The sequence below is a fragment of the Candidatus Thiodiazotropha endolucinida genome (assembly GCF_001715975.1).
Classification (GTDB): Bacteria; Pseudomonadota; Gammaproteobacteria; order Chromatiales; family Chromatiaceae; genus Thiodiazotropha; species Thiodiazotropha endolucinida.
Genome location: NZ_MARB01000027.1, coordinates 1 through 57,671, shown reverse-complemented (window position 1 = coordinate 57,671; position 57,671 = coordinate 1). Strand labels below are relative to the sequence as shown.

Annotated in this window: 51 protein-coding genes and 1 riboswitch (1 of these 52 running past the window's edge); of the genes, 23 read left to right on the top strand and 28 right to left on the bottom strand. The window is 53.6% G+C overall.

From position 1 onward, the window contains the following. The 5 genes from CODIS_RS17860 to CODIS_RS17840 form a co-directional block, all read right to left on the bottom strand. A protein-coding gene (locus tag CODIS_RS17860) for an ABC transporter substrate-binding protein (protein ID WP_069127685.1) crosses the window boundary here: on the bottom strand, positions 1 to 55 show its 5' portion. Its footprint begins 773 nt before the window's first position; 55 of the gene's 828 nt are visible here — the first part of the coding sequence; it begins with the start codon at positions 53 to 55; its stop codon lies beyond the left edge, outside the window. A 2-nt stretch (positions 56 to 57) separates the two neighbouring features. Beyond that, positions 58 to 2,025 (bottom strand): TonB-dependent receptor, encoded by a 1,968-nt coding sequence (locus CODIS_RS17855; RefSeq protein WP_069127681.1) that lies wholly within the window; start codon positions 2,023 to 2,025, stop codon positions 58 to 60. A gap of 35 nt (positions 2,026 to 2,060) precedes the next feature. Further along, a riboswitch (cobalamin riboswitch) is annotated at positions 2,061 to 2,298 on the bottom strand. A gap of 107 nt (positions 2,299 to 2,405) precedes the next feature. After that, positions 2,406 to 2,936, bottom strand: coding sequence for a hypothetical protein (locus tag CODIS_RS17850; RefSeq protein ID WP_069127673.1), 531 nt, complete (start codon positions 2,934 to 2,936; stop codon positions 2,406 to 2,408). A gap of 8 nt (positions 2,937 to 2,944) precedes the next feature. After that, positions 2,945 to 3,586 (bottom strand): hypothetical protein, encoded by a 642-nt coding sequence (locus tag CODIS_RS17845; RefSeq protein WP_069127670.1) that lies wholly within the window; start codon positions 3,584 to 3,586, stop codon positions 2,945 to 2,947. A 241-nt stretch (positions 3,587 to 3,827) separates the two neighbouring features. Further along, positions 3,828 to 4,589: a class I SAM-dependent methyltransferase gene (locus CODIS_RS17840; protein WP_069127667.1), complete on the bottom strand. Its 762-nt coding sequence runs from the start codon at positions 4,587 to 4,589 to the stop codon at positions 3,828 to 3,830. Between the two features lie 99 nt (positions 4,590 to 4,688). Here CODIS_RS17840 and CODIS_RS17835 point away from each other — a divergent pair, with 99 nt between their 5' ends. After that, the gene (locus CODIS_RS17835) at positions 4,689 to 5,426 is read left to right on the top strand and encodes a YqiA/YcfP family alpha/beta fold hydrolase (RefSeq protein ID WP_235615273.1); all 738 of its coding nucleotides are present in this window, start codon (positions 4,689 to 4,691) and stop codon (positions 5,424 to 5,426) included. A 189-nt stretch (positions 5,427 to 5,615) separates the two neighbouring features. Here CODIS_RS17835 and topA read toward each other — a convergent pair whose 3' ends face one another. The 4 genes from topA to CODIS_RS17815 all read right to left on the bottom strand — a co-directional run bounded on the left by topA (position 5,616) and on the right by CODIS_RS17815 (position 10,679). Then, positions 5,616 to 7,895, bottom strand: a complete 2,280-nt coding sequence (topA, locus tag CODIS_RS17830; protein ID WP_069127664.1) for a type I DNA topoisomerase — start codon at positions 7,893 to 7,895, stop codon at positions 5,616 to 5,618. A gap of 85 nt (positions 7,896 to 7,980) precedes the next feature. Then, positions 7,981 to 8,457, bottom strand: a complete 477-nt coding sequence (locus CODIS_RS17825; RefSeq protein WP_069127660.1) for a Smg family protein — start codon at positions 8,455 to 8,457, stop codon at positions 7,981 to 7,983. An 8-nt stretch (positions 8,458 to 8,465) separates the two neighbouring features. After that, positions 8,466 to 9,614: a DNA-processing protein DprA gene (gene dprA / locus CODIS_RS17820; RefSeq protein WP_069127657.1), complete on the bottom strand. Its 1,149-nt coding sequence runs from the start codon at positions 9,612 to 9,614 to the stop codon at positions 8,466 to 8,468. A gap of 30 nt (positions 9,615 to 9,644) precedes the next feature. Then, positions 9,645 to 10,679 (bottom strand): LysM peptidoglycan-binding domain-containing protein, encoded by a 1,035-nt coding sequence (locus tag CODIS_RS17815; protein ID WP_069127655.1) that lies wholly within the window; start codon positions 10,677 to 10,679, stop codon positions 9,645 to 9,647. A gap of 185 nt (positions 10,680 to 10,864) precedes the next feature. Here CODIS_RS17815 and def point away from each other — a divergent pair, with 185 nt between their 5' ends. The 6 genes from def to CODIS_RS17785 all read left to right on the top strand — a co-directional run bounded on the left by def (position 10,865) and on the right by CODIS_RS17785 (position 17,880). Continuing rightward, positions 10,865 to 11,398 (top strand): peptide deformylase, encoded by a 534-nt coding sequence (gene def, locus CODIS_RS17810; protein ID WP_069127652.1) that lies wholly within the window; start codon positions 10,865 to 10,867, stop codon positions 11,396 to 11,398. A gap of 120 nt (positions 11,399 to 11,518) precedes the next feature. Continuing rightward, a complete protein-coding gene (gene fmt, locus CODIS_RS17805) occupies positions 11,519 to 12,457 on the top strand; it encodes a methionyl-tRNA formyltransferase (protein WP_069127649.1) in 939 nt (312 codons plus the stop codon). Between the two features lie 20 nt (positions 12,458 to 12,477). Beyond that, entirely contained in the window at positions 12,478 to 13,785 is a 1,308-nt protein-coding gene (gene rsmB / locus CODIS_RS17800; RefSeq protein ID WP_069127704.1) for a 16S rRNA (cytosine(967)-C(5))-methyltransferase RsmB, read from the top strand. Beyond that, the gene (locus CODIS_RS17795) at positions 13,782 to 14,342 is read left to right on the top strand and encodes a DUF4390 domain-containing protein (protein ID WP_069127646.1); all 561 of its coding nucleotides are present in this window, start codon (positions 13,782 to 13,784) and stop codon (positions 14,340 to 14,342) included. Before rsmB ends, CODIS_RS17795 begins: the two co-directional genes overlap by 4 nt. Continuing rightward, positions 14,324 to 16,513 (top strand): ATP-binding protein, encoded by a 2,190-nt coding sequence (locus tag CODIS_RS17790; RefSeq protein WP_069127642.1) that lies wholly within the window; start codon positions 14,324 to 14,326, stop codon positions 16,511 to 16,513. Before CODIS_RS17795 ends, CODIS_RS17790 begins: the two co-directional genes overlap by 19 nt. Next, complete coding sequence (locus CODIS_RS17785) at positions 16,510 to 17,880, top strand: sigma-54-dependent transcriptional regulator (protein ID WP_069127639.1); 1,371 nt, start codon at positions 16,510 to 16,512, stop codon at positions 17,878 to 17,880. Before CODIS_RS17790 ends, CODIS_RS17785 begins: the two co-directional genes overlap by 4 nt. A gap of 110 nt (positions 17,881 to 17,990) precedes the next feature. On the opposite strand, the gene CODIS_RS17780 is transcribed toward CODIS_RS17785, so the two are convergent. Further along, positions 17,991 to 19,631, bottom strand: coding sequence for a hypothetical protein (locus CODIS_RS17780; RefSeq protein ID WP_069127635.1), 1,641 nt, complete (start codon positions 19,629 to 19,631; stop codon positions 17,991 to 17,993). 76 nt (positions 19,632 to 19,707) lie between these two features. Further along, on the bottom strand, positions 19,708 to 21,537 hold the full coding sequence (locus CODIS_RS17775; RefSeq protein WP_069127632.1) for an alkaline phosphatase PhoX: 1,830 nt from the start codon (positions 21,535 to 21,537) through the stop codon (positions 19,708 to 19,710). Between the two features lie 209 nt (positions 21,538 to 21,746). On the opposite strand from CODIS_RS17775, the gene trkA reads away from it, so the two are divergent. After that, complete coding sequence (gene trkA, locus CODIS_RS17770) at positions 21,747 to 23,120, top strand: Trk system potassium transporter TrkA (RefSeq protein WP_069127629.1); 1,374 nt, start codon at positions 21,747 to 21,749, stop codon at positions 23,118 to 23,120. A gap of 15 nt (positions 23,121 to 23,135) precedes the next feature. Next, entirely contained in the window at positions 23,136 to 24,587 is a 1,452-nt protein-coding gene (locus CODIS_RS17765) for a TrkH family potassium uptake protein (RefSeq protein ID WP_069127626.1), read from the top strand. A 202-nt stretch (positions 24,588 to 24,789) separates the two neighbouring features. Here CODIS_RS17765 and CODIS_RS17760 read toward each other — a convergent pair whose 3' ends face one another. The 6 genes from CODIS_RS17760 to CODIS_RS17735 form a co-directional block, all read right to left on the bottom strand. Further along, positions 24,790 to 25,320 (bottom strand): DVUA0089 family protein, encoded by a 531-nt coding sequence (locus CODIS_RS17760; protein ID WP_268805722.1) that lies wholly within the window; start codon positions 25,318 to 25,320, stop codon positions 24,790 to 24,792. Between the two features lie 211 nt (positions 25,321 to 25,531). After that, the gene (locus tag CODIS_RS17755; protein ID WP_069127620.1) at positions 25,532 to 25,984 is read right to left on the bottom strand and encodes a YqaA family protein; all 453 of its coding nucleotides are present in this window, start codon (positions 25,982 to 25,984) and stop codon (positions 25,532 to 25,534) included. Beyond that, on the bottom strand, positions 25,960 to 26,895 hold the full coding sequence (locus CODIS_RS17750) for a class I SAM-dependent methyltransferase (RefSeq protein WP_069127617.1): 936 nt from the start codon (positions 26,893 to 26,895) through the stop codon (positions 25,960 to 25,962). Before CODIS_RS17750 ends, CODIS_RS17755 begins: the two co-directional genes overlap by 25 nt. Then, positions 26,895 to 27,272 (bottom strand): DUF423 domain-containing protein, encoded by a 378-nt coding sequence (locus CODIS_RS17745; RefSeq protein WP_305782125.1) that lies wholly within the window; start codon positions 27,270 to 27,272, stop codon positions 26,895 to 26,897. Before CODIS_RS17745 ends, CODIS_RS17750 begins: the two co-directional genes overlap by 1 nt. Beyond that, positions 27,269 to 27,820 carry a hypothetical protein gene (locus CODIS_RS17740; protein WP_083220880.1) on the bottom strand — a complete coding sequence of 184 codons (552 nt, stop codon included), beginning with the start codon at positions 27,818 to 27,820 and terminating at the stop codon, positions 27,269 to 27,271. The genes CODIS_RS17745 and CODIS_RS17740 overlap by 4 nt, the downstream gene beginning before the upstream one ends. Then, positions 27,820 to 28,470: a HEAT repeat domain-containing protein gene (locus CODIS_RS17735; RefSeq protein WP_069127611.1), complete on the bottom strand. Its 651-nt coding sequence runs from the start codon at positions 28,468 to 28,470 to the stop codon at positions 27,820 to 27,822. The genes CODIS_RS17740 and CODIS_RS17735 overlap by 1 nt, the downstream gene beginning before the upstream one ends. A gap of 546 nt (positions 28,471 to 29,016) precedes the next feature. On the opposite strand from CODIS_RS17735, the gene aprB reads away from it, so the two are divergent. From aprB to CODIS_RS17720, 3 genes are all read left to right on the top strand, one after another. Then, positions 29,017 to 29,490, top strand: coding sequence for an adenylyl-sulfate reductase subunit beta (gene aprB, locus CODIS_RS17730; RefSeq protein ID WP_069127608.1), 474 nt, complete (start codon positions 29,017 to 29,019; stop codon positions 29,488 to 29,490). A gap of 51 nt (positions 29,491 to 29,541) precedes the next feature. Continuing rightward, entirely contained in the window at positions 29,542 to 31,527 is a 1,986-nt protein-coding gene (aprA, locus tag CODIS_RS17725; RefSeq protein ID WP_069127605.1) for an adenylyl-sulfate reductase subunit alpha, read from the top strand. A 189-nt stretch (positions 31,528 to 31,716) separates the two neighbouring features. Beyond that, positions 31,717 to 32,607 (top strand): YkgJ family cysteine cluster protein, encoded by an 891-nt coding sequence (locus tag CODIS_RS17720; RefSeq protein WP_069127603.1) that lies wholly within the window; start codon positions 31,717 to 31,719, stop codon positions 32,605 to 32,607. 253 nt (positions 32,608 to 32,860) lie between these two features. Here the strand turns inward: CODIS_RS17720 and CODIS_RS17715 are convergent, their stop codons facing one another. After that, positions 32,861 to 33,202: a 4a-hydroxytetrahydrobiopterin dehydratase gene (locus CODIS_RS17715; RefSeq protein ID WP_069127600.1), complete on the bottom strand. Its 342-nt coding sequence runs from the start codon at positions 33,200 to 33,202 to the stop codon at positions 32,861 to 32,863. A gap of 160 nt (positions 33,203 to 33,362) precedes the next feature. Here CODIS_RS17715 and CODIS_RS17710 point away from each other — a divergent pair, with 160 nt between their 5' ends. Further along, positions 33,363 to 34,757, top strand: a complete 1,395-nt coding sequence (locus tag CODIS_RS17710; protein WP_069127596.1) for a response regulator — start codon at positions 33,363 to 33,365, stop codon at positions 34,755 to 34,757. A 59-nt stretch (positions 34,758 to 34,816) separates the two neighbouring features. On the opposite strand, the gene CODIS_RS17705 is transcribed toward CODIS_RS17710, so the two are convergent. Together CODIS_RS17705 and CODIS_RS17700 are read right to left on the bottom strand one after the other, a co-directional pair. Next, positions 34,817 to 36,280 carry an AAA family ATPase gene (locus CODIS_RS17705; protein WP_069127593.1) on the bottom strand — a complete coding sequence of 488 codons (1,464 nt, stop codon included), beginning with the start codon at positions 36,278 to 36,280 and terminating at the stop codon, positions 34,817 to 34,819. A 615-nt stretch (positions 36,281 to 36,895) separates the two neighbouring features. After that, complete coding sequence (locus CODIS_RS17700; protein ID WP_069127590.1) at positions 36,896 to 37,930, bottom strand: hypothetical protein; 1,035 nt, start codon at positions 37,928 to 37,930, stop codon at positions 36,896 to 36,898. 381 nt (positions 37,931 to 38,311) lie between these two features. Between CODIS_RS17700 and CODIS_RS17695 the strand changes: the two genes are divergently transcribed. Then, entirely contained in the window at positions 38,312 to 39,244 is a 933-nt protein-coding gene (locus CODIS_RS17695) for an exopolyphosphatase (RefSeq protein ID WP_069127586.1), read from the top strand. 232 nt (positions 39,245 to 39,476) lie between these two features. Here CODIS_RS17695 and CODIS_RS17690 read toward each other — a convergent pair whose 3' ends face one another. After that, positions 39,477 to 39,869 (bottom strand): heterodisulfide reductase-related iron-sulfur binding cluster, encoded by a 393-nt coding sequence (locus tag CODIS_RS17690; protein ID WP_268805721.1) that lies wholly within the window; start codon positions 39,867 to 39,869, stop codon positions 39,477 to 39,479. Positions 39,870 to 40,025: 156 nt separating this feature from the next. Here CODIS_RS17690 and CODIS_RS20640 point away from each other — a divergent pair, with 156 nt between their 5' ends. From CODIS_RS20640 to CODIS_RS17670, 4 genes are read left to right on the top strand one after another with little or no spacing between them, the layout of a single operon-like run. After that, positions 40,026 to 40,355: a killer suppression protein HigA gene (locus tag CODIS_RS20640; RefSeq protein ID WP_083220879.1), complete on the top strand. Its 330-nt coding sequence runs from the start codon at positions 40,026 to 40,028 to the stop codon at positions 40,353 to 40,355. After that, the gene (locus CODIS_RS17680; RefSeq protein ID WP_069127581.1) at positions 40,348 to 41,451 is read left to right on the top strand and encodes an ImmA/IrrE family metallo-endopeptidase; all 1,104 of its coding nucleotides are present in this window, start codon (positions 40,348 to 40,350) and stop codon (positions 41,449 to 41,451) included. Before CODIS_RS20640 ends, CODIS_RS17680 begins: the two co-directional genes overlap by 8 nt. Positions 41,452 to 41,465: 14 nt before the next feature. Then, complete coding sequence (locus CODIS_RS17675; RefSeq protein ID WP_069127579.1) at positions 41,466 to 41,963, top strand: Panacea domain-containing protein; 498 nt, start codon at positions 41,466 to 41,468, stop codon at positions 41,961 to 41,963. A gap of 53 nt (positions 41,964 to 42,016) precedes the next feature. Beyond that, positions 42,017 to 42,697 (top strand): hypothetical protein, encoded by a 681-nt coding sequence (locus CODIS_RS17670; RefSeq protein ID WP_154723193.1) that lies wholly within the window; start codon positions 42,017 to 42,019, stop codon positions 42,695 to 42,697. A gap of 322 nt (positions 42,698 to 43,019) precedes the next feature. Here CODIS_RS17670 and CODIS_RS17665 read toward each other — a convergent pair whose 3' ends face one another. The 5 genes from CODIS_RS17665 to CODIS_RS17645 form a co-directional block, all read right to left on the bottom strand. Then, a complete protein-coding gene (locus CODIS_RS17665; RefSeq protein WP_069127573.1) occupies positions 43,020 to 43,919 on the bottom strand; it encodes a CoB--CoM heterodisulfide reductase iron-sulfur subunit B family protein in 900 nt (299 codons plus the stop codon). A gap of 13 nt (positions 43,920 to 43,932) precedes the next feature. Next, entirely contained in the window at positions 43,933 to 44,556 is a 624-nt protein-coding gene (locus tag CODIS_RS17660; RefSeq protein WP_069127570.1) for a 4Fe-4S dicluster domain-containing protein, read from the bottom strand. A gap of 120 nt (positions 44,557 to 44,676) precedes the next feature. Beyond that, a complete protein-coding gene (locus CODIS_RS17655; RefSeq protein ID WP_069127563.1) occupies positions 44,677 to 46,926 on the bottom strand; it encodes an FAD-dependent oxidoreductase in 2,250 nt (749 codons plus the stop codon). A gap of 4 nt (positions 46,927 to 46,930) precedes the next feature. Continuing rightward, a complete protein-coding gene (locus tag CODIS_RS17650; protein ID WP_069127561.1) occupies positions 46,931 to 48,205 on the bottom strand; it encodes a CoB--CoM heterodisulfide reductase iron-sulfur subunit A family protein in 1,275 nt (424 codons plus the stop codon). A 281-nt stretch (positions 48,206 to 48,486) separates the two neighbouring features. Continuing rightward, positions 48,487 to 50,961 (bottom strand): EAL domain-containing protein, encoded by a 2,475-nt coding sequence (locus tag CODIS_RS17645; RefSeq protein WP_069127558.1) that lies wholly within the window; start codon positions 50,959 to 50,961, stop codon positions 48,487 to 48,489. A 369-nt stretch (positions 50,962 to 51,330) separates the two neighbouring features. Here CODIS_RS17645 and CODIS_RS17640 point away from each other — a divergent pair, with 369 nt between their 5' ends. From CODIS_RS17640 to CODIS_RS17625, 4 genes are all read left to right on the top strand, one after another. After that, complete coding sequence (locus CODIS_RS17640; RefSeq protein WP_069127555.1) at positions 51,331 to 52,128, top strand: CbbQ/NirQ/NorQ/GpvN family protein; 798 nt, start codon at positions 51,331 to 51,333, stop codon at positions 52,126 to 52,128. A gap of 63 nt (positions 52,129 to 52,191) precedes the next feature. Beyond that, positions 52,192 to 54,306: a nitric oxide reductase activation protein NorD gene (locus CODIS_RS17635; RefSeq protein WP_069127553.1), complete on the top strand. Its 2,115-nt coding sequence runs from the start codon at positions 52,192 to 52,194 to the stop codon at positions 54,304 to 54,306. A gap of 306 nt (positions 54,307 to 54,612) precedes the next feature. Continuing rightward, positions 54,613 to 55,224, top strand: a complete 612-nt coding sequence (locus tag CODIS_RS17630) for an MlaC/ttg2D family ABC transporter substrate-binding protein (protein ID WP_083220877.1) — start codon at positions 54,613 to 54,615, stop codon at positions 55,222 to 55,224. 76 nt (positions 55,225 to 55,300) lie between these two features. Beyond that, a complete protein-coding gene (locus CODIS_RS17625; RefSeq protein WP_069127698.1) occupies positions 55,301 to 55,810 on the top strand; it encodes a retropepsin-like aspartic protease family protein in 510 nt (169 codons plus the stop codon). 112 nt (positions 55,811 to 55,922) lie between these two features. Here CODIS_RS17625 and CODIS_RS17620 read toward each other — a convergent pair whose 3' ends face one another. Beyond that, positions 55,923 to 56,330, bottom strand: a complete 408-nt coding sequence (locus CODIS_RS17620) for an HU family DNA-binding protein (protein WP_069127551.1) — start codon at positions 56,328 to 56,330, stop codon at positions 55,923 to 55,925. 406 nt (positions 56,331 to 56,736) lie between these two features. Between CODIS_RS17620 and CODIS_RS17615 the strand changes: the two genes are divergently transcribed. Continuing rightward, the gene (locus CODIS_RS17615) at positions 56,737 to 57,306 is read left to right on the top strand and encodes a chalcone isomerase family protein (protein ID WP_069127549.1); all 570 of its coding nucleotides are present in this window, start codon (positions 56,737 to 56,739) and stop codon (positions 57,304 to 57,306) included. Positions 57,307 to 57,349: 43 nt separating this feature from the next. On the opposite strand, the gene CODIS_RS17610 is transcribed toward CODIS_RS17615, so the two are convergent. Continuing rightward, positions 57,350 to 57,671: gamma-glutamyltransferase (locus tag CODIS_RS17610; protein ID WP_201259043.1), on the bottom strand; the 322-nt coding region annotated here is incomplete at its 5' end.

The following is a 57,671-nucleotide window of genomic DNA, read 5'->3' as shown; positions in this document are numbered from 1 at the left end:
CTGCCACCAGCGAGGTCAGCAGTAACAGAAACAGTCCGATCGCCGTGGATCTCATGCTCACTCGAATTGATAGCTGAGGGCCAGCCAGAGGTTTCTCTCCGGTGCGGGGAAGAAGGCGGCCTGTTGGTTGAAGCTGGCGTCGAAGCCGGCACTGCCGGAGTTGGCGTACTCCTTGTCAAAGAGATTGTCTATCCGCAGACTTAGATGCCAAGGCTCATGACGATAGTGAGCGCTCACATTGGTTACCCCGAATCCGGGAAGACGTGCCAGTGCGTTACTGAAATCGCCGCCGACAATGCGCTCGCTGGTGAATACGGTTTCGCCCACCAGGCTCCATTGAGGTGAAAACCGCCAGTCACCGCTGAGGCGGGCCGAGCGGGCCGCCACCAGGGGGATGCGATTGCCCTTGAAGGCGCCGTCGGTGATGGTCGGGTCGGTATAGCTGAGACTGCCGCCGAGGGTCAGGGTGGGATAGGCCCGCCAGCTGCTCTCCAGGGTAACCCCTTTGCGCCGGGTCTCATCCAGATTGGTATTGACGAAACCCGTGGCGTCGAAGCTGATCTCGTCTTCCAGGTCGAGGCGGTAGAGCAGCAGCAGGGTGCGTAGTTCGGGCCGGCTCCACTCGACACCCGCCTCATAGGAGGTGCCAGTCTGGTTCTCGATGCCCACGGGCTGGCCGAAGAGTACATTGGTGTGCTCATCGACGGTGGCGAAGCGGTAGTTCTGATCGAGCCTGACAAAGAGACGCAGATCCTCGGCGGGGGTGAAGTTGAAGCCGAGGGCGGCGGCGTTGACGCTGTCATCCAGTCTGTCGACCCCGCTGCCGCTGCCGTTGTCGATTTCGTTCTCGACCTCTGCATGGCGATACCCCACCGTGGTCGAGGCCCAGCCGGTGATGGGTGCCGTCAATTGCAGATAGTACGCGTTCACCGACTGATCCAGCAGCTGCGGGCCGAAGCTGGTCTGCAGCGCGTAGTCGGTACGCTCCAGGTCGGCGCCGCCGGTGAAGGTCGCCTCCCCGGCGGCGAAGGGGAAGATGGCGATAAGCCGTGGGTTGAATCCCAGGACCTCCCGATCCTGGGTGGAAACCGAGTCCGGCGTGGTGCGGAAACTGGTTTGAAAACTACGTTGGTCGTCGCGCCGGGTGACCTCCCCCTCGAAGGACCAGTAGCCGCCCAGCTCTTGCTGCAGACCGATACGGCTGATATCCGATTCCAGATCGCTGAAGTCTCCGCTATAGGCGGCAATCGATTGCCTGCGGTCCTGCTCCATCTCTGCTTCGAAGAGAGAGCCCGGTAGCTGCTGGTAGTCGTCCACTCGTTGATGCTCTAAAAAGACCTCACCCTGCGGGTGCCGGTAGTCGAGACGCAGGTTGTAGTCGTCCCGCTCGGTCTGATTGTTCTCCCGGTAGTTGTCGCTCTCCCGGTGCCTGGCGGAGAGATGATAGGCCAAGCCGTTCTCCAGGCGGTTGCCGAGATCGGCGTAGAGATCGTATCCATCATAACTGCCGGCGCCGGCGGCAAGCTTGACGCTGAACGCGTCCGCCCGGCGGGTGATGATGTTGACCATGCCGCCTACTGCCTGGTTGCCATACAGGGTGCCGGCACTGCCCTGGACGATTTCGATGCGTTCGACACGGCGCAGGTCGATGCTGTTGAGGTCGGGCGCGGCCCGGTCGCCGCTGTTATTGAGGCGCCGGCCATCCACCAGGATCAGGGTGTTGGCCCCTGCACTGGGACCGAAGCCGCGCATATCGATGGTCGCCTTGCTGCCGTCGCCGTAGAGGCTGGTGAGCTGAATGCCGCTATGCCCGCCCAGCAGTTGTAGCAGATTTTGGGCCGCGCTCCGCTCAATCTCCTCCCGGGTGATGACACTGATAACCGAGCTGGTTAAGGGATTCGTCTGGATAGTGCGCGATGCACTGACCAGGATGGAGGCAAGCTCGGTCTCCACAGCCAGGCCGGGAGTCGACAGGAAAAGGGAAAAACCGGTGGGTACCAGTATGGGTAGTACTAAACGTTTCATTGAGTCTCCATGGGACGCACACCCGCGTCGTCGAGGTGGATAGGGGTGCGAAGGCCGGTATCCGGACTTACAGACTGGTGGGGTCACCCGACACCGGCGCCTTCCCATGCACATGGAGTGTAATCACAGTGGCATAATGCGGTGTCTTGATCTGCTTACCGTTGCGGGGGCAGTGCAGGTCTCTCACCTGCTTCCCGTTTACCCCGTTGGCGGCTTTGCCGCCGCGGGGCTCTCCCGTCACCATGGACGGGTACCTTCAGCAGGCAGGGAAAGTACAGTTATACCGCTAAAAAATCAAGGTATAGGATATATGCCAGCGCTTCCTCTTATTCGAAAAATCGTTACGGAGTCAGTTGTCTCTTCTTTGGAATACAACCGGGTTACTGCAATGGGTGGGCTTGGGTCATGGCTTGGAGGAATCCCTCCTCCGCATGCACATGTTGATGATCCTGATAGTGGCGATAGAGATCGATTACCGGATCGATGACCTCATGCCTGGGATCACCTGCCTTGGTGTAGGGTGAGTTGAGTGTAACCGAAAGATAGCCTCCCTTGCGAAAAGGATTCTCGCACTCCCAGCCGACCATGAACCAGACGGTGTAATTCAGTCGCCCGCCCTGACAGGTGACAGGGGCCGCCTCGAACACGACCTGTTCGATGGAGTCGAGATTTACATGACAATGGTGACCGCGAAATTCACCAATCTGCCAGGTTTCATGCCCGTCGTGGGTAAAATATTGAAGCCCGCGTCCCAGATCCTCGGTCTTGAATTCGATGATCAGTTTTGGACGGCAGATAACCAGTGAAGCATCCCGCAGCTTGAGTGTCTCGCGCATAATCTCTGCCACCCAGGGTTCGGCTTGTGGGTCCATCGGTTCCGGGTTCGGCTCATATGATGTTGTTTGGTTCATTGTTCTATCTATCCTGCCAGTCGCCCCATGACATCCTGGACGGATTCCCAGGGTTTTTTATTGTCGAAGAAAAAGTCAGTGCGCTCTTCTTCCGGGATCATCTCAAGGGCGCAGCTGCCGATTTCATGCCAGCAATCGTTCACGGCTGACGATTCGGGTCCGCATCCATAACCTGTCGCCGACCATTGGATAGCGTCTCCGAAACGTTGTCTGTGATCCATGAACCTTTTAAAAAATGCCTTTACCAGGGGTCGGTTGAGTGCCTGTCTTCGGTAGGGCCGCCCGGCCGAAACAGCGAAATTGCCAGGACCGTGATCGCCAACGAGAAAGACTTCGAACGAGGGCTTCCATCCGTAACAGACACTGGGCGTGACCGCGTATTCCACATGGCTGAACTTACCAAGATCAATGTGGAGATGGTGGTGCTCACCGCGAACCCGTAGATCCCTGAGATCGACGAATTTGCCCGTATAGGCGGCTTCAGTTAGCCATGCCTTGCCATCGCTGATGATCTCGGAGATCGCACCGTGGTCCCACTTGCCGCAGATAATCACGATCTCTTTTACCGCAAGCCACTCGCGCAAGACCGTCTCAAGGCTACAGATAGTCTCTATATCGGGAGCTACTTCAGGAACCGCTAATTTGTTCATGAAACCTCCCCCTGATCCACCGGTACTTCTAGATTATGATCGATCTATGCTGACTTATTGCCGTTTAAAAAAGTATTTGTAATGGTCAGCTATTAGTCAAAGAGCTAATTGTTATCGGATCTATAGGTATCAACTATATATATAGAAACTTATAATCTCAGCCCGTGCGCTGTACGAATATGAAATGCAAGCCGGGTCAAAAGAGTCAGAATTTTCGAACTGAGACGGATCCGGTTGTCTGCTATTTGGGGTAGTCTGTCTGAAGTAGGCTTGAAACAGGGATATCCCAGGAGAGTCCCGGATCGGGAGCGCCGGTTTTCCTCGCCAGTATGGCGATGCTCTGATTGATCGGAAACCGATGTGTGCTGGCTGTGGTGTGATCACGGGAGAGGGAGAGGATTCGACCCGGAGTCCCCTCCTGCGATTCCAGTATCTCGAATCCGGTGCTTTCATTGAGCAGGATTTTGAAGGTCTCCCCGGAGAAGCGCCAGAAGTCCCAGGGCAGCTCATGGGGGGGAATGGCCGGATGGGTGGATATGTAGAGCAGACCGCCGGGTTTCATGACTCTGTTGATTTCGAGCGCCGCTTTCCAGGGCATGGCCAGATGTTCGAACACCGATACCGAAAAGACGGCATCGTAGTGCTCGCCGGGAAGAAGCGATGAGAGTGTATGCACGTCTCCGGCCACATCGACGTTTTCGCCCGGGTGGATATCCATTCCTGTATAGTTGACAGTTGGACTGAATACCTCGCGCCAAACCACGCCGGTCACGTTTCTCGATCCGATCTCAAGTAGCGTCGCCTGCTCCATATCGTTGACCGATTCAATGAAGCGGCTGAAAACCTGGTAGAAGGAATCTGTGTCGATTCTTTTCTTAAAGGGGATCAGTAGCCAGCTGAAGCTTGTGAGCAGTGTGGTTGTCATCAGGTAGATGACAAAGTTTGCAATGCCGTTTTCGCGAATACACCGAGGGATCCTTTTTATATGATTTAACAGTTTCACGCTGACGCCAATCCCTGAAATAGGCCGTGGTTCGATTTACTTTTTCGCCCGAACACTGGTGTATGCGGAGTGCTGATTGTTGAGAGGGAAAGTGATGTGATGATGAAATCCCTTCAAGTGGCCGACTCCGTTCAATTCGTTTTATTATACACCTTTCCGGCACCCGACCCGAATAGCCTTATAACCCGATTCATTCCGAACATTACTATTCCTCGTATCGTGATTATCTATCTCCATGGACTCAACAGTGCCGGCAGTTCCGGCAAGGCGGCGGTATTGAGAGCATCGCTCCCCGGCATGCAGGTCATCAGTCCTACCTATCCAGCCCATACTGCGGCGAAAGCTGTCGAATCGCTGACTCAAACCCTGCGGCCTCTGATGGCGGATGAGAATAGTGCTGACGAGCCTTTGGTCATGGTGGGGAGCTCCATGGGGGGGTTCTACGGCGCCTGGCTGGCACAGCAGCTGCAGATTCACCACCTGGTGATGATCAATCCCGCCCTACAGCCCTGGGAGCTGCTGCAACAGGTGATAGGCTGGCAATACAACCAGGCCCTGGATGAGCGTTACTATCTCTCATCGGAGATGGTGGCCGGCACACGGCAATACACGGTGGAGCCGAGCCCTGAAGGGGTGCCGACAACCCTGCTACTCGACAAGGGGGATGAACTGATCGACTACCGTATCGCAGAGGGGATCTATCAGGGGATCGGTAACATTCACTGTTTCGAGGGGGGGAGCCACACCTTCGACCACATGGAGGAGGCGGTGGCGATCATCGCTGGGATTCATCGCTCACTGGAAGAGATTAAGAAGTCCGCGAATGAACACGAATAAATGCAAATGTTTTTATATATACGTACCCACTCAGGAGCATGGGAACTAGCAATCTGGAGGTAGGGTGCGGCTTGCCGCACCAATACACAATCATCAGTGTGGCACCGGCGTATCCGGATGGTTTAACGGTGCGGCAAGCCGCACCCTACATGACATTTGCGTTTATTCGCGTTTATTTGCGGACTGGAATCAACCCTCTTCGACGGGTTCGCTGAATGAGCAGTCCTTTTGCGGGCAGACCTTTTCGGTACCGTTTCGCTTGGTGGTTTTGATGGTCAGCACCGGCCAGCCGCAGTTGGGGCAGGGTTCGGCGACCGGTTCATTCCACACGGCGTAGTCGCAATCCGGGTAGGTGGAACAGGAGTAGAAGATCTTGCCGCGCCGGGATTTACGCTTCAACAGCGTGCCTTTGCTGCACTTGGGGCAGGTAACGCTTGTATCCTCCGGCTTCTCCAGCGGTTCGATATATCGGCATTTCGGATAGTTGGAACAGCCGATGAATTTGCCGTAACGGCCGCGCTTGATGACCAGTTCAGCGCTGCATTCAGGGCAGCTGCGCCCTTCCACAACCTCCGGTTCTTCCTTCTCGCTGGTGTCCGCGTTCAGGTCCCGGGTGTAGTCGCAGGTGGGGTAGTTGGTGCAGCCGATGAAGCGGCCGTGCCGGCCGAGGCGAATGGAGAGCGGTGAGCCGCAGCTGGGACAGGCCTCATCCAGGGCTTCATGGGTGACATCGCTGCGTTTCACATTCTCCTGGGTATGATCGATCTGCTCCTTGAACGGCCCCCAGAACTTGCTCAACAACGGTATCCAATCCTCTTCACCGCGGGAGACGGCATCGAGTTCATCCTCCAGATTGGCGGTGAAACCGTAGTCCACGTAGCGGGTAAAGTAATCGGTGAGAAATCTGTTCACCACCCGGCCCACATCGGTGGGCTTGAAGCGCTTCTTCTCCAGTACCACATACTCCCGATCCTGCAGGGTGGAGATGATGGAGGCATAGGTGGAGGGACGGCCGATGCCGTACTCCTCAAGGGCCTTCACCAGGCTCGCCTCGCTATAGCGGGGCGGTGGCTCGGTAAAGTGCTGCTCGGGGCGGACCGCCTTCAGGGGCAGTGTCTCCCCCTCCTTCAGCGGCGGTAACAGTTTTTCATCGCTGTCGCTCTTGGCACCGTCATCGAGCCCTTCCTGGTAGACCGTGATGAAGCCGGGTTTGGCGATCACAGAACCATTGGCGCGGAAGATATTGCCCTCGCCGCACTGCAGATCGGCGGCCACCGTGTGGATCGTGGCGTGAATCATCTGACAGGCGACCGACCTTTTCCAGATCAGTTCATAGAGTCTGGCCTGATCCTTGGTCAGGTGACTTTTGATCTCTTCCGGTATGCGCATTACCGAGGTGGGCCTGACCGCTTCATGGGCCTCCTGGGCATTCTTCGACTTGGTCTTGAAGTGGCGCACCGATGGGGGCAGCTGATCGTTGCCATAGCGCTTGCTGATCAGCTCCCGGATCTCAGCCAGGGCTTCGTCCGCCAGGTGAACAGAGTCGGTACGCATGTATGTGATCAGGCCGACAGTGCCCTGACCGACGTCCACCCCCTCATAGAGCTGCTGTGCGGTGCGCATGGTGCGTTGCGTCGTGAATCCAAGCTTGCGGGCCGCCTCCTGTTGCAGGGTGGAGGTGGTAAAGGGTGGGGCGGGATTGCGTTTGCGCTGTTTCTTCTCGACCTTGTCCACCAGCAGGCCGCCGCTGCCTGCCTGCAACAGCTGTTTTTCAGCAGCCTTGGCGCTGAGCTCATCGGTAATGCTGAACTTCTCCAGCTTTTCACCCCGGTAATGGGTGAGGCGTGCGGAGAAACCCTGTTTCTCTTTTTCAGTATCCGCTTCTATGGTCCAGAACTCTTCCGCCTTGAAGGCCTCGATCTCATGTTCCCTTTCCACGATCATGCGCAGGGCCGGGCTCTGTACACGGCCTGCCGAGAGACCCCTGCGAACCTTTTTCCATAACAGGGGCGAGAGATTGAAACCCACCAGGTAGTCTAGCGCCCTGCGCGCCTGCTGAGCATCGACCAGCTCATGGGAAAGCTCGCGGGGATTGGATATGGCGTCATTCACCGCTTTTTTGGTGATTTCGTTGAACACGACCCGGTAGACCGGTTTGTCCTTGAGCTTGCCGCGTTGCTTGAGCAGCTCGGAAAGGTGCCAGGAAATTGCCTCACCTTCACGGTCGGGGTCGGTCGCCAGGTAGAGGGCTTCAGATTTTTTCAGTGCCTTTGTGATGGCTTGGACATGGCGGTCGTTACGCTCGATCACCTGGTATTTCATGGCGAAACCCTTGTCGGGATCGACCGCGCCCTCTTTGGGTATAAGGTCCCTCACATGGCCGTAGGAGGCCATTACCTCGAAGTTTCCACCGAGGTATTTTTTGATGGTTTTTGCCTTTGCCGGCGATTCAACAATAACCAGATTCATCTCTGTTTGGGTCGTTTCAAGGGAAAAACGCGGGACAGTGAACCGTCCCACGTAAAAGAAATCAAGTGTTTTATGTCAGCAGCGGTTAATGCAGGAACATCGGAACTTCGTTATAGACCATGTCCTCCATGCGCGCGAAAGCTGCTTCCTGTCCAGGCTGATTCATCAATACCAGTAGAATAATCCATTTCAACTCCTCTTCCGTGATGATGGCGGTGTCGAGCGCCAGGGCCCGGTCGATAACGAGCTCACGGGCATTTACCGTCAGTATGTCATTCTGCTCCAGAAACAGCAGCAAACCACGGGAATCCACATCCAGTCGGGCGGTCTCCTCTGCCGTGAAGACCCTCAGGGAGTGAGATTGATTGGTGTCACCATGCTGAGACTGATCGTTGTTGGCGAGTTCATCCAGCCAATCGAAGGCCTTATCGATCTCGCCCGCGGGGAAGCCGGCTTGAATCAATTCGTCACGAAGTTCGTGTTGATCCGATGGTGGGGCCTGTTCACCATCCATATAGTTCTCATAGAGGTAGATCAGAATGTCGACCACGTTTTCGTTCATATGCTCTCTCACCCGCTGTGGCGGGATGTCAGTCTGTCTGTACGGCAGTAGTAGCCGCCGGGAGCCGATGATACATGACCTTCAAGCTCGAGCAACAGCAGCATGGACGAAACTGCCTCCGCGGTCAAACCCGTACGGGTGATTAATTCGTCAACCGACACCGGATCATAGCCCAGCGCCTGCACCAGGCGCTGGTAGTCGGCATCCCGTTGCATGATATCAGAATCTTCTGTAGTCGATTCAGTATCTGTCGGGTTTTCCAGCGTTGCGAACAGGGCGCCCAGTTCCTCGACGATGTCCTGGGCAGACTCCACCAGCTTGGCGCCCTGTCTGATCAGGGCATGGCAGCCACGGGCCTGGGGATTGTGAATGGAGCCAGGAATGGCAAATACCTCTCGCCCCTGTTCTGATGAGAGTCTTGCGGTAATCAGTGATCCGCTCTGCAGTGTGGCCTCGACAACCAGGGTACCGAGCGCCAGGCCGCTGATGATCCGGTTGCGTCGCGGGAAGTTTTCCGCTCTTGCCGGGGTGCCGGGTGGAAACTCGGTGACCAAGAGTGCCTGATCGGCAATCTGATGGGCGAGACGCTTATGACTGCCGGGATAGATCCGGTCTGCTCCCGTTCCCATCACGGCAATGGTCGAGCCGCCCTTGAGTGCGCCGCTGTGAGCTGCGCCGTCGATTCCCTGAGCCAGGCCGCTTGTGATACAGAAGCCTGAGGCGGCCAGGCTTCGGGCGAATTCGTGGGCATTCTCGAGTCCGGTGGCGGTCGGATTGCGGCTGCCGACGATAGCCAGTTGAGGCTGGTGCAGCAGCTGTTTGTCACCGATCAGAAAGAGCAGGGGGGGCGGTGCGTCGATCTGTCGCAGCAGGGTTGGATATTCCTTGTCGTTGAGGGTGAGGAGTTGATGATTCGGCTTCGTCAACCACTCCAGGGAGGCTTTTATCCGGCTGCGGTCTTGCGCCAACAGGGCGTCGATGGCCGGATTCGGTATGCCAAGCTCGGCAAGTTCAGTACGCGAGGCGTCGAGGATGGATTGCGGTTCGCCGAAGTGGTCCAGCAGGCGCTGAAAGTAGCGACTGCCGATACCGGAGGCGAGGCCGACGAGCAGCCAGGCCTCCGGGTCTTGTTGAGATGTGCCGGTTGTACCATCCATGCTACGCGGCTTGTTCAGATCGATTGTTTTTTAAGAGCCCGGTGTGCGTACCCAGTCCAAAACATGCAGAGGTTTTGTGGCATCCATGACCAGCGCGAAACTGACCTTCTCGAAGGTACGAAAGACCATCAGATGGCCGGCCTCTTCCAGCGGCAGCGTGACCGTTTCACCGCGGCCTTTGACGATGTCGCGGATAGCTTCGCCACCCTGCAGTATGCGCAGCACATGGCCGGCCTCCAGGCCCACGTTGGCGCCCTTGTTCAACACCACCACGTTGTATTGCCCGATCTGGGTTACGCCGTTGAGCACCGAGATGATGCGTCCTTCGATGGGATTCTCAGGCACCCGGGGTTGAAAGTCGATCAGCGGCTCGTCCTCCTGCTCCTTGATCAGGCGGTCACCGATGATCGCTTCCATGTCGGAAGAGGTAAGCAGCAGCTTGGCGGGATCGCCTGTTCTTTTCAGTTCGGAAGTGCCGACATAGAGGGCTTCATAGCCGAGAATCTCTCCCGTATCAGGATCTTTATAGGGCTTTTCCGGTCTAACCACCGCGTATTGGATTGGCCGCTCCTCCATGATGCTGCGGGCGTAGTAGCTGATACCCGCGCCGCCCACAATATGGTCATCCAGAAAATGGACGATATAGGGTGCCTTTTCCAGCTCATTCTCGTCGACCACATAGGGGCGGGTCAGGAATGGGGCGATGGCATCGATGGGGATGGTCGGAATCGCCTGATCCAGAGGAGTGGCTCGGACTCTTGGCGAAAGGCTGTTTTTCCGGCTCAGTTGGAGTACCGGCTGACCGTCGCGATAGGTGAGAACGATCTCGTCACCGGGATAGATCAGATGCGGGTTTGCAATTTGCGGATTGACATACCAGACCTCTGGCCACAGCCAGGGATCCCGCAGAAACATCGATGAGATGTCCCAGAGCGTATCGCCCTTGACCACGGTGTAGCGTTCCGGGTGTGAGGGATTAAGCGCGACATGCTGGGCCGCAAGTGCGGAAAAGGAGAGCAGCAGGCCGCTGATGACTCCGATGAGTTTGTTGTTAAGATATGACATAACTATTCCCTTGGGTACGAAGCGGAAAACCTAGCGATCAACTGCGGATATTCTCCCGTGTGTTGTGTTCTATACTCGATGACGATTTTTCTTGAAAAACAGTCTGTGACACTACACTAGTTTCCAGTATGATCATAATGTTAGCGCAATTTCTTGCATTTGTACTATAGATTTTGGAAAAACAGATGGCGATTCTAGACATACTCCATTTTCCCGATCCACGACTGCGCAACAAGGCCAAACCAGTGGCTCAGGTTGACGACTCTATACGTCGGCTGATTGACGATATGCTTGAGACAATGTATCAGGCCCCGGGAATCGGGCTTGCCGCGACCCAGGTCAATGTGGCCAACCGGGTGGTCGTTATCGACCTGTCCGAAGAGAAGAATCAGCCTCTTTGCCTGGTGAATCCGGAGATAATCGAGAAAGATGGCGAAGAGCAGATGGAAGAGGGTTGTCTCTCGGTCCCCGGCGCCTACGAAATGGTGAAACGGGCCAACCTGATCCGGGTACGGGCCCTCGGTCGTGACGGTGCCGCCTTCGAAATGGAGGCCGAGGGATTGTTGGCGGTCTGTATACAGCATGAACTGGATCACCTGGAAGGTAAATTGTTTGTGGACTATCTCTCCAGCCTCAAGCGTCAGCGGATCCGTAAGAAGCTGGAAAAGGAGAGTCGGCAGCAGGATACCCCCGGCGCAAAAGCCCACCAGGTCATCTGAACACGCTCTGGAGTCCCATCTTGATCCAATATTCATCCGTCCATTCGGGTTTGTCTGAGACACCGGTCCCAAACCTATCAAATCCAACCCGATATTTTGACCAAAGCAGGTCAACCGCTCATGTCTGAGCCACTGAAAATCGTATTTGCCGGCACGCCGGCGTTTGCCGCCACCGCGCTCGAGGCCCTGTTAACCACTCATCATCGGGTAGTGGCCGTCTATACCCAACCGGATCGACCCGCCGGCAGGGGCAGGAAAGTACAACTCAGTCCGGTTAAGGAGATGGCCCTGGCAAAAGGCATAGAGGTCAGGCAGCCACAAACATTGAAGGATGAAAACGCACAGCATGAACTGGCCGGCCTGAACGCGGATTTGATGGTGGTGGTGGCCTATGGATTGTTACTGCCGCAGGCTGTTTTGGATATTCCCAGGTTGGGTTGTATCAACATACATGCATCCCTGTTGCCGCGCTGGCGGGGAGCCGCACCGATCCAGCGGGCGCTGTTGGCCGGCGACAAGGAGAGCGGCGTCACCATCATGCAGATGGAAGCCGGCCTCGACACCGGGCCGATGCTGTACACTTTGAGGTCGCCGATTCGTGACGATGATACCGGCGGTACCCTGCATGACCGCTTGGCGCTGTTGGGCGCGCAGGCGCTGGTGACCTGTCTGCCCGACCTGGCCGGTGGCCGACTGCAAGCCGAAATCCAGGATGAGCATCTGGCCAACTATGCCGGTAAGCTGGAAAAACAGGAGGGATTGATCGACTGGTCGCGACCCGCTGCAGAGATTGACCGCAAGGTGCGGGCCTTTAATCCGTGGCCCGTGGCCCAATGCCGCTACGACGACAGGATCATGCGAATCTGGCAGGCGCAGCCATTGAACGAAGGGTGTGCCGCTAAGCCGGGGGAGGTATTGCGTAGTGGGAAACCCGGCATCGACGTTGCCACCGGTGATGGGGTTTTGCGAATCAGCCAACTGCAGATGCCGGGAAAACGTGCCATGTCCGCCGCCGATTTTCTCAATGCCCACTCGATGGATGGCGTGGTATTGGGGTGATGCCGGCCGGCGCGGGGACAATGAAATCCGGAGACCCGCGTCTGGTTTCTGCACTTGTGATTCAAAAGGTGCTGGCGGGGCGTTCCCTCTCGGAACTGTTGCCGCAATATCTGGACCGGCTTGCGGATAGTCGTGACAGGGGATTGGTTCAGGCGATCTGTTTCGGTGTGATGCGCAACTATCTCAAGCTGCATTTTATACAACGTCAATTAATGGCGAAGCCGTTGAAATCGAGGGACCGGGACATCGAAGCCCTGGTTTTGATCGGACTCTATCAACTCCTCTATCTCCGGGTTGGCGACCATGCCGCGGTACATGAAACAGCCGGTGCGGCGAACAAGCTCCGTAAGCGTTGGGCGGTAGGCCTGATCAATGGCGTGCTGCGCAATTTTCAGCGTCAGCGGGAAGGCTTGATCGAAGCCCTTGAGGGTGAGCCGGAGGCGCGCTATGCCATGCCGGGCTGGTTGCTGCATGCGCTGCAGACCCAATGGCCCGAGAGCTGGCAGCAGCGTGCAGAGGCGCTCAATTCGCATCCGCCCATGAGTCTCAGGGTCAACCGGCAAATCAACTCCCGCGATGACTATCTCGATCTGTTGCGGAAGAACGGCATCGATGCCGAGCCCATGCCCCGGGTCGAGAGCGGCATCAACCTGACCAGGGCCATGGATGTGGAGAGCCTGCCCGGCTTTGCTCGGGGTTGTGTCTCAATACAGGATGGCGCCGCCCAGCTGGCGGCCGGCCTGTTGGGTTTACAGCCCGGACAACATGTGCTGGATGCCTGCGCCGCCCCTGGCGGTAAAAGCTGTCATATGCTGGAGATGGAGCCGGAAATCGAGTTGACGGCTTTGGACAGCGATGCCGAGCGTCTGCAGCGGGTCAGTGAAAATCTGTCGCGCATCGGACGCCGGGCGACCCTGCAGCAGGGAGATGCCGCCGACCCCGATGGATCCTGGACCAGTCAGTGTTATGATCGAATTCTGTTGGATCTGCCCTGCTCGGCAACGGGTGTCATCCGCCGCCATCCGGATATCAAGTATCTGCGCAGGGAGACGGATATCATCAATCTGGTGAAACTTCAGAACAAAATTCTGGACACAGTATGGCGGTTGTTGAAACCGGGTGGTGTGATGCTCTATGCAACCTGTTCAATCCTGCCCCAGGAGAATGAATTGCAGCTGCAGCAATTTCTCAGCCGGCAGGCCGACGCGAAGGAGGATGTGATGGATGTGCCCTGGGGAGAGGCCAGATCCGTGGGTCGCCAGATCGCTCCCGGTGAGGACGGTTTGGACGGTTTTTATTACGCACGTCTGATTAAAAGAGCCACATGAAGAGAGGACCCTACTGGCTGTTGCCAATTTTGCTGATGCTGATGCTGATGCTGCCGCTGACGCAGGCGACGGCCTTCACTATCAAAGATGTTCAGATCATACAAATCGACAATGTCTACCAGTTGAATGCCCGAATCGACTATCAATTAAGTGAACAGGCCCACGAAGCGCTGAATAACGGTGTGCCGCTGACCTTGAAAGTGCAACTTCTCGTGGAGAAGGTATGGCGTGGATTCTGGGAACCGAGCCCATTCACAACCACCTTGAGTTTTCAGATTCGCTACCATGCCCTGACTGAGCTCTATCGAATCGTTGACGGACAGACAGGAGATGAACAGAATTTCGTCACCCAGGATGCGGCGCTGCATGCATTGGGTGAGATCACCAATCTACCCATGGTCAGCCCGGTAAAACTGGCGCCCGGAGAGGCTTATCAGCTACGTTTGCGCGCTGACCTCGACATAGAATCCCTGCCCCTGCCTCTACAGCCGTTGGCCTACCTTGGCAGGGGTTGGAAACTGACGACAGGATGGTCCCAATGGCCCCTTCAACCCTGAGCCGATTACGTCTGGGAGGGCTCTCCGTCGGCCTGCTGCTGATACTGCTGCTGGTGAGTCTGCACCTGATGAGCAGCGCGGTGCAGAACTCCGCCGACTTGAGCCGCTACTTTGTCCCACTGCTGATATTCAACTTGGCGGGCATGTTCGTTCTGTTCGTGCTGATCACCTACAACTCGATACGCCTGATACGCCAATATCTGAGGCACAGCGCAGGTTCCAGGCTGACCCTGCGCATGGTGTTGATCTTTACCTTGATCTCCCTACTGCCGGTGGGTGTGGTCTATTACTACTCTTTCAGTTTTCTACAGGGGGGTATCGACAGCTGGTTTGACGTGCAGATCGACCAGGCCATGCAGGATGCGCGGGATCTGGCCCGGGCTTCTTTGTCCCTCAATCAAAGGGTCTGGCTGAAATATACGGAACAGCAATTGCTCAGTATCGCGGACACCTCTGAATCGGCGCTCTCGCTGACGATAGCGAAACTGCGCCAGCAATCGGGTGCGCTGGAGCTCTCACTCAGCGATCCTGCCGGGCAGATCATTGCCTACTCCAATGCCGTGGCGGATGAGCTGGTGCCGGCCAAACCGGATGATTACATCATGCAGCGGCTGCGCGAGGGGAACAGCTATGTCGGATTGGCGAGGGAGAAGGATGAGTTGATGATTCGGGTCGCGGTGGCGGACCCGCTCGGGCGCCCCTTTATTATTCAGGGGCTCTATCCCGCATCGGAAAGGGTGAGTGCTTTGTCGGAGAAGCTGGAAGTGGCCTATAACCGTTACAACGAGCTCTCATTTTTACGTCAATCACTGAAACGCAACTTCTCCCTGACCCTGTTTCTGGTGTTGATGTTCGCAATGTTGTCAGCGGTCTGGGCCGCTTTCTTTTCGGCCAGGCGCATGGTGGCGCCGATAGCGAACATCGCGGCCGGTACCAAGGCGGTTGCCGAGGGGAATTACGATCGGCGTCTGCCCGTCCCAAGGCGGGCGGATGAGCTTGCCTTCCTGGTTGCCTCGTTCAATACCATGACCCGCCGCATCCGTCAGGCCAGGGATCAGGCCGCCGAGAGCCAGCGTGAAGTCGAGGGACAGCGCGCCTACCTTGAAACCGTCCTGACCCGGCTCTCGTCCGGGGTGCTGACCTTTGATGCGCTACGTAAAATGCGCACGGCCAACCCGGCCGCGGAAAAGATCCTGGGCATTAATTTGGATAGGATGATCGATCTGCCGGTTCAGGCATTGGCCCTCGAGTCACCTATTCTGAGGCAGTTCGCCGAAGGTTTGGAGGTTCCGTTACGCCAGATCGACAAAGAGTGGCGCGGCGAATTGACCCTGTTTGGTGGTGAGGGTCGTAAGGTCTTGATCTGTAGGGCCACGCCTTTTGCCCAACCCAACGGACGCAAAGGTCATATCGTTTTGTTCGATGACGTAACGGCTCTGATTCGTGCTCAGCGGGATGCTGCCTGGGGTGAAGTGGCGCGGCGTCTGGCCCACGAGATAAAAAATCCGTTGACGCCTATTCAGCTTTCGGCAGAGCGTTTACGCCATAAATATCTCAAGGATATGCCGAAGAAAGATGCCGAGGTGCTCGATCGCGCGACCCATACCATCGTACAGCAAGTAGAAGCCATGAAGAGCATGGTTAACGACTTTTCCGAGTATGCCCGTCCACCGCAAATGGAGCTAAAGCCGATCAAGCCGGATACCCTGATCGGGGAGATAGTGGACCTCTATCGGGGTACTCATGGGGTAGGGTTTGAAATTGACCTGTCGGCCACTAACGCCAGGATAGAGGCAGATCCCTTGCGTATACGTCAAGTTGTACACAATCTTGTTAAAAACGCTGTCGAGGCGTTGGAGGGCAAGAAGCGGGGTAAGGTCTCCCTTGTCTCCAAGATTCTGAGTAGGGATGACCACCCATACTATGAATTGCGCGTGCAGGATAATGGTCCGGGCATTGCTGAGGCGATGATTCAAGAGCTCTTCGAACCCTATGTCACAACCAAACCGAAGGGAACCGGGTTGGGTTTGGCGATCGTAAAGAAGATTGTTGAGGAGCATGGCGGTATCATCTGGGCGGAAAACTGTGATAAAGGGGCCTGTATGGTGGTGCAACTGCCGATGCTGCTGGACTTGGCTCGAGAGAGTGCAACAGAGGAGAGTGAAGTATGAGTCGCGCCTATATCCTGGTTGTGGATGACGAGCCTGATATCCGCAATCTGGTAAAAGAGATTCTACAGGATGAATCCTACGAGGTAGCGATGGCTGAGGATGGGAAATCGGCCCGCCAGGCGCTGCGGGATCGTCGTCCGGAACTGATCCTGCTCGATATCTGGATGCCCGATGTGGATGGCATCACCCTGTTGAAAGAGTGGGGTGAGAATGAGGGACTGCCCTGTCCGGTAATCATGATGTCGGGTCATGGCACGGTGGAGACCGCCGTGGAAGCCACTCGGTTGGGGGCCTACGATTTTCTGGAGAAGCCCCTCTCTCTGGCAAAGTTGTTATTGACGGTCAATCGCGCATTGGAGGCGGAGCAGCTCAAACAGGAGAATGTTGGACTGAAACGCCATGTACATGCCGTGCATGAACCGACCGGCAGAAGCCCGGTGATGCAACGTCTGCGTGAGCAGGTGAAAAGGATCGCCCAACACGATACCTGGGTGTTGGTAACCGGAGAACCTGGCAGTGGCCGCGAAACCCTGGCGCGCTATCTTCACTCGCAGAGCGTTCGCCGCGATCGACCCTTTGTGGAGGTCAATGTCAGCTCGATTGTGAAGGGGAATGCCGCTCAGGAGCTGTTCGGCAGCGAAAGTGACGGGCGCATCCACTATGGGCGACTCGAGCAGGCCGTGGGAGGGACCCTGTTCCTTGATGAAGTGGCCGATATGGATCTGGAAGCGCAGTCGCAACTGGTAGGCGCATTGGATACCGCTCGATTCCTGCGGGTGGGCGGCACAGAGCCGGTGACTATCGATGTAAGGATCATTGCCGCCACCCAACACAATCTGGAAGAGGCGGTGCAGGAGGGGACCTTTCGTGAAGACCTTTTCTACCATCTCAATGTGGTGCCCCTGCATGTGCCGCCATTGCGTGAACACGCGGAGGATGTCCCGGAGCTGCTCAACTTCTATGTGGACTGGTATGTCACCCATGAAAAGCTGCCCTACCGGCACTTTAATGTGGGGGCGCAAAATACCCTGCGCAACCATCCCTGGCACGGCAATGTGCGGGAATTGAAGAACCTGGTGCAGCGGTTACTGATCCTGGGCGCCGGCAACGAGATTTCCCAGGAGGAGGTGGAAGCGGCATTGGGGGCGCCCGATGTCGGGACTTCACTGGGTGGGCTGGAATCCCTGGTTACCTTCGATCAACCCCTGCGACAGGCCAGAGAGGAGTTCGAAAAGGTCTACCTGGAGTATCAGTTGCGTCAGCACGAGGGCAACATTTCGCGCATGGCCAAGGAGGTGGGGATGGAGCGCACCCATCTCTACCGTAAATTGAAATCCCTGGAGATCGAGTTCAAGGACAAGCGGTGATAAATAAAGGTCCGCAAATTAACGCGAATAAACGCAAATGTTTTGTAAGGTACGGTTTTCCGTGACTTAAAGGCTAGAAAGCCCTTTCAGATCTCCTGCCCGGTTTCAAGTCACCAGGCCAGGCGTATATCCCAGTCGTACTGACGCGCGGTCGGCAATACCGGGGCGGTCTCTGGATCGACCGTCTGGTAGACGTTCTCCGCCGGCGTGACATTGGCGTCACGACCGTGGATGAAATCCTGAACCCGTACGATCACCATATAGGCCTTGTTTAGGGTCAATGCACGCTCGGAGCTCGGAGTGATCAGTTCATAGACGTCCGCCCCCGAGACCTTCGCTTCATTGACGCTGCCATCCCCGTTGAGCCACTTCTCGATGATCTCCTCGTTTTCGCGGAACTCATTGCCGCCGCCGGCAACCTTTAGGTAGTTGAGAATCTCGCCTTCCGTCTCGCCGACACTGGGTGCGTCTCTCATGCCTCGCAGGTTGATGTATCCCCAACCCGCTGCGCCGGTCACCTTGCGGGGAAAGGCAAAGGTCTGATCAATGGTGCTGCCGATGGTGGTGTGGCAGCCCATGCAGAAGGTGGTCTCCTCTTCGCTTTGCTTACGCAGATGGCCGTCGGCGGCTTCGATGAAACCCAGCACCAGCCAGCCGAAGCCGTTATCCAATCCGTTGTCGCCCCGGGAGACGAAATTCGGCAGGTTGCCATCGATTTTTTCCTGCTTCTCGTTGCCATACATCGAAAGCAGTTCCGGTGGTGTATAGAAGGTATGCTTGAGCATATAGCGTACCTCTTTCATACGTGCGGGAATGGTGATCGACATATCCTCGTCCAGCCCGATATAGCGCACCGTGTGCAGGAACTCCACCCCTTCGGGGTAGAGCATTGGCGTCACGCTGACATCCGATGCGTTACCGACATAGGAATCAGGCCGGTCTATCATGTTGATGATCCCAAGTTGACCGTCCCCGTTTAGATCGGTACAGAAGCTGTTTTCGTCCACCTGCGGCAGGCTGACCTGTTCCAGGTCGTGTATCGCCGCCTCCAGAATCGCCAGATTGGCGATGTAGGTATCCCGGGAGTAGCCGCTGCCGTTGCAACGCTGCTCGCGAAAGGCTGCGGGAAGGCGGACCATAACGTCATCGGTTGAGCCGTTGGTCGGCCAGAAGGTACTCGGCAGGGGTTTATAGTTGAAGGCCACCCAGTGGCTGCCATCGAGCGCGAAGCCCTGATCATCAAAGGCGCCGGCACCAAGATGCAGGTTTTGAATGACGGGTATCGGTCCCTCCCAGGGTTCGCTCTGCAACTGTTCAATCAGGGTCGAATAGTTGTCGGTATAGATATAGTCGATGACCTCCTGATCGCTGATCTGGGAGACGGCCTCGGAACGGTCCTCGAACAGGTTCTGCCAATGGTTGCTCACCCCGATCTCCGAGAATGAGTATTCTGCCTGCAATGCCTTGTCGTTCATGAAATTCGGGCGACTGCCGAATGTGTAGGTTTGGTGGCAGGTCAAACAGGGATTGTAAGTGGCTTCGTGCTTGGTGTAGCACTGGGGAGGGACTATCGCCTCCAGATTGTATACCAGGCCGGTCTCCTCGGGTCTCAGGTTTCCGGCAACTGATTTTTCATAACTGGTTGGAAAAGTGAGTGCCTGATTTTGTCTGTCGGAGTCACTATCTGAACCGCCACATGCCGTTGCGAGTACAAAGACGATTGGCGAGATGATTGATATAGTACGTTTCATGGATATCCTCCTAAATCAGAAAGGGGGTGGCATAGGCCACTCCCCCATTCCCTGATTCGACTAACCTGGGAGACTTTTAGATCGCAGGATCATCGAACACCCAGACCACGTTATTCTCGTGGTTGCCGGTGTCCTCACCGATGAGCACGCGCCCATCGTCTAGGATCAGCAGGTTGTCAGGATTGGAGATGTTGTTGACGTTGCACTCGTTGACTGAACGGTCAGCGTAGTAGGGTCCGCCAACAATGGCTGGCACCATGGTCTTCACATCAACCTCGCCCTGATCATTGCGCATCAACTGCATGCGGTAGACAACACCGCACTTACCGTTGTCACCATTCAGCTGGATGGCGCCTTCGTCGTCGCTCATGGTTTTGTCGAAGCTGGACATGGCCATGTACATGTAGGCCTGGTCGCCGTCGGCAGCGCCGCCGTTCCACCAGGTTGATGCCAGGCCGTAGTTGATGTTCACGCCTTCCATCTTGCGGAATTCACCGGTGGCGCCCAGAGCGACGGCCGCTTTGCGGCTCTCCAGGTAAGCCACGCGATCGTCGCTGAATGGGTTGGGATCCACAGTGGTGTCTTCGTCACAGCTTAGATCGGTACTGGTCTTGGACTCAGCCCAGTCACAGACTTGCTCGTCGGTGATGTAGTTGGCGTCGGCGAAGGTGCCGTCGTAGGAGGCGATTACCGTTTCGATATCCGTTTCACTCATGCTGGCGAGTTCGATCCATTCGATACCCAGCACGGCCTCTGCGGGATCGTCAACACCGGCAGCCTGTGTGATTTGTGCAGCATACAGAGTGCCTGCACTCATATCGCCGGCAACATCCGCAACGAACTTGAAGAAGACAACACCGGTGCCGTCGTCACTCAGGAAGACAGTTCTCTGGTCAGGCATGACAACCGAGTTTTCATGCGAGTAACGGCCCATGGTCTCCAGTTTATTGACCGTGACATTGGCAACGACTGCATCGGCTGCGTTACCGAGCTCAACAATGTAGCCGTAGCGATAGGGGTTCGGCCAGTCGCCGCTGCCGTCGGTGGGATAACCGAAATAGGTCGCCAGAGACTGGGGATTGTCGAAGTACTCATAATCCGGATTGAACCAATCGGCAGTATCATCGAAGTAGAGCTCTTCTGATGAGAGCGGGGTGTTCCAGGGGCTGACGGTACCGAAGCAGTTAACCCAGGTGCCGCCGACACTGGAGAAATCGATCATGCCTTCCTGAATGATGGTGGTGTAACCGGTGTCGGTCAGACCGCCTACCTGGATACGGCTCATACTGCCGGGACGGTCTTCCCAGTTGCTGTAGACATAGAAGCCACCGTTACCGTCAGGGATGACACCGTTGAAGTCAGGATCGTTGGAACTTTTGATCAGGGTGGTTCCGTCCAGGGCGATGATGTCACCCATGGAGCTGCCGTCATTCAGTGCGTCGCCCTGCTGAGACAGTACCTGGTATGAACCGACTGCAGTCATGACCACTTCTTTCTCGGCAGTGGTGACCGGCAGGTCTAGTGCGCCGAAGTTTTCAGGCAGGGCAGAGAAGTCTTGGCCGACGATGACACCCACGCTGCCTTTATCGAATAGTTTGCCGGCGGTGTCTGCCGTAGTGTTGCTGCTGCTGGGGTGTTGGACATTCAGGAACAGGGTGTTGTCGCTGTTCAGATACAGACCAGTGAATTCAGCGCCAAGCGGGGCAGTCGCAAGTCGCTTCAATCCTACGGTGATGAAATTCGTGATGCCGTCAGCGCCGTCGACTCCGGCTTGACCGTCGACGCCGTCATCACCGTCATCACCGTCATCACCGTCGCATCCGGTTAACAGCAGAGATGAAGACAATAATACTGCCGCGATAGAGGCTGGCAGGGCTAGCAGACGAAATGATTTCTTTTGCAACATAGAATATGCTCCCCGTATAGGCGTAATACTTGTAGGCCGGCAGCATTCTAGGTAGCAACTGTTGCCAAACGGTGTCATATCTATGGCGCTTATATGAATGCTATATTGCAAACAGATATAATGGTGATCGCTAGAACCTATTGGCTTACTGTTAGCGGGACCTAGCACAAGTTGATATTAGGCCTTAAACAACTACACCCGATGAAACAATGAAAATAATTATTCTCGGTGCCGGTCAGGTGGGTCGCTCGGTAGCCAATGCATTGGTCAGCGAAGCAAACGATATCACCGTGGTCGATCAGGATGAGCATCTGTTGATGGATCTGCAGAACCGGCTCGATCTCGGTACGGTCAGGGGTCATGCGGGCCATCCGGATGTGCTGCGCAGGGCGGGCGCCGAGGATGCGGATATGATTCTGGCGGTCACCAACAGCGACGAGACCAATATGGTCGCCTGCCAGGTTGCCTACACGCTGTTCCATACCCCGACCAAGATAGCCCGGGTGCGGGCACAGGGTTATCTCGATTATCCCCGCTTGTTCGAACAGGGCGCGGTGCCGGTTGATGTGTTGATCAGCCCGGAGCAGTTGGTAACCGACTACATACTCAAACTGATCGAATATCCGGGAGCCCTGCAGGTGCTTGATTTCGCGGATGGCAGGGTCAGGTTGGTGGCGGTAAAGGCCTACCATGACGGTCCTCTGGTGGGGAATGCCCTCAGCACGCTGTATGAGCACATGCCGAATGTAGATGCGCGGGTTGCCGCCATCTACCGTGAGGGTGAGGTGATAATCCCCAGAGGGGACACCGTGATAGAGGTTAAAGACGAAGTGTTCTTTATCGCCGCGGCGGAGAACATCCTTTCAGTGATGAGTGAGCTGCGCAAGATGGAGAAGCCCTATCGGCGGCTGCTGCTTGCGGGTGGCGGCAATATCGGCAGACGTTTGGCCTCATCCCTGGAGCGGAAATATCGGGTCAAACTCATCGAAAACGATAAAGTGCGGGCAAGAGAGATTGCCGAACGACTCGAATTGACCATCGTTTTACATGGTGATGCGGCGGATGAGAGTTTGCTGTTGGAGGAAAATATCGAGAATACGGATGTTTTCTGCGCCGTGACCAATGACGATGAAGACAATATTCTCTCCGCCATGCTGGCCAAACGTCTTGGCGCCGCAAGGGTGATGGCATTGATCAATCGTCCCTCATACGTCGACCTGGTGCAGAGTGAAACCATCGATATCGCGATCTCGCCCCAACAAGCCACCATCGGTACCTTGCTGACCCATGTACGGCGCGGTGATGTGGTGCAGGTGCACTCGCTTCGGCGCGGCGCCGCTGAAGCGATCGAGGCGGTGGCCCATGGAGACAGAAGTTCGTCGAAGGTGGTCGGACGTGCCATCGAAGAGATTAAACTGCCCAGTGGCACCACCATTGGGGCGGTCGTGCGGGGAGATGAGGTACTGATCGCCCATCACGATACCATGATCGAGAGTGACGACCACGTCATCTTGTTCCTGGTGGACAAACGGAAAATCCGCGATGTGGAAAAACTCTTCCAGGTCGGTGTGACCTTCCTGTAATCCAGGAAATCGAATATGCATCTTTTTGTGGTTCAACGAATTCTGGGTGTATTGCTGATGGTTTTCAGTCTCAGCATGCTTCCACCCCTTGGAATTTCGATGATGACCGGTGACGGTGCCCTGGTCGGCTTTACAGATGCTTTTATCCTCACCCTGGGGCTCGGTTTGGCGTTCTGGGCTCCGGTACGCAACCGTCGCCAGGATCTACGGGTGCGCGACGGTTTTCTCGTGGTCGTGATGTTCTGGGGCGTGTTGGGGCTGACCGGTTCCCTTCCTTTCCTGTTCGCGGAAAACCATGACATGACAATCACCGATGCGGTGTTCGAGTCGATATCGGGCCTCACCACCACCGGCGCAACGGTCATCGTCGGGATCGATGAACTGCCGATCTCGATTCTCTACTATCGCCAGCAACTGCAGTGGCTGGGCGGGATGGGGATCATCGTACTGGCGGTGGCGGTATTGCCGATGTTGGGGGTCGGCGGCATGCAGCTCTACCGCGCGGAGACCCCGGGGCCGGTGAAAGACAACAAGTTGACGCCGCGTATCACCGAGACCGCCAAGGCACTCTGGTATATCTATCTGGGGCTGACCCTCAGCTGTATGCTGGCCTATTGGTTGGGGGGCATGAAGCCCTTTGACGCCATGGGACACGCCTTCTCGACAGTGGCCATCGGTGGTTTTTCCACCCATGACGAGAGCATCGGCTATTACGACAGCACCCTGATCGAGATGATCGCGGTCATCTTCATGCTGCTCTCCGGTGCGAACTTCGCCCTGCATTTCCTGGCCGTGCGCAGAAGATCGCTTCGCACCTATTTCGAGGATCCTGAATTTCGTGGCTATATCACCACCCTGGCGATAGTGATCATCATCGTATCCGCCGCGCTCTATTTGATGGGGGTCTACGGGAACTGGGGAGAATCGATCGCACGCGGATTGTTTCAGGCAGTGTCGATCGGGACCACAACCGGGTTCACCACGGCCGACTATTCCCTTTGGCCGGGATTCATATCCATTCTGCTGCTTTTCTCCAGTTTCGTCGGTGGCTGCGCCGGTTCCACCGGTGGCGGTATCAAAGTGATACGTTTTATGTTGTTGATCAAACAGGGTGTGCGAGAGATCAATCGTCTGATCCACCCCAATGCAGAGATTCCGATCCGTATCGGCGCCAAAACCATTCCATGGCGGATTGTGGATGCGGTGTGGGGATTCTTTGCCCTCTATGTGGCCAGCTTCGGCATAATGTATCTGGCCCTGGCATCCACCGGGCTCGATCTGATGACCTCATTCTCCGCGGTGGCGGCCAGTATCAACAATCTGGGCCCCGGCCTGGCCGATGTGGGTGCGCACTATGCCAACATAAACGATCCCGCCAAGTGGATACTCTGTTTCGCCATGCTGCTTGGGCGATTGGAGATATTTACCCTGCTGGTATTGTTGACCCCGGCCTTCTGGCGAAAGTAACCGAATCATATCTGACTATAAGCTTCCGCCCTAGGGCCAGCTGGATGAGTGTTAACAGGCCCTAGGTTACTATTGCCGGCTAGGCCGGCGGTTTCAAACGGTTGGTTCAGAATCGGTCAGCGGTGCAGGCGTGATAGGTTGAATCCGGGGCTGAAAAAAACCCGCTGAATGAACAGCGGGTTATGGTGGGATGGATAGGTATCTACCTGGCCGCAGGGGGGTTTTTCATTCGACGACGGAAAAGTCCCGCACCCAATAAGCCCAATCCCAGCAACGACAGTGTTGTTGGTTCGGGAACGGAGCTGGTGGGGAATCCGACATGAGCCCTCGATGCTATTGTCAGTGAATAGTCACCATAATAGTTATTGCTGTTATACCCGGACAAGGCCTCACTCAAGGAAAGATAGTAATCAGACACGGCCAAGATATAACTGCCCGCATTCAATACCCTGCCGATGAAGGAGTTAAGTCCGAGTCCACCGTCATCGTTTCGTGTGATGTAGTCTGAGCTGTCGAGATAGCCGTCACTTTCAAACAGATAGACATAGGTGTCGAAGTCCCATGAATTTACGTAAATCCCTGTCCATCCTGGGGCATTCTGGTCAAACAGCGTGTAGGCCACTGACCCTTCTCCATTAGCGGTAATCGATCCAGTCGTATAGATGATATTCGCTGATGTGGCTAAGGGCAGCAGTAGCAAGCATCCTACTAAGAGATTGATTAATTTATGCATAGTATGCCGATCCTCGTAAGCATGTCGTTTTATGAAAGCCGTGATCACGCTAGCTTCACCAGCCAATCGAGCATGTTCCATGCCAGCATTGAAAAATATGCTTTAAATTCGGAGTTTACCGAATTGCGTTTAAAAAGATCACTGGGATATTGGTGTGATGTGTAAGAATATCCGACATGATTTTCATCGGATATGGCCTGGTAGTCCGCAACTATCCCAGGCTACCCATGGCTCCGACCAGAACGCCATAGCGTAATGCCTTGCCGAGCCCAATCAGAAGCGTGGCCGGCAGCAGCCTGACACCGCTCCATCCGGCCGCCAAACAGAGCGGATCACCGATCACCGGCAACCAGGAGAACAGCAGTATGGGTGTGCCGTAGCGTTTTACCCGTTGCAATGCCTGTCCTTGCTTCTCATCTTTCAGCCCGCGATCCGGAAAACGGCGTGCCAGCCACCAGCCGATAAGCCAACTGCTGAGTCCTCCTAGGGTGTTGCCAAGGGTGGCCACGCCCCACAACAGGGTTGCCTGTGCTGGATTCTGTTGGAGTTCCCACAGCAACATAGCCTCGGAACCCCCGGGCAGGAGGGTTGAGGCAAGCAGGCTGGTGATAAAGAGTCCGACAGGACCGCCCGAGAGACTCAGGTTTGACGAAAGATCCAGCATCGGTGTGCCGGGTGGCGTTTGAAATCGTCGGGCAGGGTCTGACGGGTGATCTCCTCACAACCGGGTAATGATTCCAGGTCGTGATCGATCTTGAAACGGCGCTTGTTGGTTGAGAAGTAGAGCTCTCCGTTTGGTGTAAGCAGTTCCAGACAGGCGTCGATCAGACGTCGATGATCCCGCTGCACATCGAGGATCTCCAGCATCTTCTTGGAGTTGGAGAAACTGGGCGGGTCGAGGACGATGAGGCCGAACAGGCGTCGCTCACGCACGGCCCTTTCAAGATAGGCGAAGACATCGGACCGTTCCAATCGATGTTCATCGCCGGTGAAACCGTTGAGGGCCAGGTTGCGCCTGGTCCAGGCCTGATAGGTATTGGAGAGATCGACACTGGTGGTGGCCAGGGCACCGCCCGCCGCGGCGAATACCGAGAAGCTGCCGGTATAGGCGAACAGGTTGAGCATGCGCCGGCTCTCGGCGCGCCGGCGTATCAATTCGCGGGTCTCTCGATGATCGAGAAAGAGTCCGGTATCGAGATAGCTGTGCAGATCAACCTCGAATTTCAGACCACCCTCACTGACCGTCAGGCGGTGGCCCCGCTGGCCGGTTTTTTCGTACTGGGCAAGCCCCCGTTGCCGCTGACGGGTCTTGAATGACAGGGCCTGGCGCGGGATCTGCAAAGACTCGCGAATCGTCTCGCCTATGGCCAGTTCTTCCTCATCAGTCAGAGGTTCCCGGCCTTTGCGGGCAAAGATCTGGGCATGGACTTCACCTTCATACCAGTCGATGGCCAGAGGAAAATCAGGAATATCCCGGTCATAGAGGCGGTAGCAACTGATGTCACGACGGCGTGCCCACTTGCTCCAGTGGCGTTGGTTCTTGCGCAATCGGTTGTCGAAGTCGCCAAGCTTCATCAGCGAGGAATACGCCAGGCCGCCAGGGCGAGGGCGAACCATCCGATGATGAAGGCCGTACCGCCGAAAGGCGTGATCATGCCCAGGCTGCGCACACCGGTGAGCGCCAGGACATAGAGACTGCCGGAGAAGAGCAGGATGCCGGTCAGAAACAGCCAGCCGGCGATGCTCAGGGTGCGCCCCGGGTAGTGCATGGCGAAAAGTCCTACACCGAACAGGGCCAGGGTATGCAGACCCTGATAGTGAACGGCCTTCTGCCACCATATCATGTGGTCGGGCGGCAGGCGGGCCTCCAGGGCGTGGGCGCCGAATGCGCCAAGTATCACCAGCAGCATACCACTGACAGCGGCGAGAATCAGGAAGGTGCGCGCCGTCAACCTGTATTCCCCTCTAGTTGCTTGAGCTCCTCGAGAATGCTCAGGACTATGGCTTCGGTTTTGCTGTCCAAGCGTTTGCAGAGCAGATCAGGATCGCGCTCGCCATTGATCAAAGGGCGGATCACGGCTGCCAGCCGGGCCATGGGGCCATCAACCTTACTCATCTGATCCGCCATTTCGGCGATGATCTGCAATGCCTGGGTATTACCGCTGCCGGCGGCGTGGATCATGGAGGCAAGACCGGGCGCGGCCATCGCCGGGTCGGGTTTCACATTCGGATCAGGCAGGGTGGAGGGGTCTTGCAAACCAAGCAGAATCGCCTCGATGATCACCTGATCCTCCTCGTCCAGACTATTCAACAGCTCTATATCCCGTCGGCCCTGGTCGAAGATCTTACGGATTGCCGCTACCAGCTCGGACCAGCCATTCTCTATCGCTAAAGCCATGAGTTGCTCGAACTCATCTTTACCATCAGGGTGGGATCCGGTTGTGACAACCTGATTGATAAAGGCGGCATGTACCGCCAGTATCTGCGCTCTCTTGTCCATCAGCTGTTTCCCCCGTTAAGTAGCTCCAGTGATTCGTTTGCAATCTCCCTGACATCGGGATTGTCGTCGTCGAGCATTCCGCGTAACGGCTCTATGGCATCACTGGAAAGAGTCAGGCCCAGGTAGTGAGCGGCATCGGCACGCAGGGTGGCATCCGGTGATTCCGCCAGTTTCAGCAGGTCGGTTAAGGTTGATTGCCAGAGGGGCGTTCCCTGTAGATCCTCTGCGACAACGCCGATGCCGATACGCACCACGATGGGAGTGGTGGGGGATCGCAACAGACCCAACAGCTCCGGCATCGCATCGGGATTACGCTGCAACCAGGTGACCGCGGCATGAGCGCGCTGGGTTTCGAACAGGTGGATGAGATAGCTTGCCTCTCCTTCATCCCGACCTGTCAGATCGATCCATCGCTCGAGCTCTCCGAGTGACAGCGCTCCCTCCAACTCGAAGCAACCGATACGGGTCCAGGGGACGGTCCGCGTACCGACACTCTGTGCGACCGCCGGGTGTTGCATGATATTGACAGCTTCCAGACGGCCGATTCTGCCTTGTTTCAGCAGTTGGCTCAGATTATGTAAAACCACGGGACAGTGAGCACAGCCGGGGGCCATCAGCAATAGGGCGTCTGGGGCTTCTCTCTCGCTCATGTGCACGCTCGAAAATCGGCCACTTTAACCTAAAAGGCGGGTTCTGCAAGTTTTTGACAACTCAAAAAGGGCTAATTAAAACCTGAAAATCCCAGGAATACCCGATCCATGCATATCTCCCTTGGGATAGTCGCCGCTTCTCCGCGGTCGTTTCATCTACGGCCAATAAAAAGACCTTATTCAGTATATTGACATTTTCTTTTTTATAAATAGGGGCTTACCAAACCAAGTAAAATAGTATGCTTTACAAGGGGCTAGGTTAATAAGCGGATTTTATACGCCCTCATTAAAAAACTGTTTGGCTAAAGGGATTGTAAGGCATTAATGTTTGTCGCCCCGAGTCCAGCTTGCGCGCATGCGTGCGATGGAATGCCCGGCTGTGCGGCCTGGCTGAATCGGGTGTGAAACTAGGTTCGGGCGCCATCGGGCACGGGCCAGGAGAGATACTAAAGACTGACGCCGGGAATTGTCCGGGTGTGCTTGTAAAAGCTGCGGCATCTCACGGCGTCTGAATCACTGCAGTGAAACCCTTAGGAGATAAACACCATGCCTACATTTGTGCGTACTGAGAAGTGCGATGGCTGTAAAGGCCAGGACAGGACAGCTTGCATGTACATCTGTCCTCATGACCTGATGAAGCTGGATAAAGACGGCTCGGAAACAGGCCATGCCATGAAGTCGTTCAACCAAGAGCCTGAGCAGTGCTGGGAGTGCTACTCCTGCATCAAAATCTGCCCTCAGCAGGCGATCGAAGCGCGTCCTTATGCCGATATCGTACCTCTGGGCGCCTCTGTACAGCCTCTGCGCGGTACCGATTCCATCATGTGGACCATCAAGTTCCGCAACGGCACAATGAAGCGCTTCAAGTTCCCGATCCGTACTACTCCTGAGGGTTCCATCGATCCCTATGGTGGTAAGCCTGCCGCTGATATAGCGAAGATCGGTGAGCCCGGTTTCTTCAATCACAACGAGCAGAACGGCTATCGTGCCGGCGACGCCAGTGAGCTGATCCGTAAATAAATCGGATTCAGACAGATTTTTAGAAACTAACGAAATTTTGAGGAATTAAAAATGGCTGAATTCGGAAATCCGGAAGTCGTCCAAGAAGAGGTAGACATCCTGCTGATCGGCGGTGGTATGGCCTGTAGTGGTGCCGCCTATGAGATCGGTCCATGGGTTGAGGCTGCCGGTGGCGACATCAAAGTTAAGCTGGTCGACAAGGCCGCTATGGATCGCTCTGGTGCGGTTGCCCAGGGTCTGTCTGCGATCAACACCTACATTGGTTCCGAGCAGGATCCAGCGGACTACGCCCGTATGGTCTCCAACGACCTGATGGGTATCACCCGCGATGATCTGGCCTATGACCTGGGTCGTCACGTTGATGAGTCCGTTCATCTGTTCGAAGAGTGGGGCCTGCCCATCTGGAAAACTGACGAGAACGGCGAGCGTCATGACGGTTCCAAAGGCATGACCTCACTGAAGGACGGCGGTAAGCCCGTACGTTCCGGTAAGTGGCAGATCATGATCAACGGCGAATCCTACAAGTGGATCGTCGCTGAAGCCGCGAAGAAAGCGCTGGGTATGGACAACATCCAAGAGCGTATCTTCATCGTCAAGCTGGTTAACGACAAGAACGACAGCAACCGCATTGCCGGTGCCGTCGGTTTCTCTGTTCGTGAGCACAAGCTGTACGTCTTCAAGGCGAAAGCCATCCTGCTGGCTGCCGGTGGTTGTGTAAACATCTTCCGTCCCCGCTCTGTGGGTGAGGGTCAGGGCCGTGCCTGGTACCCCGTATGGAATGCTGGTTCCACCTACGCCATGGCCGCCGAGGCTGGTGCTGAGCTGACCATGATGGAAAACCGCTTCGTACCGACCCGTTTCAAAGACGGTTACGGTCCTGTCGGTGCCTGGTTCCTGCTCTTCAAATCCAAGGCCACCAACGCTTTTGGTGAAGTCTACATGGACCGCAACAAGGAGATGCTGGACGACTATCCTCCTTATGGTCAGGCAGCCGTACCGGCATCTTGCCTGCGTAACCATCTGATGTTGAAAGAGATGAAAGAGGGTCGCGGTCCTATCTGGATGGACACCGTCACCGCGCTCGCCAACCTGCGTGAGACCCTGTCTCCTCGTGAGGTTAAGCATCTGGAAGCAGAAGCTTGGGAAGACTTCCTGGACATGTGTATCGGCCAGTGCGGTATCTGGGCGGGTGAAAACATCGAGCCTGAGAAAAAGAACTCCGAGCTGATGCCGACCGAACCCTACCTGCTGGGCTCTCACTCCGGTTGCTGCGGCATCTGGACCTCCGGTCCTGAAGATGTTGGCGCACCTACCGAGGAGACCGAGGCTGGCGTGCCCGAGCATCTGCCTCAGGGCTGGAACTGGGGCTACCGTGGTATGACCACCGTGTCCGGTCTGTTCACCGCGGGTGACGGCGTGGGCGCATCCGGCCACAAGTTCTCTTCCGGTTCCCATGCCGAAGGCCGTATGGCTGCCAAGGCCATGGTCAAGTACGTCATGGACAACAAGGACTACAGCCCCGAGCTGGATACCGATGTTGATTCCCTGATCGAAGAGATCTACCGTCCGGTCCGTAACTACCTTGAGCACAAGGACTACTCAACCGCTATCGATGTGAATCCCAACTACATCACACCGCGGATGTTGCAGTTCCGTCTGCAGAAGGTTATGGATGAGTACGTTGCCGGTGTTGCTACCTACTACACCACCAACGAGCACATGCTGGACCTGGCTGAGCAGAAGCTGGAAATGCTGAAGGAAGACGCCCTCAAGATGCGTGCGAAAGACCTCCACGAGCTGCTGCGTGCTTGGGAGAACTATCACCGCATCCTGACTGCTGAAGCTCACATGAAACACATTCAGTTCCGTCAAGAGTCTCGTTATCCCGGTTTCTACTACCGCATGGATAAGAACTTTGTCGACGAAGAGAACTGGAAGTGCTTCGTGAACTCCATCTACGACAAAGAGACCAAGACCTACAAGTGCTTCAAGCGCGCACATGTAGACATCGTAGATAAGGCTAAGTTGTTCAAGTAATTCTTGACTGTTTAGTTGCTTAGGAAGGTCCGGGTACCGTAAGGTGCCCGGACTTTTCCGTCTTTAATGTATGCTTTTTGTGCAGTTTTTAAATGAACACATGTGTACGGTTATACTCTAAAGGCGAACCGTATCTGTAGTCCGCGACTTGGATTAATATTCAGCCGATTTCGATATCGGAGGCAGAGAATGAGCGAAAAATTCGATATTCCTTTCAAGAGCAGTTTCGTACCCGCAGTGCTTGAACCTGGCGCCAAGATCAAGTTCAACTGTCACAAGGGAGTTTCCTGCTTTAACGCCTGCTGCAAGCATGCGGATATACAGCTCACACCCTATGACATCCTGCGCCTGAAGGATAATCTGGGGGTCAGTGTCACAGAGTTTCTCAAAGACCACACGGTGCCTTTCGAGATGGATAAGGATGGCCTGCCGGGGGTGAAGCTACGAACCGATAACGAGGGTGCCTGTCTGTTTGTCAATGATGAAGGCTGCAGTGTCTATAAGGATCGCCCGACAGCCTGCCGTTACTATCCGATCGGACATATGGCCATGCGCGAAGCGGGTTCCAGCGAGGACGAAGCGCGTTACTTCCTGATCAGAGAGGATCACTGTAAAGGGCATGAGGAAGATAGGGAGATATTGGTCGACGAATACCGCAAAGAGCAGGAAGTGGAGGTCTACGATCAGCTCAATCGTGAATGGTTACAGCTGATGCTGAAAAAGAAATCTACCGGTCCGGCAATCGGCAGACCCTCGGATACCAGTCTGCAGTTCTTCTTCATGTGCTCCTACGACACAGACCGCCTGCGCCGTTTCGTGCTGAGCGACTCCTTCAAGGCGTCATACGATCTGGATGAGAAGTTTTACCAGACCATGGAGAATGAGGATCTTGCCCTGATGCAGTTCGGCACCCGGTTGTTGAAGCAGGTCCTGTTCGGTGAAGTCACCATTCCGGTGAAAGACAATGCCACTGAAAAGCGCATAGAAGAGCGTAAAGAGATCCTGGAAATGCGCAGAAAGGCGGAGGTTGAACTGCATAAACAGAAACAGGAGCAGCAGATGAAGGATGCGTTGTCCTGATTATCTTGTATTCAGTCCGCAAATGAACGGGAATCAACACAAATACTATCGATTTTGTTCCCACGCTTCCGCGTGGGAACTCAACTCTCTACTCCATCTACCCTGTGCATCCCCTCGCAGTGCGGGTGCGGCTTGCCGCAACGATGGTTCCCATTCGTACTTTGCGTGACGATGCTTCCGGTGCGGCAAGCCGCACCCTACATTGAGGTCAAAATTTGCGTTGATTCGCGTTTATTTGCGGACAGTTTTTCTTTCATCCACTGTACAGCTGATCCGTTTTTGCCGCCATGATGAAATCGTTGCGATGAAGTCCTTTTATTTTTTGTGACCACCAGGTCACGGTTGTTTTCCCCCACTCGGTCAGCAGGGCAGGGTGGTGTCCCTCATCCTCCGCCAGCGTCCCGACCCTGTTGCTGAACTCGAGGCTGTCTACGAAGTTTTTGAATGGAAATGTTTTTTCCAATTGCATAATCCCGTCCCGCACCTCGATATTCCAGTCGGGTATGGTGCGTATCAGCTCCGCTAGCTCATCATCGCTGACTTTTGGCGCATCAGCGCGACAGGCCTCACACTTTTCCTCAGTCAACGCTGCCATTGGGCGTTTCCTCTATTCGAATATGTCAGATATAGTTAGGTTAGGCAGGTGTCTCAAGCATTTGTGCATGGCACCTTTGTAGGATTATCATGCAGATTGCCGAGATAGCATACACAGAATCAATAGGGGAAAGCCGTGCTTCAGTGCGGCCTACAGATAAGTGACCAAACGCGCGCTCATCGTCGATGATTCAAAAACCGCTCGACAGGTCTTGTCGGGCAAGCTCTCGAAATATGGAATATCCGTGGTGGCGCTTGAGTCGGCTGCGGCGGCAATCGATTTTCTGTATGAAAATGCACCAGATGCCATCTTCATGGACTATGAGATGCCCGGGATGGACGGTTTTCAAGCCTTGAAGGTCATCAAGTCCAACCCGAATACGGCCGTCATCCCCGTCATGATGTATACCTCCAAGGCGGGAGGTTTGGAAGTCAGCCAGGCAAGGGCACTCGGGGCGGTCGGGGTATTGCCGAAACAACTGGAGGTACAGGATCTAGAGGATGTGCTCCGCTCACTGCATCTGATGCCCGACCAGGAGTCCCTGGTACCCGGTTTCGAAGATAGTGAATTGGAGAGTGTGAGAACTGTTCGCCGTCAAAGCAATATTCACTCGATCACTGAACACGAACGTCGTAAATCAGCCACGGTTGAACCGGTAAGCCTGCCCATGGATGGCGTCTTGGGCCCATTGCCAACGGGCGATGATTCCCTGAAGCGCTTTATACGCAAGGAACAGAATCTGAGTGAAATAAGGCTTCAGGAAAAGCTGGAAAAGCATTTTGCCGAGACCCAAAGCGAACTGTATGAGCTGGAAGCGCTGCAGGAGGTGTCGAGATTCCAGGCCAGGAGGGCGCAGATACTGGGGGGGATAAGTCTCCTGTTTATTCTCGTTGGCTTTGCCATCACTTACTATTTCCTGGTGTTATCCCCGGCACAAAAAAAAGCGGTTATCGGATCTGACCCTGACAGCGAGGCGATTTACGAGTTGATCAGTGCGCAGAACGAGCAGATTGAACAGATGTCCCGGAAAATCGAAGAAACCGGGTATGGCAGTGTGGCAACGCCGGGTTCATTGATTCCGGTTGATTTGATCGAGTGGGCCGCCAACCAGGGGACAGAGTTCGAGTATGGCGAGATTCCCTTTAACGATCAGCGCGCTCTCTGGCTGGCTGAACTGGTCGATCAACTCAAGGAGGCGGGTTTTCGCGGTACTATCGAGTTGCGAGCGACCCACGGCAACTATTGTCTGCAGAAGAGTGAGGGGGACGAATATGTCCTGGCCAATGACGGGCTGGCTATCAGCGAATGTCTGTTTGCGGCGGATCACCGTGACAGCAATGACTATATCAACGGCCAATCCGTCGCATTCGCCAACTATATGAATGTGGAGTTGGCCAGGAGCGGCGGGGAGTTGGAGATTCTGCTCTTCAGCAGTGGCTTCAATGACCCGTTGATACCCTATCCCTCGGTCTATGAGGTAAAGACAGCAAAAGAGTGGAATCGGATTGCCACACAGAATCAGCGGGTCAGGGTCAGTCTCTATAGCAACTTGTGATCTGCTGTGGTCCTGTTACCGCATCTTCACAAACTCTGTCAAGAACGGTTACGGCCAGATCACGCTGTAACGGTTCTACTCGAGGCCCAGTTGCGCAAATAGGCGATCTTCTCGGCCATCAGAACCGAGAGGGGCCTGGTCTGTTCTAACTCGCTCAGGATATGTGCGGTATCCAGTGGCTCTTTTGACGCATGGGAGGCGTAGAGCGAGGCAACTATGGCCTGTTCTATCTCGGCGCCTGAAAAACCCTCGCTGGCGTCGCGTAATTTGCCTATATCGAAGGCAGCCGGGTCCTGCTCACGCTTGCCTAGGTGGATGCGGAAGATCGCCTCCCGAATCTCGGCGTCGGGAAGGTCGACGAAGAAGACCTCGTCGAATCGTCCCTTGCGCAGCAGTTCGGGCGGCAACATCTCGATATCGTTGGCGGTGGCCACCAGAAAAACCCTGGAGTCACGCTCGGCCATCCAGGTGAGCAAGGTGCCGAGAATGCGTTTTGAGGGACCTCCCTCATTATCAGTGGCAAGTCCCTTCTCAATTTCGTCGATCCACAGCACGCAGGGTGTCATGGATTCTGCTGTCTTGAGAGATTCCCGTAGATTGCGTTCGGTTTCGCCGTAGAACTTGTTGTAGAGAGCGGCGAAATCGAGGCGCAACAGGGGCAGGTGCCAGCTGCCGGCGACCGATTTGGCCGCCAGGCTCTTGCCGCCGCCCTGTACGCCCAAGAGGAGTATCCCCTTGGGAAGGTCGAGTCCGCTCGGCGGTCGATCCGCCACGAAGATGGCGCGACGTTGCTCCAGCCAGCGTTTCAGGTTGGCAAGACCGGCCACCTGGCTGAACTTGGCACTGTCGAGTTCGAGGGAGAGCACGCCGGTACTGTCGAGCAGGCGGTACTTTGTTTTGGCCAGGTCATCCAGATCGTTCTCCGTCAGCATGCCGTCATCATAGATGGCGTTGCGTATCAGTTGTCTGGCGTCCCTCATACTGAGGCCGGAGAGATTGCTCAGCATGGGCTCGATCACTTCACGCTTCGCCTTGACGTTGCGATTGTTATGGCGTCCCCACTCCCGGATTTCCGCCTGGAGCAGTTGTTTCAAGGCATTGCGGTCCGGCAGCGAGAGCTCGAATCTGGTCGAGAGCGAGCGTAATTCGTCAGGTATCTCGGCGTTGTGGCTGATCAGCACGAGGGTCTGCGACGGGTTTCCCCGCGCGATCTCCTTGAGTTGGCGCAGGGTCAGGGGGTCGTCCAGCCAGTGATGGATATCCATCAGCATGTAGATGGCGGGTGCTGTACGGCCTGCCAGCTCGGCAAGTACTCTGGAGGGTTCCTTGATGGTCAGGTGAGTGGTCTGGTTGGTGTGCAGGTTGGTCAACCCGCTGGCCACGGTCCAGCGCAGTAGTTGACGGCCCAGTTGGGCCGCGAGACGTTCGAAAAGGGTCTCGACCTGCCTTTCGTCATCGCTTTCGATGAAGAGAATGGAGGTGCCGGAACTGATGATGAGTTCGAGGTCTTGTAAGTCGCTCATTCCTGTAGTGGTGTATCTGATTGAGTTGGTATTTTTATCTGTTGTGCTGGGACAATCTATACGTTGGGTGAAATCGGTTCAACTCCATTCACTCCCGAGCTTTGCCGAAATTACATTCTTCGGAGAGTGGGCTGTTGTGATTGTATGCAGGGCTTATCAGCCATGCTTTGAGTTGCTCGTGATTAAGTATCTTCATATTAATTATTTATGAAACGTTGAGGCATTTATGGCAACGATCAGTTTGATCCTGGACAAACGCTAGGAGGTTTTCATCAGGAACGAAATTGCCAGCTGATGCTCTGGTTCTACGAGTGAAGTTGTGCGTGATGCATTGCGTCATATGGAAGAGTGAAAAAACAAGATTGCAGCACTTCAAGCCTGTCTCGCGGAAGGTAAGATGCAGGCATAAAAAGGCGGGTTTGTGGAGAATTATTCTATTGTTGGACCATTGAGTTCATTGGAAAGGGAATGACACAAAGATATCGGTTTACACCCTAGACCGTACAAGACTTAAAAAAATATTGGACACTACACACAGAGCATGTGGGGGGCTAATAAGCAAAATCACTATTTACCTGGTTTTATTGCGCTCAGATCCATACGCCTAATGCCGTTTCATACGGCAACTCTCTCATCCCAGGTTTTGCGCTTACCTTCATCGCGCATCAATTCGTGATCAATCAAGATCTGGTATGCCAGGCTTACATCCTTGGCGGAGAGTGCTTCAAAGGCGTTGATTGTTTCCGGCCATGACCGTGTCCAGCGACGAGACACTTGCCCATCCGGCTTGAAGGTTGCAGTATTGAGTATACGCTCTGAATGTTCCAGACTGTTCGTGCCCAACCAATTGACAAGGGTGAACTGCAGACGCTTGGGATCATTCTCTATGCAATCAAAATCCACGACGGATGCCAATTCAGGATAACGAGCAGCCAACATACGAAACATATGCTGGATTAAGGCAATAGTGAAGATTTTCATCTGCACACGGCGTTGACGTCTTGAAGACAGACGCTGTATCAATTTATAGGCATGCAGTATTGCGCGAAGATCGTGAGATAGAAAGCGCTTCAGAAATCGGGATTCCATAACGGCTTCACTCTCCAAATCGAGATAGGGGGTATTTAATCCCTCCCGCGAAAAGATCTGTTCGGCAAGTATGATGGGGTCACTTACATAGAACAGGGCATGACACTGTAATTCCCGTAACAGGGCCTCAGTCGCCAACAGGCCATGTGTCTCTTTCAAAATGAGTAAAGCACGAGGTCTCTTTTTGTTCTCCATCAGCAGTGAATTGTAATCGGTATCAGCAAGATTATTTTCAGCATAAATCCGATAGATGCGGTTCAAGGGGTGGTCTGCTGTCAACTCCTTATGATACGGAATTGCCAATCTGTCATCATGAGTGGACAGGGTCAGTTTGGGTTCAAATTTTTCGAGCGGATTGTGGATAAAGTGGCTGTTGGGTAGTGATTGTGACAGAAGTTGTGTCAAATGATTAATGCCAGTGCCATTAACACCCAATATTAAATGAATGTCAGTGCCATTGCCCATATAACCCGCATGAGGCATATATTTCTGGTTGATGCGTCTGTTCCACAGGTAGCGGTTGATACGCAAGCGTTTGCTTTGTTTGGGAATCTTTTTCATCAGGGATCTCAATGGCTATCTCATCATCCCTGAAAGTTCGAGTAAAGAATCATGCTTGTGAAATTAATATCGTATCGATGTCATGGATGGTGTGAAGCTAATCGCAATTTGCTGACTGTTTACAGATAGTAAGTTATTTGTTTTGTGGTTCTGCGAAAGCAATATGCAAGGAGATCTACCAATAGAGATTTTGAAATCCCTAGATAAATTAAAGAAATCATTCCGATATGATTTTACTTAGTTTTCGGAGATGTTGTTCTGATCCCCGTTTTTATCTTTAACTAAAGAATTCCACTACCAAGCCGATGACTATGGGAGAAAGAAGAAATAACTCTTTTATCAACTATTGAACCATCAAATTGTGAGATTCAGGAGCTTTTCATGGGCGCCGAAACCAAATTCCGCCTGGTGACCAGAAGTGATTTTGACGGACTGGTATGTGCCGTTTTACTGAAACATTTGGATATCATCGAAGATATTAAATTTGTCCATCCCAAGGATATGCAGGATGGTAAAATTGACATCTCTGGTAGCGATGTCACCACCAATCTTCCCTTTGTTGAGGGTGTCCATCTGGCTTTCGACCATCACTCGTCAGAAATCATCCGCAACGAGCAGCGGGACAATCATATCATCGACCCAGAAGCCCCTTCTGCCGCACGTGTGGTCTGGCGCCATTATGGCGGCCATGATGTATTCCCAACAAAGTGGGATGAGATGATGGAGGCAGTGGACAAAGGCGATGCTGCTCAGTTTAATATGGAAGAGGTACTCGAACCCAAGGGATGGGAATTACTCAACTTCCTGATGGATGCACGTACCGGCCTTGGCCGTTTCCATGATTTCCGTATCTCCAACTACGCCCTGATGATGGACCTGATAGACGCCTGCAAGGACCACACTATCGATGAAATCATAGTGCTTCCAGACGTGAAAGAGCGGGTCGACCTCTATTTTGAACAGGCTGCAAAATTCAAGGAACAAATCAAGCGCTGCGCCACAGTACATGAAAATCTTGTGGTACTCGATCTGCGCAACGAGGAGCAGATTTGGGCGGGTAACCGCTTTATCATCTACGCCCTCTATCCCCAGTGCAACATTTCCATCCACGTGATCTGGGGACTGAAACAGCAGAATACCGTCTTTGCGACAGGCAAATCGATCTTCGATCGCAGTTCCATAACCAATGTGGGCGAACTAATGCTCAAATACGGCGGTGGCGGTCATCAGGCTGCAGGTACCTGCCAAGTGGAAAACAGTCAGGCCGAAGAGACCCTGCAAGCATTGATCAAACAGATCACCAGCGACGGCTGAACATCAAGAAACCTCTGAATAATCTTGGACCGTGTGAATGGTGAGATGAAATGTTACGTATTAACCTGCTAAAAATGAGGCTAAGCTGGACGAGCACATTGCTCAATGGGTAGTGGGTGATACAGAATATTGAACACTACCTCAACAAGATTTAAATTCGCACGCTATAATCAAATACTCAACGTAAAAAAAGCCCGCATCAGCGGGCTTTCAAGTCTGAAGTTGGACCGCCTTATTTGTTAGCGATTTCTTCAAGCTGCTTGGCCGGGATGATCTGACCGTTGAGGGCTGCATCCGCAGCGCTGCGCCCGAAGGCGACACTCATCAATGTGGAGTAATAAACCACCGGCATGTTGAACTTGGTGCCGTAGGTCTCGTTGATATTGTCCTGATAGATCTCCACATTGGCCTGACACAGCGGGCAGGGGGTGACGATCATGTCGGCACCGTTGTCGTAGGCCGCCTCGATGATGCCTTTGATCATCTCCTGGGACTTCTCCGGTTCGGAGAAGGCGAGGGCACCGCCGCAGCAGTTCCAGTCGGGGATCTCGTTGAGCTGGATGTCCAGCTCCTCGCATTTAATCCTCTCGTTTAGCTCTACTAGTTTTTCATTTGTTCCGCACATTTTAGTATTTATGTCTGCAATCAATAGGTTATGATTACTTCATGCATGGGTAGTGAGTGTTAAAAGTTACAAGCAAATTACCTTCACTCACTTGAAATAGTCAATATATGATGCCATAATAATTTACCATATAGGTAAATATATGGAATTATTGATTTGGAAGTCGATTACAAAAATGGAAAGCTCAAGAAGCTTTGCCTGTCTGCCAAGGAAGCTGATAAAAAGCTTGGGCCAAATAGTGGCCAAAAGCTGCGTACCAGACTGTCAGATATCGAAGCCGCATCAAATGTTTCTGAATTGATAGCTGGAAGGCCTCATCCATATACTGGGGATAAAGCACACTTATTTTCTTTAGATTTACATGGTGGAGATAGGTTGTTATTTGAGCCATTGAAAAAACCTCCGCCAAAAAAAGGTGATGGCGGCATTGATTGGTCGAATGTTGAAAGTATATTTATAGTGTTTATTGGAGATCCTCATGAGTAGTCAAGAATATAATTTTACCCCCGATTGGGTTTCACCGCCTGGTGATACAATTCTTGATTTGATGGAGGAGCGCGATTGGAATCAGGTTGAGCTTGCAAATCGACTTGGATTTAGCACAAAACACCTAAATCAACTTATCAAAGGTAAAGTTACCCTTACATACGATACTGCACTAAAGCTTGAAAGAGTGCTTGGTTCTACAGTTTCATTTTGGATGAATCGAGAATCAAAGTATCGACAACATGTCGCAAGATTAGAAGCAGAACAGAATTATAAAGGATGGATTGATTGGCTTGATGATGTGCCAGTGAATGAACTTAAGAAAATTGGAGCGATTGAAAACATTAGAAATATTGATTCCAACAAGCCGATCCTTGTAGAGCATCTGTTAAGTTTCTTTGGTGTTGCATCACCAGATGAGTGGAGGAATTATTACGGCTCTATGTCTGTATCCTTTAGGAAGACAAAGGAAGAGCAAGCTGATAATGGGGCTATATCAGCTTGGTTAAGGTTAGGAGAAATAGAAGCGGAGAAAACTAGTGCTCCGAAGTACAACAGATCAAAATTTGAAAGCGCAATTAAGAGAATACGGGAGTTAACCGTTCAAACTCCTGATGACTTTTACCCCGCATTGTATGAACTTTGTTTGGAGGCAGGAGTTAAACTATTACTTGTCAAACCAATCCCAAAATCACGTGTTAGTGGTGTTGCACGTTGGCTAAATGGACATAGTCCTATTATTCAGTTGTCCCTCTATGGTAAGACTAACGACAAGTTTTGGTTTACATTTTTCCATGAGGTTGCTCACATCCTGCTTCACTCAAATGAAAAAAGTGACATCTATCTTGATAATACTGATTTAAAATCTAAAAATCAGAAAGAGTTAGAGGCTAATGATTGGGCAGGTAGTATTCTTATACCTGAAGAATATCGGTTTGATCTTGTGGGTCTTAGAAGTCACGTTGAAATTCTTGAATTTTCAAAAAGAATTAATATTCACCCTGGAATTGTTGTTGGTAGGCTTCAGCATGAGGGGGTAATTGGCTATAAGTCAGCTTTAAATAGACTAAAGAATAGTTTTGAAATCGTATCTTAATTGAGAGTTGTTATATGCATGATGGCCGAGAAGTTGCAAATTTCGTATTGGATTATGCAGATAAAAATGGGTTGTCGCTGACAAATTTAGGTCTACAGAAAATTATATATTTTTGCCATGTGTGGTTTTTAGTAGCAGCAAAAAAACCACTTATTAAGCAAAATTTTGAGGCTTGGGAATATGGCCCAGTTTTGCCTTATTTGTATAGGTCCTTTAAGGAGTTCGGAGATGAAAAAATAACTGCTCGAGCAACAAAATTAGATCCACATACAGGTAACGAAGTTATCGCTATTATCAATATGGACAAAGTTGAAAAGAGTTTATTAGAAGATATTGTTTCTATTTATTCAAGATTGAGTGTCAATCAGTTAGTAGAGCAATCGCATGTTCCGGGTGGTCCATGGTATAAAGTATGGCACCATGATTCAAGAGTAAATCCGGGAATGCAAATTAATAATCAAGAAATCCTAAATTATTACACTGCAGAAGAGAGATTTTATACACTACAATAGGTTAAATTCATGGCTAAACTCAGAGTTCCTTCAATACAACATTTAGCGAGAAATTGGTACGATTCACCAAAAAAATAGAGGATGAATTTGTCAAATTGGTAATGAACCCTCCTTCATTTAATTATAACGCGCTGAATGATGTGGCTAGAGATAGTCTGCTTTTTAAAGTGTCTGAAGAGCAAATTGTCAAGGGAATACGTGAGAAAGAAAAGCGTAAGAGAGTGCAAAAAATTCTATTGGAGGTTGTTCCGCTACTCCACGGGTATTTTAGTAACATACAATACGATTTCGTGAATGATGTAACCCCCAGCTTTTATCCAATTGGAAGAGATCTAAGAATTCCGTTTAAGTCTGTCTTTATATACGGTATAGGTGGGCAGATTTATCTTCCATGGTTCATGTTCTGGAAGCAAAATCCACTTGATGAAAAACAGTTGTCATTATTTGTTACGCTGGTTAGGGAGATGCTGCGTCAGGATCCTGAGTTAGATACGGCAAAGTTTGAAATTCTTGACTTCAGTGCGAACAACTCTAATGGATGTCGGCAGCTTAAGGTTATCGATACAGCAGATATCCAAACCTTTAACTCAAATGAAACTAATGAAATGCTTGCCATATTCGCTGAGGGTTTTGAACGTGCAGAAGACAGATTGAAAGAAGTCGATATTCCGAGTAAGCGAAAGGGGGACGAGATTATTGTCGATATTGGTCAGTATAGGCTATGGGATAAATGATTTTACGCAACACTTGATTCTATCTTGTGACTGATTGCACGGAATTGTTTTATGACAAGGATCAAGGTCTGTTTATACTTTATCGGGATTGTGAAGAAGGTCTTTAAATATATCAATGCTTCTTCAAGGTGTTCTGCTAAATATTGAGATTTGAACCCAATGCAGGATTATAGTTGTTTTATATTGCTTAAAAAAATTTTCATACCTATACAAAATGTATACCGACGATAATAGAGGTTTAAAGTTTGCAAGTCACTCCAAATACCTCTCAAAGCAAAAAAAGCCCGCCGAAGCGGGCTTTCAATACTGAAGGTATACCGCCTTATTTATTAGCGATTTCTTCAAGCTGCTTGGCCGGGATGATCTGACCGTTGAGGGCTGCATCCGCAGCGCTGCGCCCGAAGGCGACACTCATCAATGTGGAGTAATAAACCACCGGCATGTTGAACTTGGTGCCGTAGGTCTCGTTGATATTGTCCTGATAGATCTCCACATTGGCCTGACACAGCGGGCAGGGGGTGACGATCATGTCGGCACCGTTGTCGTAGGCCGCCTCGATGATGCCTTTGATCATCTCCTGGGACTTCTCCGGTTCGGAGAAGGCGAGGGCGCCGCCGCAGCACTGGACTTTCTTTTCGTAGCCGGGAATTGACTCGGCGCCGACGCTCTCTACGATTTTGTCCAGGTACTGGGGATTCTCGAAGGACTCACCGGCGATGCCGAAGGGGCGGTTGGTCTGACAGCCGACGTAACCGGCGATCTTGAGGCCCTCAAGGGGCTTTTTGACCTTGGATTTGATGCCGTCGAAACCGATATCCTCGACCAGCACTTCCACCATGTGGCGGACGTTGGACTCGCCCTTGTACTTCAGGCCGGCCTCGGAGAGTGCCGCGTTGGCGTCCTTGAACATCTGTTCGTCTTCGTGCAGTCGCTCTTTGGTTTCGCGGGTGGAGAGCCAGCAGGCGGCGCAGGTGGCGACGATCTCCTGTCCCGAGTTGTGCTCCTCGGACAGTGCGATGTTGCGGGCGGAGAGGGCCAGGCGGGGCAATTCGCCACCACCGCCGTAGCCGATGGAGGCGCCGCAGCAGTTCCAGTCGGGGATCTCGTTGAGCTGGATGTCAAGCTCTTCGCACATGGTCTGCGCGGAGACTAAATAGTTGGAAGAGGTGGCTCCCTTCTGTGAGGAGCAACCCGGGTAGAATGAAAGTTCTATCTTAGCCATGTCGGTCTGTTCCTCACTTCGCGTCTTTCAGATTGCCTTCTTCGATCTCCTGGGCCTTCTTCACCATGTTCTGGAAGCCGGAGAGATCCTTCACGCTGTGTCCGCCAAAGAACTCCATGGCGTTCATGCGTTTGGCCTTCATCATGTTCTGGCCCAGTTTCTGATTCGCCATGGCGTTCTTGACGCCCTGGCCGAAACCGTCCTTGAAGTACATGGAGAGACCGAGTTTCAATTCGTTGACGCGACCCTTCTTCATCAGGTTGTCCCAGAAGATCTGCGAGAACTCGGCGGTGGGCTGCTTCTTCTGGATCAGGCCGAGACGCTTCGAGTAGACCGCCAGGCCGTGCATGATATGGGTGATCGGCAGGCCGCGCGGGCAGCGTGCGATGCAGTTGTAGCAGGAGGTACACATCCACATGGAGTCGGTGCTCAGCACCTCTTCGCGCTTGTTGGCGCGGATCATCATGAAGATCTCCTGCGGCGGATGATCCCAATGCTTACCCAGGGGACAAGAGCCGGAGCACACGCCGCATTGCATGCACATCTTGACCCATTCGCCCTCCTCAACATTCGCCTCAACCTCCTTGAGGAAGTTGCTGCGGTACTTTTCAATCATTGCGGTGTTTAAATCACTCATTTTTACTCCCCTTTGTAGGGTGTCCAGGGTGGTTGGCCAAGTCCACCCTACAAAAAGTAAAGTTGTTCAGGCCGTCCTTTCAGCGCAGGGCCTGCCGGGGCAGGCCCTTGTCACCGTCGATTAGAACTTGAACGGACTCAGGCCGATCTTCTCCACGGTCTCCGCCATGTCGTTGATCAACTGGGGCGCACGCTCCACATCGGTGATGGCAACCTCATGCAGGATCACGCGTTCCGGTTCAAGATTCAGCGTATCGAGGGTGTCGCCCACCTTGCTCATGCGTTCCGCCGCCATGGCCGAGCCGCGTACAAAGTGGCATTGGTAGTCGTCATCGCGACGACAGCCCATCATGACGATGCCGTCATAACCGTTGTTCAATGCATCGGTAACCCAGGAGAGGCTCACAGAGCCCAGGCAGCGGACAGGTATGACTCGCGCCCAGGGATTGATCTCCACGCCTGCCTGAGCCGCCTGGTCGAGTGCCGGATAGGCATCGTTCTCACAGGCCAGTACCAGAATGCGTGGTTTCTCGTCCCACTCTTCGGGGATCTCGACGTTCTTGATCTGCTGGTTGACGGTCTCCACCGAGTAGTTCTCGAAGGAGATGACGCGCACCGGACAGGCGCCCATGCAGGTACCGCAACGACGACAACGGGATTCGTTGTACATCGGATAGCCTTCCTCGTCCTCGTTGATGGCGCCGAAGGGGCACTCGACGGTACAGCGCTTACACTGGGTACAGCCCTCCTTGCGGAAGCTTGGGAAGGAGAGATCGCCGGAGCGGGGGTGCGCGGCGCGTCCCAGTCCGGCGTTCTCAGCTGCCTGAATCGCCTTCAGCGCCGCGCCGGTGGCATCGTCACGGGCCTGCTGGGCATCCATGGGACGACGCACCGGACCGGCGGCATAGATGCCGGTTCGACGGGTCTCATAGGGGAAACAGATGAAGTGCGAGTCGTTGAACCCGTTCTTCAGATGCGGCAGGTCGGTGCCCTGACGATATTGCAGGTTGAGGATCGAGGGCGGCGCATTATCAAGGATCGCCTGGGCCTTCGCCTTCTCCTCTTCATCCTCCGCCTCATCCACCATCAGCTGGGCATAGGGATCGGGACCGGAGTTTGGCTCCATGCCGGTGGCCAGGACCACCAGGTCACAGACCATCTCGGTCTCTTCGTTGAGGATCTTGTCTTCGAATTTGACGGTCAGGCTGTCACCGGGCACAACCTCGGATGCGATGCCCTTGGAGAAGGTAACCATCGCCTGTTGACCGGCGCGGTAGAAATCCTCGCCGCCGGCGCCAGGTGTGCGCAGGTTGTCGAACAGGATGGTGGTATCGCAATCCCCGTTCAACTCTTTGAAGTACATCGCCTGCTTGATGGAGACCAGGTCGGTGACACCGGAGAAATAGGAGAGATGGCCCTCCTTATCCGAACACTGGCCTGCGTTCTGGATGAAGCAGACCGAGGTCACCTCTTTGCCGTCGGAAGGCCGCTTGATCGGACCGCCATTGGCTGCGACCGCCAGGGCTTCCAGCTCGTGGTTGGTGACCACGTCGGCCGATTTGTCATGGGCGAACTCGGGCAGCTGGCTGGCATCGTAGGGCTTCCAGCCGGAGGCCTGGACGATAGCGCCGATGGAGAGAGTCTCGCTGCTGCCGGATTCGGTGGCAACCTCGACACTGAAGCGGCCCGGTGCGCCTTCGGTCTTGGCGAGAGTGCTGTTGAGGTGGACCGTGATCCTGTCGTCGGCCTCGATCGCCTCGATCATGCCGGGTACAGGATTCTCCGCCGGGGCGTCGTAGGGTGAACGGGTCGGGATGACCTTGTAGTAACCGCCCAGTGCGCCACCCAGCTGACCACTCTTCTCCACCAGGTGGACCGGGTAGCCGGCTGCCGCGGCCTCGATAGCCGCTGTCATGCCGGTGACGCCGCCGCCCACAACCAGAATGTTCTTGTTGAGGGTCTGCTCGCCGGAGGCGGAGGGCTGTGTCATGGACTTGAGCTCGGCGCACGCCATGCGGATGTAGTCTTCCGCCATCTCCTGGGTGGTCTCGCTGTTCTCGTCCGTATCGGGACGAACCCAGATGACGCCCTCGCGCAGGTTGGCGCGGGTCAGGGCCACGTCGGTAAAGTTGAAGGCCTCAACCTTGGCGCGCTTGGAACAAGCGGCGATCATGACGTGAGTGACATCTTCATTGGCGATGTCGTCTTTGATTATCTGCACACCCTCGGCGGAGCAGAGCATCTCGTGTTGTTTGCAGCTCTGCATCTTGCCGTCACGGGTGGCGATGGTTTCCAGCTGACCGGCGTCCAGGCGTTCGCCCAGGCCACAGCCGGTGCAGACATATCCAGCAAATTTCTTTTCGTCAGCCACTCTCTTAACCCTCCGTCGCTGCTACGCGATTAACCACTTGGATGGCGCGCAGGGCGGCGCCAGTGGCGTGTTGAACGGCGCGGTTGACATCCAGCGCATCGGACGAACACCCGGCGGCGAAGACACCGCCGTTCTCGGGCGCGGGCTCGATGAAGCCCTCTTCGTTGATGACGATCTCCACCGGAAAGCTCGCCTTGTCGACGCTGGGCTCCATGCCGACAGCCAGGACCACCAGGTCGTGCTCGTTGGCGTAACGGTTGTAACCCTCGGTATCGACGCCGTGCAGGGTCGGATTGCCGTTCTCCTTGTTCTCCACAATGGAGGCGACTTTTGACTTGATGAAGCTGACGTTCTCCTTCGCCTTGACCTTCTGATAAAAATCCTCAAAACGGTCGATGGCGCGGATGTCGATATAGTAGATGGAGATATCCACCTCATCCGCCGGGTAGGTGGCCTGCTTCAGGGAGGCCATGCAGCAGATGCGCGAGCAGTGCAGCAGGTGATTCTTGTCGCGGGAACCGGCGCACTGGATGAAGGCCACCGATTTTACCTCTTTGCCGTCGGAGGGGCGCACCAGTTTGCCACCGGTGGGGCCGTTGGGATCGGCCATGCGCTCGAACTCGACGCTGGTTATCACGTTGGCGATGCGATCGTAGCCGTAAGGCTGAATTTTATTGGCGTCATAGGGTTTCCAACCGGTGGCCCAGACGACCGCGCCGGCCTTGAACTCGATGGTCTCTTCCTGCATGTCCAGATCGATGGCGTTGACCTTGCACGCATCCTTTGCCTTCTGCGCATCATCGGTGCCGATGATTGCCGGATCGAGCACATATCGCTGGGGGTGCGCCATGCGGTGGGGCAGGTAGGCGCCTTTGCGCTTGCCCATCTCATAGTTGAATTCATCGTCGAATTCAGTCTCCACTGCCTTGGCGCAATCACCGCAGGCGGTGCAGTTCTCATTCACGTAACGGGGGCTGATCTTGACAGTGGCGGTGTAATTGCCCGCCTCACCCTTGATGTCGGTAACCTCGGCCATGGTGATGATGTTGAGGTTCGGGTTCATCTTTGCCCGGCGCTGATTGATCTCCAACCCACAGGTGGGAAAGCAGAGCTTGGGAAAGTATTTATACAGCTGGGTGACGCGACCGCCGACATAGGGGCGCTTTTCAACCAGTACGACCTGCTTTCCCGTCTCAGCGGCCTCCAAAGCAGCGGTCATGCCGCTGATGCCGCCACCGACCACGAGAATAGTCTCATTGGTTGCGATTACTTCCGTCATGGATTTTCCTCCGTTGCGGAATGGCTTTATAACACTTAAAAAGTAAACCTCTGACAGGTTATTGTTGACTTGTCAGCTTGGTTATTTCATTATCAAGGGTCGAATATGCCGCCCTAGATTCTGGACTCGATACCTTACTCGTCTTCTTGCGCGCCTTCTATATCCCAGCTGGGAATAATCCATCGAATTTTTGAATGAGATGATAGAGTTGGGTTATGGAGTATAAGTCTTTGCTAATGAATACCGGGGCCGATTGGATGCGTATCAACAGGCCCCAGGTCTTATCTTCCGTAGTTGGAGAAGTGGTGGTGGAAGGTTCTTCTGCCCTCGAGCAGCATCTCCTCGAAGGTCTCTGCGGGCACCGGCGGGCTGTAGAGATACCCCTGCCCCTCCTGGCATCCCATTTTCTGCAGGAGCGACTGTTGCGCCATGGTTTCGATACCCTCAGCGGTGATTCTCAACCCCAGGTTCTTGCCTAATGAAACAATCGCTTGGGTGATGGCGACGGCATCGCTGTCATGGGGCATGTCGCGGATGAAGGAGCGATCGATCTTGAGTTTGTCGATCGGCAGCTGTTTCAGATATGAAAGGGAGGAGTAGCCTGTACCGAAATCGTCGATGGCGATGGAGACCCCGAGTTTCTTGAATACGTCAAGCACCGGGACCGAGTGCTTCATCTGTCCCATGCATATGCCCTCAGTGACCTCCAGTTGCAGCATGTCCGGCGGGCAGCCGGATTCACCGATGATCTGCTCAAAACGCAGGATCAGGTCGGTCTGCATGATCTGTCTGACCGACAGGTTGATGGCCATGCGCCCATGAAAGAGCCCCTGTCGATGCAGGTAGCGTGTCTGTTCGCAGGCCTCTTTCAGTACCCAGTTGCCGATTTCATGGATCAGGCCTGACTCTTCAGCGAGGGGAATAAAGCGTGCTGGCGGGATAATGCCGAGACGCGGATGGTGCCAGCGCAGCACCGCTTCCGCGCCGGTCATCTCACCGTTGTGCAAGGATATCTGCGGCTGATAATAGAGCAACAACTGATTCTGATGCAGGGCACTGCGAAGCTCTGTCTCGAGCAGCAACCGTTCGAATGCTGTCCTCGTCAATTCCGATGTGTAGTAGCGGTAGCTGTTACGGCCCTGTTCTTTGGCCTGATACATGGCGGCATCAGCATTTTTCGTCAGGTCCGCCACATCTTTGCCGTCTTCAGGGTAGATGCTGATGCCGATGCTGGTAGTGACATGGAGTTCCCGCCCCGCAATCCTGAAGGGGGCCTTGAACTTTTCCTGGATCTTGGATGCAACCACGGCCGCCTGGCTCGGGTCCTCGACGTTTTCCACCAGGACAGTGAATTCATCACCCCCCAAGCGTGCGGCGGTGTCGTCATCGCGCAATATGTTCTGCAGCCGCGTGGCAACCTCTTTCAGGAGTTCGTCCCCCATCGCATGGCCGAGGCTGTCATTGATGTTTTTGAAGCGATCGAGATCGAGAAACAGCACGGCAAGCTGGCGTTTTTGACGTTTCGCCTGGGCAATCGCATGTTCCAGACGGTCCTCGAACAGCAACCGGTTGGGGAGATTGGTGAGGGAGTCATGATGAGCCAGATGTTCAAGCTGGGATTGGGTCTGCTTGATACTGGTGATGTCGGAGAAGACAGCGACGTAATGGACTATGCTCCCCTGTTCATCCTGTACGCAACTGATGGTCATCCAGGCCGGATAGATCTCTCCGTTCTTACGCTGATTCCAGATTTCGCCACGCCAGGATCCCGTCTGAATGACTTCGTTCCACAACTCATCAAAAAATTCGGGCGAGTGCTTGTCGGAGATCAATATCCGCGGATGTTGCGAGATGATTTCTGTCTCGGAATAGCCGGTAATCTCGCTGAAGGCCGGGTTGACAGAATCGATCATGCCCTGGTTGTCGGTAGTCAGCACACCCTCCATTGTGTGCTCTATGATCTGTACAGCCTGTTGCAGCTTTGTATCCGAATCCTTACGCTGGGTCACATCGGTAAAGACAAGTTGCGTGGCGGGCGCGCCCTCGTGCTCTGCCGGACTGACAAAGACCTCAACGAGAATGATGATACCGTCGGCACGTCTGAATGCAGCCTGGTAGGGCCGGCTGTTGTGATTGCGCAACAACTTCAGCTGAGATTCCATCAGCTCGGGAGGGCCGTCATGCAAGAGCTCGCTGACGGATTTGTCTATCAACTGTCCCAGCTCGGATACAGCCAGCGTCTGTTTCGCGGCCTTGTTCAGAAAGACGATCTTCTCGTCTTGCAGCAGCAGAATCGGCGTGGGCGAATCATCGACCAGTTGACGATAGCGGTTTTCGCTGCGATGCAGTGCCTGTTTGGTCTCTTCGGCTTCGCGGCGTACCGCAGCCTCTTTGAGTTCGCGTTCAATTGCAGGTACCAGGCGGGTAAGATTCTTGAAATTGACGAAATCGTTCGCACCCGCCTTCAATAGCGTGACGACTTTTTCTTCACCGATATGATCGGATACCAGGATAAACGGGATATCAAGGTTATGCTCTTGTAGATAGTCGAGACTCGCTTCCGGGGGGCAATCCTTGATATCCGTCGTCGATAGAATCAGATCCCATTCCTCGGATTGCAAGGCATTCTTAAGGGAATCCAGAGAGTCTATGCGCAGGGTAGATAGATCCAAGCCGCCACGATGGAGGGTTTTACGCAACAAATTATGTTCATATTCGGAGTCTTCAATTACAAGAGCCCGCAGTTGTCCTGACATCAACATTCCCTGAAATGTTTCGTAGATTTGACAATTACAGACAAGTGATTAGACCTCATTCAAGCGATCAATGGTCCCTGTTTGCAATTGTCAACAGCGTCACCCTCTACCGTTATGCGGCTTGGTGCAAGTTTAACAACTGTTCCAGTTTGAAAGTATAATCAGTATACCTCTCAGTTGTTGGGTTAACTTGCTGATTGTTGGGCTTTGATTGAACCAAAACTCCTGTTTTGTTGACTGCTTAACACTCTCGATGTGCATACATGATGGATAAAAGCCCCTTGTAAGCCCATGGTTTATTAAGTTGCGATTATCGTCCGGCCCAGTTAGCTTTTACGGCCGTTATCCAAATTACTTGAAAATTAAACATTGAAACCAGAAGAGTACTATTTCGAAAAAGAGCCTTATTATGAACAGGTCCATGACGAGATAGCTGTTTTTGAAGCCGCTTATCTGAATCAATTGCCTGTCCTATTGAAGGGCCCTACCGGCTGTGGCAAGACCCGTTTCATGGAGCACATGGCATGGCGTCTGAAGCGTCCTTTGATCACTGTTTCATGCCATGATGACTTGACCGCTTCGGATCTGGTGGGCCGATTTCTGGTGAAGAATAGCGAAACCGTGTGGGTGGACGGTCCTCTGGCCGCGGCGGTGCGTGCCGGGGGCATATGTTATTTGGATGAAGTGGTGGAGGCGCGTAAAGATACGACGGTTGTGATACATCCGCTGGCCGATGATCGACGCGTATTACCCATGGAGAAGGTGGGTGAGCTGCTTGAGGCGACGGCAGATTTTTGTCTCGCCATCTCCTTCAATCCAGGTTATCAGAGTGTACTCAAGGATCTTAAGCAGAGTACGCGTCAGCGCTTCGTTGCACTGGAATTTGACTATCCCGAATCGGAACTGGAGAAAAAGATCATTCAGAACGAGGCGGCAGTCGATGGAGAGATGGCGGCCAGGCTGGTTAAATTTGCCCATATGACGAGAAACCTCAAGGGCAGCGGATTGGATGAGGGGGCTTCGACCAGGTTGTTGGTGCACGCAGCGAAACTGATTGCCAGTGGGGTTAAGCCGGTGGTGGCCTGTCGCGCATGTGTGGCCCAGGCGTTGACGGATGATTCGGATATGCTGGCGGCGGTGAATGAACTCAGCGCCTCTCTTTTTTAGTGTTGTATCTCATCTGATGTGTGATATCAGACGCACACCAAGGCCTCAAGGCGTCGCGGCGGTATGAGACCGCAACTCGATCAAATGCAGATTCAGACACTACTCGATGATTACTTCGAGGTTGAATACAGTTTCCGCAATACCCGGAAAATAAGCGAGGAGCTTGCCGGACTGCCATCAGAGGAGCAGGCATATATTCTTGACTGGATAAGACGCACCGCCAGTACCCATATCGAGATTGCCTATCAGTTTGCACAACAGGCGCCCGGGGCGCTTCGACAGATGGACGAGTCGATGATCGAAGCCTGGCTCGTTCAGTCGATGGATCTATACGATACTTCCGGTCTGCATGCCGCGCTGGCGACGATCAGGGATATGGATGTCTTTGTTGAGCAGGGGCGTGAACGGGCTGCCGGGTCTGTGTTTGATGAACAGGCGGGTGTATTGCTTCCATTCGTTCAAGGATTGTCCGGCAGAAAGCTGAAACTTGAAAAGGCCGATTACCTCTATACCGACGGTGAGGTGATATTCCTTCCCGCTGTGATGGCTCATCTGCCGAACGTCAGGGATAATTTTTTACTCTATAAGGCTGCTGTGGCCTATCATTGGGCACAGGTTCGCTTCGGGACCTTCCGTGCCGATTTGATCCCCTATATGGAGGCGCATCCGACGCCGGAAAGGGCGCTGCGATGTTTTCATGCAGTTGAAACCGTACGCCTGAATGCCTGTATCGAACGGGAACTGCCGGGACTCTTTCGCGAGATGAAGGAACTCTCGAAAAAGTTGAATCCCGAGCCGCTCCCGGAAGGTTGGGTAAAACAGGTGGCCTTTCTGCAAACGCGCCAGGCCACGGCGCAAGACTCCCTGGATATTTGCAAACGTGTTATCGGCAACAGGTTGCCGAAGATAGCTCTTTTTCACGGTCAATTGAAACCGGATTTGGTGCTGGCGGTTATGCTGCGACGGATAGAAAGGGAAAAGGCCAAACTGCGCGTGGACTTGAAGGCGATCGCCGATGATCTGCAACAGTCAGGCGACGATCAGGAACCGATTGATCGTTTTTCTCTGACACCCTTGGATGATTCCCCGTTTGTGGAGGAGATGCAGTTTGAATTGCAGGTAAATGGCAAGTCAGTTCCGTTCTCTGAAGAGATCAGAGATCTGATGACATCGATTGTTCAGGACCTGGGTGACATTCCCGAAGAGTATCTTACGCCTGCCGGACCTGGAGAGTACGATCTGAAAGACATAGAAGAGGAAACGTTGAAGCCGGAGGAGGTGTGGAGCGGCACCTATCACGAAGACGGCGCTTTTCTCTATCAGGAGTGGGACTATCGACGCAAACACTATCGCAAGAACTGGTGTGTCGTCAGAGAGATGCCCGTCAGGGAGGAGTACGATGATTTTGTTGCCGGGGTCATGTACAAATATCGTCGTTTATTAGCGAGTCTGCGCAAGACATTTGAGGCGCTGCGTGATGAGGACAGGTTACTGAAGCGCCAGGTATACGGTGATAGCGTGGATATCGATGCCTTTGTCGAAGCCTGGGCGGATATGCACACAGGATTGGAGATGACGGATCGCCTTTTTACACGCATGCACCGGGAAGAGCGAAATATCGCGGTGATGTTTATGGTGGATATGTCCGGTTCAACCCAGGGTTGGGTCAACGAAGCAGAAAGAGAGGCCTTGATCCTGCTGGCCGAGTCGCTGGAAATGTTGGGTGATCGCTATGCAATCTATGGTTTTACCGGGATGAGCCGCAAGCGTTGTGAAGTGTTTCCCGTAAAAAGCTTTGATCAGCCCTATGATGATGGGGTAAAGGCAAGAATCAGCGCTATGCGTGCCGGAGACTATACCCGTATGGGCGCCGCGATCCGCCATTTGAGTCATCGTCTCAATGAAGTGGAAGCAAGAACCAAATTGCTGATCACGTTGTCAGATGGCAAACCGGATGACTACAATGACGAATACCGCAGCCAATACGGTATTGAGGATACCCGGCAGGCCCTTTTCGAGGCGAGACGCCAAGGTATTCACGCCTTTTGCATTACTATCGATGAAGAGGGGCAGGACTATCTGCCTCATATGTACGGTGCGGCGAACTATACCGTTGTCAACGAGATCGAAAAACTACCTCTGAAGGTTTCCGATATCTATAAGAAAATAACCACTTGATGATTGCGTACGGGTTGGATCCATTGCGGAAGTCATCTTTGTGTATCGATAGAGTTCAGTCATTATTTCACCAGGTACTAAATGATTTTCAAGTTGTTCAGATTTATGGTGACTGGCGTGTATTCACGGCAATGGGTTGAATCCACTGGTAGACAGCGGCCAAGCTCGGGATGGTAAGGCGTCGGATAGATACTGTATCGGAGGTATTCAAATATCAACCTGCTGATATGCTTGATTTTGAGATCAGCAGTAGGCACTCTCACCTGGAGGACGCAAAGACGTTCCAATCACCCTGACGGAGGAGATATGAAAAGAGTATTAATGGCCATTACCACATTGAGTCTGTTTGCCGCATCGGTGCAGGCAGCCCCAGGTTACAACTACCCGGCATCGCGACTACAGGCCCCTGTGTACCAGGAGGTGGGGCCCGATGCCCTGTTGCGCGAAGGGATGACGAAACTGCTGAGATTCCTTCGTACATCGGATAGCCCCCAACCACAGCAGATTTCGGCATTTCTGGAGCGTGAAGTTGCACCCTATTTTGATTTTGCGTATATGGCGACCTGGGCGGCGGGTCCCATGAATCGGCATATGAATGATCAGCAGCGACAGGCGTTGGCTCAGAAGATTAAAGAGATGCTGCTCGGTACCCTCAGCAAGAGACTCTCAAGCTATGATAATCAGGATGTACGTTTCTTTCGGCCACGGCGGGTCGCTGACAATGAGGTGAAAGTAAGGGTTGGTATTTTACAGGCCGGCGGTTATCCGGCATCGTTGGATTTTCGTTTCTACCGCAGTGATGATGGCTGGAAGGTATTTGATGTGTCGGCCAACGGCAACAGCGCGTTGGCCTTTTATCGGCGTCATGTCGCCAATCTGTCACGCGCTCAGGGCGGCGGCAGAAGCTACCGTCGTTAACCGTTTATCAACACAATATAATTGGTTGCCGGATTGAAAAATGATGTGGCCCCTTGCCCCGGGGGTAATACGTCAAATGAGTGAACGCCAGAGATTCGGACGATGGATGATTCTGGCTGCCTGGTTGCTGCTGTTGTTGTTATTGACCCTGTTGTTTTCACAATGGCTCAATAAGCAGAAAAATCCAAACCGGGATCTCAAGGTCACTACTTATGACGGTGGGAAAGTGGCAGTTGTCTTGCAGCGAAATCGTGCAGGACACTATGTCGCACCTGGCCGCATCAACGGTATAGCGGTGACATTTTTGCTTGATACCGGAGCGACATATGTTGCGGTCTCATCCGCTTTGGCGGACAAGGCGGGGTTACAGCGAGGGATAGCGACGCAAAGCAGAACTGCTAACGGGGTTGTGCGCAGTTGGTTGACGAAGATCGATCAACTGCAATTGGGACCGATCGAAATGCGGGATGTGAAGGCGACAATCCTGCCAAGCATGCCGGATGATGAGGTGTTGCTCGGTATGAGTTTTCTCAAGCATCTCAGCTTGAGACAGCAGGGCAGGGAGTTGGTGATATTACCCCAGTAGTATTAAAGAGTGCCGTTCAAACAGTATTCGATGGATGATTTGCTCTAGGTGAGCGAGACTGAATATGTGAGTTGCCGCTGCCACTACAGGACGTAGTGGCAGCGGTAAGGCATTAGCCGATCTTATCTTTCAAGGCTTTGAGTGCAGTCACCTTGACGACGGTCTTGGCTGGCTTGGCGGCAATCTTGATGGCTTCGCCGGTAGCGGGATTACGGCCCATACGCGCCTTGGTTCGAGGTTTGATAACCCGGCGTACCTTGATGCCGGTGTCTGGAATGGTTATCTCGCCAGAGCCTCGGCGTTGCATATGACGCGTAATCAGCGAATCCAACGAGCCGAAAACTGCGGAGACATCCTTTTTCGACAGGCCGGTGTCTTCGGCGATAGCGCCGATGATCTGGGTCTTTGTCTGTTTGGTTGCGATTGACTTCAAGCGTGGTGCTGCGACTGTTTTCTTTGCAGCTACTTTTTTCTTTGCTGCTTTCTTTGCAGTCTTTTTGGTGGTTTTTCTGAGGGCCATATGGTTTGCTCCTTCTTATGAAAATAGTTGTGCGTGTTAAAAATAACACAGATTCTAAATAGTTAAATACGAAAATACAGTTTTTTGTATAGTTTTTTCATGATCTCAGTTAATTTTCCCCTATTTGACGTTAATTCCGCCATGAATGGACAGGTAACAGCAATGTATGTTTAGCAGCCCGGCTGCATAGTAAGCTATGATTGATTCGCTTATCGAGAGATATATGTGATCCACAGCGGTTGATGTCGATACAGGCAAAATGTATGTGGTTGGCGGTTACTGATGTCAAATTTACGATTTCCGTACCACACAACAACGATAGTCATGCTGTATGAGTCCATCCCGCTATGATGGGTTAGAGAAGCTAACGGCAGCCTGATTGGATATTTGAACAAAGGATGAATAAATGATGCGACAAATTGTAATTACCTGTCTGTTAATGACCTGCATGATGACAATCCAAGCCAGAGAAATAGCTGGCATATCGCTGCCGGAGCAGATCGTCAGAGAGGCGGATAATGCCGCATTGGTCTTGAACGGTGCCGGTATTCGTAAGAAAGTATTTTTCAAGATCTATCTGGCCTCGCTCTATCTTCAACAATCGACAAGTGACATAGCCGAAGTGATCGATGTCGACAGGCCGGCCCGTGTTCAGATGCAGATTCTCTACTCTGAGATTGAAAAAGAGAAATTTGTTGAGGGCTGGAATGATGGATTCAGTGCCAATCTCAGTCCTGAGAAGTTGCAGGCTGTTGGTGATCGTCTCGATCAATTCAATGCCATGTTCCAGACTTTGCAGAAGGGTGACCTGATCAGTCTGGACTACATGCCCGGCAAAGGTACTATCGTCACAATCAAGGGTGTGGAAAAAGGGGTTATCCCGGGGGGTGACTTCTATCAGGCATTGCTCATGGTATGGTTGGGCGATTCTCCAATCAGCAAATCCCTCAAACAGGAGCTGCTTGGATCTGACTAGGGCCGATTGAATGAGTGTTAACAGACCGTGGCTGCCGTAGTGGCTATATGGAGAGACTGACGCCACCACGGCGTTCATCGCCTATGCCCATGTGGCCCCCCTTTTCATCCAATGCCACGCAGTGGGTTCCACCGAAAAACAGATTCTTTTTTTGCCAGTGTTGCTGTCTTGGAAATTCATTTTTCAAGGCTGCGGCAATTGACTCATCGATCCCCGGTTCCAGGCTCAGCAGCCCGTTTTCGAAATGGATGCGAGGGAAGGAGATGGCCTGTTCCAGGGGCATGCGGAAATCGAGCTGATTGATAATCACTTGCAGTATCGCGCTGCGAATCCGGTTTGAACCCCCGGAACCCATTACGATCGCC

What these genes read in the sequence shown, in the direction of transcription:
- CODIS_RS17855 (WP_069127681.1), bottom strand. Translation starts at nt 2,025, where the DNA reads ATGAAACGTTTAGTACTACCCATACTGGTACCCACCGGTTTTTCCCTT.
- CODIS_RS17850 (WP_069127673.1), bottom strand. Translation starts at nt 2,936, where the DNA reads ATGAACCAAACAACATCATATGAGCCGAACCCGGAACCGATGGACCCA.
- CODIS_RS17845 (WP_069127670.1), bottom strand. Translation starts at nt 3,586, where the DNA reads ATGAACAAATTAGCGGTTCCTGAAGTAGCTCCCGATATAGAGACTATC.
- CODIS_RS17835 (WP_235615273.1), top strand. Translation starts at nt 4,689, where the DNA reads ATGATGAAATCCCTTCAAGTGGCCGACTCCGTTCAATTCGTTTTATTA.
- topA (WP_069127664.1), bottom strand. Translation starts at nt 7,895, where the DNA reads ATGAATCTGGTTATTGTTGAATCGCCGGCAAAGGCAAAAACCATCAAA.
- CODIS_RS17825 (WP_069127660.1), bottom strand. Translation starts at nt 8,457, where the DNA reads ATGAACGAAAACGTGGTCGACATTCTGATCTACCTCTATGAGAACTAT.
- dprA (WP_069127657.1), bottom strand. Translation starts at nt 9,614, where the DNA reads ATGGATGGTACAACCGGCACATCTCAACAAGACCCGGAGGCCTGGCTG.
- CODIS_RS17815 (WP_069127655.1), bottom strand. Translation starts at nt 10,679, where the DNA reads ATGTCATATCTTAACAACAAACTCATCGGAGTCATCAGCGGCCTGCTG.
- def (WP_069127652.1), top strand. Translation starts at nt 10,865, where the DNA reads ATGGCGATTCTAGACATACTCCATTTTCCCGATCCACGACTGCGCAAC.
- fmt (WP_069127649.1), top strand. Translation starts at nt 11,519, where the DNA reads ATGTCTGAGCCACTGAAAATCGTATTTGCCGGCACGCCGGCGTTTGCC.
- rsmB (WP_069127704.1), top strand. Translation starts at nt 12,478, where the DNA reads ATGAAATCCGGAGACCCGCGTCTGGTTTCTGCACTTGTGATTCAAAAG.
- CODIS_RS17795 (WP_069127646.1), top strand. Translation starts at nt 13,782, where the DNA reads ATGAAGAGAGGACCCTACTGGCTGTTGCCAATTTTGCTGATGCTGATG.
- CODIS_RS17790 (WP_069127642.1), top strand. Translation starts at nt 14,324, where the DNA reads ATGGCCCCTTCAACCCTGAGCCGATTACGTCTGGGAGGGCTCTCCGTC.
- CODIS_RS17785 (WP_069127639.1), top strand. Translation starts at nt 16,510, where the DNA reads ATGAGTCGCGCCTATATCCTGGTTGTGGATGACGAGCCTGATATCCGC.
- CODIS_RS17780 (WP_069127635.1), bottom strand. Translation starts at nt 19,631, where the DNA reads ATGAAACGTACTATATCAATCATCTCGCCAATCGTCTTTGTACTCGCA.
- CODIS_RS17775 (WP_069127632.1), bottom strand. Translation starts at nt 21,537, where the DNA reads ATGTTGCAAAAGAAATCATTTCGTCTGCTAGCCCTGCCAGCCTCTATC.
- trkA (WP_069127629.1), top strand. Translation starts at nt 21,747, where the DNA reads ATGAAAATAATTATTCTCGGTGCCGGTCAGGTGGGTCGCTCGGTAGCC.
- CODIS_RS17765 (WP_069127626.1), top strand. Translation starts at nt 23,136, where the DNA reads ATGCATCTTTTTGTGGTTCAACGAATTCTGGGTGTATTGCTGATGGTT.
- CODIS_RS17760 (WP_268805722.1), bottom strand. Translation starts at nt 25,320, where the DNA reads ATGCATAAATTAATCAATCTCTTAGTAGGATGCTTGCTACTGCTGCCC.
- CODIS_RS17755 (WP_069127620.1), bottom strand. Translation starts at nt 25,984, where the DNA reads ATGCTGGATCTTTCGTCAAACCTGAGTCTCTCGGGCGGTCCTGTCGGA.
- CODIS_RS17750 (WP_069127617.1), bottom strand. Translation starts at nt 26,895, where the DNA reads ATGAAGCTTGGCGACTTCGACAACCGATTGCGCAAGAACCAACGCCAC.
- CODIS_RS17740 (WP_083220880.1), bottom strand. Translation starts at nt 27,820, where the DNA reads ATGGACAAGAGAGCGCAGATACTGGCGGTACATGCCGCCTTTATCAAT.
- CODIS_RS17735 (WP_069127611.1), bottom strand. Translation starts at nt 28,470, where the DNA reads ATGAGCGAGAGAGAAGCCCCAGACGCCCTATTGCTGATGGCCCCCGGC.
- aprB (WP_069127608.1), top strand. Translation starts at nt 29,017, where the DNA reads ATGCCTACATTTGTGCGTACTGAGAAGTGCGATGGCTGTAAAGGCCAG.
- aprA (WP_069127605.1), top strand. Translation starts at nt 29,542, where the DNA reads ATGGCTGAATTCGGAAATCCGGAAGTCGTCCAAGAAGAGGTAGACATC.
- CODIS_RS17720 (WP_069127603.1), top strand. Translation starts at nt 31,717, where the DNA reads ATGAGCGAAAAATTCGATATTCCTTTCAAGAGCAGTTTCGTACCCGCA.
- CODIS_RS17715 (WP_069127600.1), bottom strand. Translation starts at nt 33,202, where the DNA reads ATGGCAGCGTTGACTGAGGAAAAGTGTGAGGCCTGTCGCGCTGATGCG.
- CODIS_RS17705 (WP_069127593.1), bottom strand. Translation starts at nt 36,280, where the DNA reads ATGAGCGACTTACAAGACCTCGAACTCATCATCAGTTCCGGCACCTCC.
- CODIS_RS17700 (WP_069127590.1), bottom strand. Translation starts at nt 37,930, where the DNA reads ATGAAAAAGATTCCCAAACAAAGCAAACGCTTGCGTATCAACCGCTAC.
- CODIS_RS17695 (WP_069127586.1), top strand. Translation starts at nt 38,312, where the DNA reads ATGGGCGCCGAAACCAAATTCCGCCTGGTGACCAGAAGTGATTTTGAC.
- CODIS_RS17690 (WP_268805721.1), bottom strand. Translation starts at nt 39,869, where the DNA reads ATGTGCGGAACAAATGAAAAACTAGTAGAGCTAAACGAGAGGATTAAA.
- CODIS_RS17680 (WP_069127581.1), top strand. Translation starts at nt 40,348, where the DNA reads ATGAGTAGTCAAGAATATAATTTTACCCCCGATTGGGTTTCACCGCCT.
- CODIS_RS17675 (WP_069127579.1), top strand. Translation starts at nt 41,466, where the DNA reads ATGCATGATGGCCGAGAAGTTGCAAATTTCGTATTGGATTATGCAGAT.
- CODIS_RS17665 (WP_069127573.1), bottom strand. Translation starts at nt 43,919, where the DNA reads ATGGCTAAGATAGAACTTTCATTCTACCCGGGTTGCTCCTCACAGAAG.
- CODIS_RS17660 (WP_069127570.1), bottom strand. Translation starts at nt 44,556, where the DNA reads ATGAGTGATTTAAACACCGCAATGATTGAAAAGTACCGCAGCAACTTC.
- CODIS_RS17650 (WP_069127561.1), bottom strand. Translation starts at nt 48,205, where the DNA reads ATGACGGAAGTAATCGCAACCAATGAGACTATTCTCGTGGTCGGTGGC.
- CODIS_RS17645 (WP_069127558.1), bottom strand. Translation starts at nt 50,961, where the DNA reads ATGTCAGGACAACTGCGGGCTCTTGTAATTGAAGACTCCGAATATGAA.
- CODIS_RS17635 (WP_069127553.1), top strand. Translation starts at nt 52,192, where the DNA reads ATGAGACCGCAACTCGATCAAATGCAGATTCAGACACTACTCGATGAT.
- CODIS_RS17630 (WP_083220877.1), top strand. Translation starts at nt 54,613, where the DNA reads ATGAAAAGAGTATTAATGGCCATTACCACATTGAGTCTGTTTGCCGCA.
- CODIS_RS17625 (WP_069127698.1), top strand. Translation starts at nt 55,301, where the DNA reads ATGAGTGAACGCCAGAGATTCGGACGATGGATGATTCTGGCTGCCTGG.
- CODIS_RS17620 (WP_069127551.1), bottom strand. Translation starts at nt 56,330, where the DNA reads ATGGCCCTCAGAAAAACCACCAAAAAGACTGCAAAGAAAGCAGCAAAG.
- CODIS_RS17615 (WP_069127549.1), top strand. Translation starts at nt 56,737, where the DNA reads ATGATGCGACAAATTGTAATTACCTGTCTGTTAATGACCTGCATGATG.